The organism is Synechococcus sp. PCC 7336 (genome assembly GCF_000332275.1).
GTDB lineage: Bacteria > Cyanobacteriota > Cyanobacteriia > Thermostichales > PCC-7336 > PCC-7336.
Genome location: NZ_CM001776.1, coordinates 1,085,911 through 1,143,372, shown reverse-complemented (window position 1 = coordinate 1,143,372; position 57,462 = coordinate 1,085,911). Strand labels below are relative to the sequence as shown.

General features: G+C 54.2%; 53 protein-coding genes and 3 pseudogenes (2 of these 56 cut by a window edge). 32 read left to right on the top strand and 24 right to left on the bottom strand.

Annotated elements, in window-relative coordinates; translation table 11 throughout:
- Positions 1–2,812 carry the 3' portion of a CHC2 zinc finger domain-containing protein gene (locus SYN7336_RS05600; RefSeq protein ID WP_017324947.1) on the top strand. The gene continues 83 nt to the left of window position 1, outside the view, so the window shows 2,812 of its 2,895 coding nt (coding positions 84–2,895); the start codon falls outside the window, past its left edge; it ends in the stop codon at positions 2,810–2,812.
- Positions 2,813–2,855: 43 nt separating this feature from the next.
- On the opposite strand, the gene SYN7336_RS05595 is transcribed toward SYN7336_RS05600, so the two are convergent.
- Entirely contained in the window at positions 2,856–4,520 is a 1,665-nt protein-coding gene (locus SYN7336_RS05595) for an ISL3 family transposase (RefSeq protein WP_017324316.1), read from the bottom strand.
- 108 nt (positions 4,521–4,628) lie between these two features.
- Between SYN7336_RS05595 and SYN7336_RS30560 the strand changes: the two genes are divergently transcribed.
- Both SYN7336_RS30560 and SYN7336_RS05590 read left to right on the top strand, forming a co-directional pair.
- A complete protein-coding gene (locus SYN7336_RS30560) occupies positions 4,629–5,222 on the top strand; it encodes a hypothetical protein (protein ID WP_156820038.1) in 594 nt (197 codons plus the stop codon).
- Positions 5,223–5,318: 96 nt separating this feature from the next.
- Entirely contained in the window at positions 5,319–5,822 is a 504-nt protein-coding gene (locus tag SYN7336_RS05590) for a DUF1993 family protein (RefSeq protein WP_017324946.1), read from the top strand.
- A 288-nt stretch (positions 5,823–6,110) separates the two neighbouring features.
- Here the strand turns inward: SYN7336_RS05590 and SYN7336_RS05585 are convergent, their stop codons facing one another.
- Positions 6,111–6,560: a group II intron maturase-specific domain-containing protein gene (locus tag SYN7336_RS05585; RefSeq protein ID WP_156820037.1), complete on the bottom strand. Its 450-nt coding sequence runs from the start codon at positions 6,558–6,560 to the stop codon at positions 6,111–6,113.
- A gap of 237 nt (positions 6,561–6,797) precedes the next feature.
- Between SYN7336_RS05585 and SYN7336_RS30555 the strand changes: the two are divergent.
- Positions 6,798–7,111: pseudogene (locus SYN7336_RS30555) on the top strand (transposase); the annotation flags it as partial.
- A 52-nt stretch (positions 7,112–7,163) separates the two neighbouring features.
- Here SYN7336_RS30555 and SYN7336_RS30550 read toward each other — a convergent pair.
- Positions 7,164–7,334 carry a hypothetical protein gene (locus SYN7336_RS30550; RefSeq protein WP_156820036.1) on the bottom strand — a complete coding sequence of 57 codons (171 nt, stop codon included), beginning with the start codon at positions 7,332–7,334 and terminating at the stop codon, positions 7,164–7,166.
- 253 nt (positions 7,335–7,587) lie between these two features.
- Between SYN7336_RS30550 and SYN7336_RS05580 the strand changes: the two genes are divergently transcribed.
- From SYN7336_RS05580 to SYN7336_RS24590, 8 genes and pseudogenes are all read left to right on the top strand, one after another.
- Positions 7,588–8,412: an ABC transporter permease gene (locus tag SYN7336_RS05580; protein ID WP_017324944.1), complete on the top strand. Its 825-nt coding sequence runs from the start codon at positions 7,588–7,590 to the stop codon at positions 8,410–8,412.
- A gap of 84 nt (positions 8,413–8,496) precedes the next feature.
- Positions 8,497–9,789 (top strand): ABC transporter ATP-binding protein, encoded by a 1,293-nt coding sequence (locus SYN7336_RS05575; protein ID WP_017324943.1) that lies wholly within the window; start codon positions 8,497–8,499, stop codon positions 9,787–9,789.
- A gap of 53 nt (positions 9,790–9,842) precedes the next feature.
- On the top strand, positions 9,843–10,904 hold the full coding sequence (locus SYN7336_RS05570) for a DUF4915 domain-containing protein (RefSeq protein WP_017324942.1): 1,062 nt from the start codon (positions 9,843–9,845) through the stop codon (positions 10,902–10,904).
- 44 nt (positions 10,905–10,948) lie between these two features.
- On the top strand, positions 10,949–11,836 hold the full coding sequence (locus SYN7336_RS05565) for a sulfotransferase (protein WP_017324941.1): 888 nt from the start codon (positions 10,949–10,951) through the stop codon (positions 11,834–11,836).
- Positions 11,837–11,869: 33 nt separating this feature from the next.
- Positions 11,870–12,961 carry a Gfo/Idh/MocA family protein gene (locus SYN7336_RS05560; protein ID WP_017324940.1) on the top strand — a complete coding sequence of 364 codons (1,092 nt, stop codon included), beginning with the start codon at positions 11,870–11,872 and terminating at the stop codon, positions 12,959–12,961.
- Positions 12,961–14,064 carry an NAD(P)-dependent oxidoreductase gene (locus tag SYN7336_RS05555; protein ID WP_017324939.1) on the top strand — a complete coding sequence of 368 codons (1,104 nt, stop codon included), beginning with the start codon at positions 12,961–12,963 and terminating at the stop codon, positions 14,062–14,064. The genes SYN7336_RS05560 and SYN7336_RS05555 overlap by 1 nt, the downstream gene beginning before the upstream one ends.
- A complete protein-coding gene (locus SYN7336_RS05550; protein WP_017324938.1) occupies positions 14,057–15,169 on the top strand; it encodes a glycosyltransferase in 1,113 nt (370 codons plus the stop codon). Before SYN7336_RS05555 ends, SYN7336_RS05550 begins: the two co-directional genes overlap by 8 nt.
- A gap of 42 nt (positions 15,170–15,211) precedes the next feature.
- Positions 15,212–15,887, top strand: a pseudogene (locus SYN7336_RS24590) (DUF4351 domain-containing protein).
- Between the two features lie 69 nt (positions 15,888–15,956).
- On the opposite strand, the gene SYN7336_RS05540 reads toward SYN7336_RS24590, so the two are convergent.
- From SYN7336_RS05540 to hisB, 3 genes are all read right to left on the bottom strand, one after another.
- Complete coding sequence (locus tag SYN7336_RS05540) at positions 15,957–16,727, bottom strand: SDR family NAD(P)-dependent oxidoreductase (protein ID WP_017324935.1); 771 nt, start codon at positions 16,725–16,727, stop codon at positions 15,957–15,959.
- Between the two features lie 128 nt (positions 16,728–16,855).
- Entirely contained in the window at positions 16,856–17,554 is a 699-nt protein-coding gene (locus SYN7336_RS05535) for a hypothetical protein (RefSeq protein ID WP_156820035.1), read from the bottom strand.
- Positions 17,555–17,655: 101 nt separating this feature from the next.
- Positions 17,656–18,285: an imidazoleglycerol-phosphate dehydratase HisB gene (hisB, locus tag SYN7336_RS05530; protein WP_017324933.1), complete on the bottom strand. Its 630-nt coding sequence runs from the start codon at positions 18,283–18,285 to the stop codon at positions 17,656–17,658.
- 498 nt (positions 18,286–18,783) lie between these two features.
- On the opposite strand from hisB, the gene SYN7336_RS05525 reads away from it, so the two are divergent.
- Positions 18,784–19,815 carry an HD-GYP domain-containing protein gene (locus tag SYN7336_RS05525; RefSeq protein ID WP_017324932.1) on the top strand — a complete coding sequence of 344 codons (1,032 nt, stop codon included), beginning with the start codon at positions 18,784–18,786 and terminating at the stop codon, positions 19,813–19,815.
- A 39-nt stretch (positions 19,816–19,854) separates the two neighbouring features.
- On the opposite strand, the gene SYN7336_RS05520 is transcribed toward SYN7336_RS05525, so the two are convergent.
- Genes SYN7336_RS05520 through atpC form a run of 3 tightly spaced genes read right to left on the bottom strand, consistent with a single transcriptional unit; the run spans position 19,855 to position 22,197 of the window.
- Positions 19,855–20,328 carry an EVE domain-containing protein gene (locus SYN7336_RS05520; protein ID WP_017324931.1) on the bottom strand — a complete coding sequence of 158 codons (474 nt, stop codon included), beginning with the start codon at positions 20,326–20,328 and terminating at the stop codon, positions 19,855–19,857.
- A 50-nt stretch (positions 20,329–20,378) separates the two neighbouring features.
- The gene (locus SYN7336_RS05515; RefSeq protein ID WP_017324930.1) at positions 20,379–21,773 is read right to left on the bottom strand and encodes a TrkH family potassium uptake protein; all 1,395 of its coding nucleotides are present in this window, start codon (positions 21,771–21,773) and stop codon (positions 20,379–20,381) included.
- Positions 21,774–21,783: 10 nt separating this feature from the next.
- Positions 21,784–22,197, bottom strand: a complete 414-nt coding sequence (gene atpC / locus SYN7336_RS05510; protein ID WP_017324929.1) for an ATP synthase F1 subunit epsilon — start codon at positions 22,195–22,197, stop codon at positions 21,784–21,786.
- A gap of 159 nt (positions 22,198–22,356) precedes the next feature.
- On the opposite strand from atpC, the gene rnc reads away from it, so the two are divergent.
- The 9 genes from rnc to SYN7336_RS24575 all read left to right on the top strand — a co-directional run bounded on the left by rnc (position 22,357) and on the right by SYN7336_RS24575 (position 31,067).
- Positions 22,357–23,118, top strand: a complete 762-nt coding sequence (gene rnc, locus SYN7336_RS24585; protein WP_017324928.1) for a ribonuclease III — start codon at positions 22,357–22,359, stop codon at positions 23,116–23,118.
- Between the two features lie 277 nt (positions 23,119–23,395).
- Positions 23,396–24,139 (top strand): aldehyde oxygenase (deformylating), encoded by a 744-nt coding sequence (locus SYN7336_RS05500; RefSeq protein ID WP_017324927.1) that lies wholly within the window; start codon positions 23,396–23,398, stop codon positions 24,137–24,139.
- 169 nt (positions 24,140–24,308) lie between these two features.
- A complete protein-coding gene (locus tag SYN7336_RS05495) occupies positions 24,309–25,334 on the top strand; it encodes a long-chain acyl-[acyl-carrier-protein] reductase (RefSeq protein WP_017324926.1) in 1,026 nt (341 codons plus the stop codon).
- Positions 25,335–25,469: 135 nt separating this feature from the next.
- Complete coding sequence (locus tag SYN7336_RS05490) at positions 25,470–26,645, top strand: sugar phosphate nucleotidyltransferase (RefSeq protein ID WP_026100720.1); 1,176 nt, start codon at positions 25,470–25,472, stop codon at positions 26,643–26,645.
- Between the two features lie 266 nt (positions 26,646–26,911).
- Complete coding sequence (locus SYN7336_RS30545; protein WP_156820034.1) at positions 26,912–27,421, top strand: hypothetical protein; 510 nt, start codon at positions 26,912–26,914, stop codon at positions 27,419–27,421.
- 27 nt (positions 27,422–27,448) lie between these two features.
- Complete coding sequence (locus SYN7336_RS27725; RefSeq protein WP_017324923.1) at positions 27,449–27,877, top strand: GerW family sporulation protein; 429 nt, start codon at positions 27,449–27,451, stop codon at positions 27,875–27,877.
- A 5-nt stretch (positions 27,878–27,882) separates the two neighbouring features.
- Positions 27,883–28,734: an ABC transporter permease gene (locus SYN7336_RS05475; protein WP_038026599.1), complete on the top strand. Its 852-nt coding sequence runs from the start codon at positions 27,883–27,885 to the stop codon at positions 28,732–28,734.
- Between the two features lie 65 nt (positions 28,735–28,799).
- Positions 28,800–30,332 carry a methionine--tRNA ligase gene (gene metG / locus SYN7336_RS05470; protein ID WP_017324921.1) on the top strand — a complete coding sequence of 511 codons (1,533 nt, stop codon included), beginning with the start codon at positions 28,800–28,802 and terminating at the stop codon, positions 30,330–30,332.
- A 153-nt stretch (positions 30,333–30,485) separates the two neighbouring features.
- On the top strand, positions 30,486–31,067 hold the full coding sequence (locus SYN7336_RS24575) for an NYN domain-containing protein (RefSeq protein WP_017324920.1): 582 nt from the start codon (positions 30,486–30,488) through the stop codon (positions 31,065–31,067).
- A 110-nt stretch (positions 31,068–31,177) separates the two neighbouring features.
- Here the strand turns inward: SYN7336_RS24575 and ftsH are convergent, their stop codons facing one another.
- The 7 genes from ftsH to SYN7336_RS05425 all read right to left on the bottom strand — a co-directional run bounded on the left by ftsH (position 31,178) and on the right by SYN7336_RS05425 (position 38,657).
- On the bottom strand, positions 31,178–33,037 hold the full coding sequence (gene ftsH, locus SYN7336_RS05460) for an ATP-dependent zinc metalloprotease FtsH (protein WP_017324919.1): 1,860 nt from the start codon (positions 33,035–33,037) through the stop codon (positions 31,178–31,180).
- A gap of 211 nt (positions 33,038–33,248) precedes the next feature.
- A complete protein-coding gene (locus SYN7336_RS05455; protein WP_017324918.1) occupies positions 33,249–34,034 on the bottom strand; it encodes a BMC domain-containing protein in 786 nt (261 codons plus the stop codon).
- A gap of 69 nt (positions 34,035–34,103) precedes the next feature.
- Positions 34,104–34,943, bottom strand: coding sequence for a hypothetical protein (locus SYN7336_RS27720; protein ID WP_017324917.1), 840 nt, complete (start codon positions 34,941–34,943; stop codon positions 34,104–34,106).
- Between the two features lie 35 nt (positions 34,944–34,978).
- The gene (locus tag SYN7336_RS05445; RefSeq protein WP_017324916.1) at positions 34,979–37,057 is read right to left on the bottom strand and encodes a ribulose bisphosphate carboxylase small subunit; all 2,079 of its coding nucleotides are present in this window, start codon (positions 37,055–37,057) and stop codon (positions 34,979–34,981) included.
- Positions 37,058–37,318: 261 nt separating this feature from the next.
- Positions 37,319–37,621 (bottom strand): EutN/CcmL family microcompartment protein, encoded by a 303-nt coding sequence (locus SYN7336_RS05440; protein ID WP_017324915.1) that lies wholly within the window; start codon positions 37,619–37,621, stop codon positions 37,319–37,321.
- A gap of 35 nt (positions 37,622–37,656) precedes the next feature.
- Positions 37,657–37,995 (bottom strand): carbon dioxide-concentrating mechanism protein CcmK, encoded by a 339-nt coding sequence (locus SYN7336_RS05435; protein WP_017324914.1) that lies wholly within the window; start codon positions 37,993–37,995, stop codon positions 37,657–37,659.
- 353 nt (positions 37,996–38,348) lie between these two features.
- Positions 38,349–38,657, bottom strand: a complete 309-nt coding sequence (locus SYN7336_RS05425) for a carbon dioxide-concentrating mechanism protein CcmK (RefSeq protein WP_017324912.1) — start codon at positions 38,655–38,657, stop codon at positions 38,349–38,351.
- 852 nt (positions 38,658–39,509) lie between these two features.
- On the opposite strand from SYN7336_RS05425, the gene SYN7336_RS05420 reads away from it, so the two are divergent.
- From SYN7336_RS05420 to SYN7336_RS24565, 4 genes are read left to right on the top strand one after another with little or no spacing between them, the layout of a single operon-like run.
- Positions 39,510–41,363, top strand: coding sequence for an NAD(P)H-quinone oxidoreductase subunit F (locus SYN7336_RS05420; protein WP_017324911.1), 1,854 nt, complete (start codon positions 39,510–39,512; stop codon positions 41,361–41,363).
- Positions 41,364–41,384: 21 nt separating this feature from the next.
- Positions 41,385–42,920, top strand: a complete 1,536-nt coding sequence (locus SYN7336_RS05415; protein WP_017324910.1) for an NADH-quinone oxidoreductase subunit M — start codon at positions 41,385–41,387, stop codon at positions 42,918–42,920.
- Complete coding sequence (locus SYN7336_RS05410; protein ID WP_017324909.1) at positions 42,921–44,117, top strand: CO2 hydration protein; 1,197 nt, start codon at positions 42,921–42,923, stop codon at positions 44,115–44,117.
- Between the two features lie 15 nt (positions 44,118–44,132).
- Positions 44,133–45,056, top strand: coding sequence for a DUF1350 family protein (locus tag SYN7336_RS24565; RefSeq protein ID WP_017324908.1), 924 nt, complete (start codon positions 44,133–44,135; stop codon positions 45,054–45,056).
- An 11-nt stretch (positions 45,057–45,067) separates the two neighbouring features.
- Here the strand turns inward: SYN7336_RS24565 and SYN7336_RS24560 are convergent, their stop codons facing one another.
- The 3 genes from SYN7336_RS24560 to SYN7336_RS05390 form a co-directional block, all read right to left on the bottom strand.
- Positions 45,068–46,027: an alpha/beta hydrolase gene (locus SYN7336_RS24560; protein ID WP_017324907.1), complete on the bottom strand. Its 960-nt coding sequence runs from the start codon at positions 46,025–46,027 to the stop codon at positions 45,068–45,070.
- Between the two features lie 221 nt (positions 46,028–46,248).
- Complete coding sequence (locus SYN7336_RS05395; RefSeq protein ID WP_017324155.1) at positions 46,249–47,031, bottom strand: IS5 family transposase; 783 nt, start codon at positions 47,029–47,031, stop codon at positions 46,249–46,251.
- A 60-nt stretch (positions 47,032–47,091) separates the two neighbouring features.
- Positions 47,092–47,571, bottom strand: a complete 480-nt coding sequence (locus SYN7336_RS05390) for an ABA4-like family protein (RefSeq protein WP_017324906.1) — start codon at positions 47,569–47,571, stop codon at positions 47,092–47,094.
- Positions 47,572–48,674: 1,103 nt separating this feature from the next.
- Here SYN7336_RS05390 and SYN7336_RS05385 point away from each other — a divergent pair.
- From SYN7336_RS05385 to SYN7336_RS27715, 6 genes and pseudogenes are all read left to right on the top strand, one after another.
- On the top strand, positions 48,675–49,313 hold the full coding sequence (locus SYN7336_RS05385; protein WP_017324905.1) for a type I restriction endonuclease: 639 nt from the start codon (positions 48,675–48,677) through the stop codon (positions 49,311–49,313).
- A 112-nt stretch (positions 49,314–49,425) separates the two neighbouring features.
- Complete coding sequence (locus SYN7336_RS05380) at positions 49,426–50,010, top strand: hypothetical protein (RefSeq protein ID WP_017324904.1); 585 nt, start codon at positions 49,426–49,428, stop codon at positions 50,008–50,010.
- A 170-nt stretch (positions 50,011–50,180) separates the two neighbouring features.
- Positions 50,181–50,441 (top strand): annotated as a pseudogene (locus SYN7336_RS32930) (hypothetical protein); the annotation flags it as partial.
- Positions 50,442–50,537: 96 nt separating this feature from the next.
- The gene (locus tag SYN7336_RS30535) at positions 50,538–50,714 is read left to right on the top strand and encodes a hypothetical protein (RefSeq protein WP_017324902.1); all 177 of its coding nucleotides are present in this window, start codon (positions 50,538–50,540) and stop codon (positions 50,712–50,714) included.
- Between the two features lie 398 nt (positions 50,715–51,112).
- Positions 51,113–52,588 carry a glycolate oxidase subunit GlcD gene (gene glcD, locus SYN7336_RS05365; protein WP_017324901.1) on the top strand — a complete coding sequence of 492 codons (1,476 nt, stop codon included), beginning with the start codon at positions 51,113–51,115 and terminating at the stop codon, positions 52,586–52,588.
- 131 nt (positions 52,589–52,719) lie between these two features.
- The gene (locus SYN7336_RS27715) at positions 52,720–53,331 is read left to right on the top strand and encodes a hypothetical protein (RefSeq protein ID WP_017324900.1); all 612 of its coding nucleotides are present in this window, start codon (positions 52,720–52,722) and stop codon (positions 53,329–53,331) included.
- Between the two features lie 181 nt (positions 53,332–53,512).
- Here SYN7336_RS27715 and SYN7336_RS05355 read toward each other — a convergent pair whose 3' ends face one another.
- From SYN7336_RS05355 to hppD, 5 genes are all read right to left on the bottom strand, one after another.
- Positions 53,513–53,866, bottom strand: a complete 354-nt coding sequence (locus SYN7336_RS05355; protein WP_017324899.1) for a dihydrofolate reductase family protein — start codon at positions 53,864–53,866, stop codon at positions 53,513–53,515.
- A 282-nt stretch (positions 53,867–54,148) separates the two neighbouring features.
- Positions 54,149–54,370 (bottom strand): hypothetical protein, encoded by a 222-nt coding sequence (locus SYN7336_RS05350; RefSeq protein ID WP_017324898.1) that lies wholly within the window; start codon positions 54,368–54,370, stop codon positions 54,149–54,151.
- A gap of 49 nt (positions 54,371–54,419) precedes the next feature.
- Positions 54,420–55,343, bottom strand: coding sequence for a hypothetical protein (locus SYN7336_RS05345; RefSeq protein ID WP_017324897.1), 924 nt, complete (start codon positions 55,341–55,343; stop codon positions 54,420–54,422).
- Positions 55,340–56,518, bottom strand: coding sequence for a homogentisate 1,2-dioxygenase (locus tag SYN7336_RS05340; protein WP_017324896.1), 1,179 nt, complete (start codon positions 56,516–56,518; stop codon positions 55,340–55,342). Before SYN7336_RS05340 ends, SYN7336_RS05345 begins: the two co-directional genes overlap by 4 nt.
- Before the next feature lie 28 nt (positions 56,519–56,546).
- Positions 56,547–57,462, bottom strand: partial view of a 4-hydroxyphenylpyruvate dioxygenase gene (gene hppD / locus SYN7336_RS05335; RefSeq protein WP_017324895.1) — the 3' portion only. The gene runs 173 nt beyond the window's last position; only the last 916 of its 1,089 coding nucleotides appear in the window; its start codon lies beyond the right edge, outside the window; it ends in the stop codon at positions 56,547–56,549.

Genomic DNA, 57,462 nt, shown 5'->3' with positions numbered 1-57,462 from the left:
GCTCAAAAAACACGGCCAAGACCTGATAACCACCTGCCCCTTCCACGAAGACACCACCCCAAGTCTGGTCATCAGCCCCGATACCAACCTCTGGCACTGCCTGGGAGCCTGCCAAAGTGGCGGCTCCGTCATCGACTGGGTGATGAAACGCGAAGCCGTCAGCTTCCGCCACGCCATCGAACTACTCAAAGCAGACCTCCCCCATCTCGACAGCGATAACACGACCCCCGCGACCCCCATCAAGCGCAGCAGCACCCGAAAACTCCCACCCTTAGCCGCCAACCCCGACAACCAACGGCTACTCCAGCAAGTCATCGACCACTATCACCAAACCCTCACCGAATCCCCCGACGCCTTGGCCTATCTGCAAAGCCGGGGGCTACAAAGTAGCGAGCTAGTCGAGCAATTCCAACTGGGCTACGCTAACCGCACCCTCAGCTATCGCCTGCCTCAAAAGAACCGCAAACCGGGCGCTGCCATTCGCACCCAACTACAAGACATCGGCCTACTCCGTCAAAGCGGTCACGAACATTTCAACGGCTGTCTGGTGGTGCCAGTGCTGGATGAAACCGATGTCATTCACGAAGTCTACGGTCGCAAGATCGGTCAACGCTTACGCCAAGGCACCGTCCAACATCTCTACCTTCCCGGCCCCCATCGCGGCGTCTGGAATCTCTCCGCCTTATCCGCCAGCTCGGAAGCGATCCTGTGCGAGTCGTTAATTGACGCGATGACTTTTTGGGTTCATGGTTACCGCAACGTCACCAGCAGCTACGGCACCAGTGGCTTTACCTTCGACCATTTAGCCGCCTTCGAGCAGCAGGCCATCACTCGGGTCTACATCGCCTACGACCGCGACAGCGCTGGTGATGCTGCCGCTGAGAAGCTAGCACAAACCTTGAGGGACAAAGGCATTGAATGCTTCCGCCTGCTCTTTCCCCAAGGCATGGACGCTAACGCCTACGCCCAAGCCGTCACCGACCCCGCCGAGCGTCTGGGTGCTGCCATTCGTAAAGCTGAGTGGATAGGCAAAGGCAAAACTCCCCCTCAACCCCCTCCCTTAGCCGCTCCGACTTCGACACCAGAACCGGAGCGCGAGCCCGACCCGCAAGAAGCTGAACTACCTGAGGCCGATATCAAAGAGCACGAAATCAAACTCAGCTTCGGCGAGCGCCATTACCGTATCCGTGGCCTAGAGAAGAACCTCAGCTACGACCAACTCAAAATCAACTTACTGATCCGCCGCGACAAAGCCTTTCACGTCGATACCCTCGACCTCTACAATGCCCGCCACCGCAGCGCCTTCCTCAAACAAGCCAGCCACGAACTCTGTCTGTCCACCGACATCCTCAAAGCAGATCTCGCTCAAGTGCTGTTGCAATTAGAGGAGCTGCAAGACCAACAGATCCAGCAGGCCCTCAAGCCCAAAACTCCAGTCCCCCACATTAGCCAGACGGAACTGAAAGCCGCTCTGGACCTGCTCAAACAGCCCAACCTGCTCGAGCGTATTTTGCAAGACTTCGACCGTTGCGGCGTCGTCGGAGAGCAAACCAACAAACTGGTGGGCTATCTGGCCGCCACTAGTCGCAAACTGGAGGCTCCCTTAGCCGTCCTGATTCAAAGCTCCAGTGCTGCTGGGAAAAGTTCGTTGATGGATGCGATTCTGGCGCTGATTCCTGCCGAGGAACAGGTCAAGTATTCGGCCATGACGGGCCAGAGTTTGTTCTACATGGGAGAAACCGACCTCAAACACAAGATCCTAGCTATTGCTGAAGAAGAAGGGGCCGAGCAAGCCAGTTACGCGCTCAAATTGCTCCAGTCAGAGGGAGAAGTCACGATTGCTTCAACGGGCAAGGATGCCAGTAGTGGCAAACTCCAGACGGTGCAATACCGCGTCGAGGGGCCGGTGATGTTGATGATGACCACCACTGCCATTGACATCGACGAGGAACTGCTCAATCGCTGTCTGGTGTTGAGCGTCAACGAAAGCCGCGCTCAAACCGAAGCCATCCACGCCCGCCAGCGCCAACGTAAAACTCTGGCTGGTCTACTAGCCCAGCAGCAGCGGCGCGAGCTGCTCCAGCTCCACCAAAACGCCCAACGTCTGTTACGCCCTCTTTTAGTCGCCAATCCTTATGCCGAGCAGTTGACCTTTGTCAGTACCCAGACCCGCACCCGCCGCGACCATCTGAAATATCTGGGACTGATTCAGACGATTGCTCTGCTCCATCAACATCAGCGCCCGATTGAGCGGGTAGAACAGAGCGGTCAGTGGTTTGACTATATCGAGGTGACGCTGGATGACATCGAGGTGGCCAATCGATTGGCGCATCAGGTGTTAGGGCGTTCTCTCGACGAGCTACCGCCCCAGACTCGCCGTCTGTTGAGGCTGATTCAGCAGATGGTGAGTGAGGCTTGTATTCGTGAGAGCATTGAGCAACAGGATTATCGCTTTACTCGCAAAGACATCCGCAGCTGCACTGGCTGGAGCGACGGCCAACTCAAGATTCATTGTCGCCGCCTGACGGAGTTGGAATATCTGCTGATCCATGCCGGCAGTCGCGGCAAGAGTTTTCAATACGAGCTGCTCTACGACGGCAATCCCGCCGCACCGGGGGCTCACCAGATGGGCTTGATTGACGTCGCTCGTCTCAGGCAGGAGTACGACGCTCAAAAGTTAGGGGATATCACTCAAAGGTCAGGGCAAATCGCTCAAAAGACAGCGCCAAGTTTGCCCCAAGTTGCCCCCAAGTTAGGGCCAAGTCAGGGGTGCATATTCATCCGACTTCGGGGTCTTGTCCGCTTTTGGTGATCGTTAAATCTGTCCTAAATGAGGCGCTTATTTCGTATAAGAATCAACTGATTAGGATGAGGCGCTTGGCCAATAGCTCGAGCCCAGCCCTTCCAAACATCTGCCGTTTCAGCATTTTTAGTCGGTTGTTTTGACCCTCCACTGGCCCATTGCTCACCTCGAGTGTGAGAGCTGCTTTCACCGCATCGTAATCTTCTTGAAGACCCTTGGCAAAACTCCGTAATGCCTTGATTGAGCTGCTCACAGCTGTCTCCAGCCAATCGTCGAATTCCCCAGGCAGTCGCTCGCGCACCAGTTTGATGAACCCCTGAGCCAGAGCGATCGCCCCCGATAACTTTGGCTGCTGGCCCAGTTTTTCCAGCAGGGTTTTCTCCTCAGGCGTAAGGTTTTCAGGCCGTGTCAACAGCAGCCAAGCCGCCCGCTTGGCACTCAAAGGCTCTGACACTGGTGTGGCGGGTGATGGCGCTGGTCCCCGACCCGGTAAGTCATTGAGGGATTCTCGGCTGGGCTTGATGGAGGGCAGAGAGCAACGCAACTGCCGAGTGTAACGGGCGACGGTCATATAGCTGCCCGGGTACCCTTGCTGTTGGATCTCGCCAAACAACTGTTTAGTTTGTTGGCGCCCTTGCTGCCATTGCTCTGACAGGTAAGCCTTGTATGGATCCAAACAACTGGGGTTTCTCCGCCGCCCCACAGGATATTGCCATTCCGGAAACGTTGACGCGGCCAGGTAGGTATACACCGTTCGCTCGCCAATGCCGAGGTGATGGGCAATGTCTTTAATGGCATAGCCTTGCTTGCGTAGAGCATGGGTTTGTTCCCACTTCTCCAGTCGTATGGCCCGATTGACTTCCCTTTGGGTTCGATATCTATCCGGAGCAGCTTCGGGGGTCGGTGCTTCGGTTGGCTGTTGGGCTTGAATCTGTTGCTGCTCAACCTGTTCGAGCGACTGGGTTTGTCCCTTAAAGACTTTCTCTAAAGCCTCTTCGAGATTCTGCAACAGATGAAAGCGATCGGCTACCTGGATGGCATCGGGTGCTCCATCGCTCATGCCTCGCCTGTAGGCTTTGGAGCGATCTCTCGAGAGAATCTTCACGCCAGGATGCTCTTTCAACCAGGCTGCTAAGGTCCCAGCCGCCCGGTCGGGGAGTAGTGCGATCGGTTGGTTGGTCTCCAAGTCGACCAAGATCGTTCCGTAATGATGACCCGTGCGAAACGCGAAATCATCCACCCCCAATATCTTTGGCGTGGCCATGACTGGTAGGGGCAATTTGGAGATGGCTCGCAAGATGGTGTTGCGGCTGTATCCGTATCCGAGCTGATGGCTCAAGCGGGCTGCTGCCGAACCACCGAGGGCTAAGCCCATCGCTTCCAGTTGAGCCGTGTAGCGAGTCGTGCGTCTGGCCCAAGGCGCGACAACCTCGGGCAGACGCTCCGTAAAGATACGCCGAGGGCAACGCTCGTTGAGGCAGAAGAACTTACAGACTTGGAGCAATATCGTCAGCGTGAATTGAACTAATGGCAGATCCCTCAACGTTCTCTCATAGTGGCTATGGATGCGATCGGTGGAGCGATGACACAGCGGGCAACAGGCCACCGTTTGAGTCGAGCAGAGGTTAACAACGAGCTGTTGGTTGGCCGGATCGATACTCCAACTGTTCAAGCTCACATCCGTTTGGCTGGGCAGGAGATGCTGTAAAAGTTCCACGGGCTTGGCAGAGTGAGGGTTTGCACCTGGTATTCTCCTATACCTTCTCTGCATCACCAAAAGCGGACAAGACCCCGAAGTTGGCGTTATTTTGCATTCCTAGAGGCTTTGCGAAATCTGCCAAGTCCACACATTTACAATGCGGTCAAAGATGCAAAGCCTGCCACCGATATCGGGATTTATCATCCACCCGGAAATCGACTACGCCACTATGAACGTCTCAGCCGTCAGCCGCAGGGATTTATCGCGCTAGGAGATTCTGTCTGCTCTTTCACGCCGATTTATGGGCAGGGAATAACTGTAGCCGCTTTAGGCGCTGTACTGCTGAAACAGTGCTTACAAGAAACTGCTCTATCGGAGTTGCCAAGCCGTTTTCAAAAAGAGCTTGCTAAGGTGAATGCGAACCCTTGGATTGCGGCTACCAGTCAAGACGCAAAATATCCCAGCGTAAAAGGGTTAACACAGCCTCTCACTCCGTTAGAAAAAGCAATTGGCTGGTATATGGATCAACTCATTCAGTTAACGACAAAAGAACCTCCTGTGACCTTGACATTGTTTAATGTTTTTCACATGGTTCAGTCATCTAGTGCCTTATTTCAGCCGTCGATTCTGTTTCGAGTCATTCAACAACTGCTGACCGGACCATCATCTCAAGCATCATCCAAAGTTCAGGTCAGTGCTAGCCGTATAACAAGTCGATGAAGCGGACGGGTAAGAGATCTCGATGGGGCAGCTAAAGTTATCTACCGCCGCTTATCTTGGTCGTTATGCGCCCACAAACGACCGAGCGAGGATCCTATGAACGAGATATGTGAACTGTTCGACTCAAGGCTCAACACTCTCGCCCAGCTGATTGATCGGGCTTCGCTATACTTTGCGAACGATAATTTCCTAGCGTTTCGGCTCGTCGAAGATATGCTTCCTTTGGGTACGCAAGTCGCGTTCACATGCAATCAGCCGCACAACTTTGCCCAGTGGGTTCGTGGAGAAGAGGTCGTTAATCTCGATCCGGACGTGAAGACCGCCGCTCAGGCAAAGGAATTGATCTCAGCTACTCGATCCGCCTTGACATTAGTCGACGTTCAAAGCACGACGTTACCGGAAGGTAAGAGGTTAGACTTCGGGCCTCAGCGATACGCAGAACTCTCTGGAGACAAGTATGTTCGCGACTTTCTCGTTCCGAACTTCTACTTTCATCTGGTGACGACGTACGACATTCTCAGAGCTAACGGCCTGGAGATTGGCAAAGCAAACTACATGGCTCATCTCCTCGGGCGAGTCAAAGAGCGGTCCGACGCATAACATGAAGTTGAAGTGGACAGCGGAACCTGTCACGCCAACTGCTGGCGCAATTGGCGCGCCAGAACGGCGCTGCCACTGAACTTGGTGTTAGGTTGCTGCTGTCCTTAAGTTCTCCTGGTAAAATTGGGAGGTGCTAACCTGCGATCGCCATAATTGGTTTAGCTATTGCGAGTGAGCCATCAAACCTAATCGGGATAGGGAGAAGTGTTTAACTCCCCCCTCCCACACCACCCTGCAAGCGGGTCCGCACAGGGCGGTTCAATATCGCGGAGCAAACATGAATTGAGGCTATTTCGCATACCCTTGGGCTTTCATCCAAAGGTCGCGAATTGATAGCAATCCCTGCTCTTTTAGCCACTCATTAGTCATCCCACTGTGCGTCGCCAGCGTTCTTGACAAGCGCCAATAACCTTTACGGCTAAGGCCGGTCAAAATTGCCTGACGCTGATACGTACCCAACTCCAGAAGATTACGAATGCGAGTGCGCGCTCGTCGCCACTGTTTCCAGTAGCACATCCGAACCCGCCTCCTCAACCATCCGTCTAACTCTGGAATCGGTTGGTAGTATTGCGAGATGCCAAAGTAGCCCATCCATCCTCGCAAGTACTGGTTTAACCGAGTCAGGCGTTCTTCCATTGAGACCCCCCAACTGCGGGAGGTGTGTAAAATCACGTCAACTTCGGGCTCTTGTCCGCTTTTGATACTGCTGGCCAATTTAACATTTAGAAATATTGGCATGGTGCAAGTCCTCTGCATGGCCCTCACCCCCGGCCCCTCTCCCAAACTTGGGAGAGGGGAGAAACAGCCGAAAATCCTTACGGGGCCTTGTTCCCCTGCCCCCAAAGTTGGGGGTAGGGGTTAGGGGAAGGGGGCCACAGGCATCTAGACAAATGGCCAATGTTTCGGAATATGAATTTCGCCAGCAGCATCAAAAGCGGACAAGAGCCCGAAGTTGGGTGAATATGCAAGCATCCCAAGCTCAAGTCCTTAGCTAAGGAGATCCTCAATGATTGGGATGCGGTCGTAGCTTTTGTCTGCAACCCACACTTACCCGCAACCAATAATCAAGCTGAGCGGGCTTTACGTCATGCCGTCATTGCCCGACGCATTGGCTATGGAACTCGCTCTGCCGAAGGGAGTCTCAGGCATATGCAGCCCTAATCAGTGTGATGGAGACTTGTCGGCTCAGAGGTATCAACCCTTGGACCTATCTGGCTCAGATGATTGCTGACAGGCGAAAGGGCTTGCATGCACCACCCTTTCCTGATTCTCTGCCACTGGCTAGCTAGCCACTCTTTTAAGGGGGGGGGGAGGTGAATGACTACCTACACCCTCCTGAAATTATTCGGGCACATCCCGAGCGAGAAAGTGATTTATACAGACTGGTTGGTATGCATGCTTCGCATGCGTAAAGCCTGAATCGGAGTTTGTCAGGCGGAGATTGTCGAGGGACATGGTGGCGATCGCCGCAAATGGCTTCCACCAAGCCCGATCCATAGGTTCGCGTAACACAACTGCCCGCTCTCGACTCTGTTCTAATACTCGTACGTCTAATACTCGTACGGGTATCTTCGAACATAGTCTGCTCCTCCCCCAATTCCCCCTCCCCCTCTCTCCACGGAGCTCTGGCGAACCGAAGACAGCTATAGTTTCGATAGAGTGTCAAAATAGTCAAAACCCTAACGGACGGCAGCATTGCCGATACGGCCTGCAAATAATTCATGCCAAGTTAGGGAATAATACAGATGTATTTCTTACATTGGGTATGTCAAAAGAAATCGTTATCGAGGCCGGACGTGCCGAACGGCAATATTGGCAGGATCTTTGGGGATACCGAGAGCTGTTTTACTTTCTGTCCTGGCGAGACATTCTCGTCCGGTACAAGCAAACCTACATCGGCATCGCCTGGGGACTGATCCGGCCGTTGCTGCAAATGCTCGTACTCACCTTCATCTTTAGATATGTGGCCAAACTCGATTCTCCAGGAGAGGCCCCCTATCTTGTCTTGGTGATGTCAGCTCTCCTTCCCTGGAATTTTTTTGCCACCACCCTTACAAGCTGTAGCAGCAGCCTCGTCGCCAATCGAAATTTGGTTTCTAAGATTTATTTTCCTCGCTTGATCGTTCCGGTCAGCACGATGATTGTCAACTTGGTGGACTTGTCCGTCTCCGCTAGCATTTTGATTGCCCTGATGCTCTGGTTCGACTACTTTCCCACCTGGCGCATTGTGACTCTCCCCCTGTTCCTGTTGCTCGCTATCCTGGCCGCCCTCGGCCTCGGTCTGTGGATGGCAACCCTCAACGTCGAGTATCGCGATTTTCGCTATATCGTCCCCTTTATCACGCAGTTGGGCACCTACATTTCCCCCGTCGGCTTCAGTAGTACCGAAATTCCCGAGAACCTTCGTTTCGCCTATTCCCTCAATCCTATGGTAGGGGCGATCGATGGCTTTCGCTGGGCTATCTTGCGAGATGACATCCAGCTCTACTGGCCGGGAGTGATTCTCTCAGCACTCCTCGTCTTGCTGCTCTTCTTTAGCGGGATCTGGTTTTTTCGCCGGATGGAACGTACATTTGCCGATGTGATTTAGCTGCTGGCGAATACCGCTAGCCCCACTCAATGCAAGCGCCGTTGTTCTGCCTCTACTGCTGCCAACCTCTTTTGAGATCCCACCATGAGCGAGCCCATCATTCGCGTCGAACAATTAGCCAAAAGATATCTCATTGCCCGCAACCGGCAGCAGAAAAGTCGGACCCTCGCCGAAACAATCTTCGATCGCGCTCGCGCACTACCGCAACAGTTGGAGCATATCTTTCAACGGAAGGAGGAACACTCCAACCGAGAGGAATTTTGGGCGCTCGATGATGTCAACTTTACGGTTTCTCCAGGCGATCGCCTGGGCATTATCGGTCGCAACGGCGCGGGCAAGTCCACGCTGCTCAAAATTCTCAGCCGCATTACCGAACCCACCAAAGGTCGCATTACCTTGAGAGGACGAGTGGCTAGCTTGCTAGAAGTGGGCACCGGCTTTCATCCAGAATTAACGGGACGCGAGAACATCTATCTCAACGGCTCCATCTTGGGCATGGATCGGGGGGATATCCGGCGCAAATTTGATGAAATTGTTGCCTTTGCAGAAGTGGAGCGATTCCTCAATACCCCTGTCAAACGTTACTCCTCTGGCATGTACGTCCGCTTGGCCTTTGCTGTTGCCGCCCACCTAGAGCCGGAAGTTCTGATCGTGGACGAAGTCTTAGCAGTAGGGGATGGCCAATTTCAGCAAAAGTGCTTGGGTCGAATGGAACAGGTGGGACAAGAGGGCAGAACCGTCATTTTTGTCAGTCACGATATGTCTGCAGTCAATCGACTGTGTCAGCGTGCCATCCTACTCGAAGGCGGTCGCGTGAATTTTCACGGGGAAGTACGCGAAACGATCCAGCGCTATCAAACGGCGGGCAGAGAGAACGTTTCGGAATGGGTTGCCCTTGACGATGCTTCCCCCCGAGACATTATGCTTCAAAAGGTGCGCGTGCTGGACGATCGAGGGCAGCAGGCTGGTGTTGTCGACTTCGATCGCCCCGCTCAAGTGGAGATCGCCTATACCGTTCGAGCCGATCCCTCCCCCTGGGTTTTGATGGTGCGGGTGAGCGATAGCTCGGGCCATATCCTATTCACCTCTTGGGATACCGACAGCCTCGCATCCAAAGGCTCGCAGGTGGGTCGAGACTATTGCATCCGCTGTACCCTACCCCCACAATTCTTGCGTCCCGGCAGTTATTCCCTGACGATCGGGGCTTTCCAAATGTCGAACCCCCAACAGATTCGGCAAGCGATTCACTACATGGAGGATTTGCTGCAGTTTCAAGTTTCTCCCAATGGCTACAATTTCAACCCCGGTCGCAAAGGGATGGTGCTGCCAGTACTGGAATGGGTGCCGCAGTCAGTGGCTGCACTATCGGAATGGTAGAGATAGTGGAGGCCGGGACGCGATCGCTACAGTCAGATTGGAGGTGAGTCAGATTGGAAGGGACAAAGTCGACGGATCGCTATTCCGCTTTTTTGGTCTCCTGTCCGGGAATCTATTTAGATTCGGGGTCGGGGACGGGAGGGTTGGTGTGCTGTAGGAATGGCCGCACGACCGAGATCGATCGCCTCGACTGTACGGGGCTGACAAAATTCAACAATACCGTCTATCGAGCGATTCGCGCCCCGCGTCTGGTGGTAGGATACGACCTGCGCGGTACCTGTTACAGCTTGCGACTGCCCGATCGCCCCGATGTACGCGATATTCACGATATTTATGTCGATGGCGATCGCATTATCTGCGTTTCCACCGGCACGAATTCCCTTTATTGGTACGACCATCTGGGCCACTGCACCGATGTCTGGCAAGCGGATGGCAAAGGGGATGCTTGGCATCTCAACAGTCTGTGCTGGGGGGGCGACAACCTCTACGTCTCTGCCTTTGGGGAATTTTCTAGCCACAATGAATGGAAAGAACGAGGCTTTGCGGAGCAGGGCTTTGTCTTGAATTGGCACAGTGGAAAAAAGGAAATTGAAGGGCTGACGGGTCCCCACCATCCCAAGGCGATCGATGGAGATCTCTACGTTTGCGATTCCCTCAAATACAGTGTTGTGCGAAAAACAGCTACCGGAGAGCGTTCAGAACTTCAACTGAACGGCTTTACGCGGGGCATGGCCTGGGACGAGCAGTTTTTCTACATCGGCGAGAGCGCCAACCGTCATGCCGATAATAGTGATATATCCCATGTCGCCATTGTCGATCGAGCCACTTGGGAAATCGTAGCTCGCATCCAAATCCCATTTCCCGAAATCTACGAAATTGTCGTCATTTCCGAGCAGATGGCGGGCAACATTGAAACTAACCCCGAGCGCTACAGCTTGGAGGTCAACTCGGCAGCCGCAGACAATCTGGTGGAGCAATTGCAAGCAACCGCCAGCCAATTGCGAACAGCAGAACGCAAGCTGAAACAGTTGCAAACCACCCCCTTGATCGATGTAGTTTCAGCACGAATCAAAGGTCGAATTCGGCGATCGCTCAAGCTAAACCGGCCTCAATAGAGAGTCAATCCCAAATTTTTTATCTCAGTTTAGAACTGCCTATCATGCTCAAAAATATTAGTAGAAAAATTCGCCAGAGCTTAATGCACTTGCGATTTAATCCTGCCGATCCTGCACTGCAGAATGGCAGTAAAATCTTTTTTGTGACCGGACGTCCCAAATCTGGCACAACTTGGATGGCGAGGTTACTCAATGCTCATCCCCAGCTATTTTGTGACTTAGAGGAAAACTATGCCTACAATCGCAATTGGCTGATTGAATACACTGACGATCGGGGTGAGGACAACTCATTCTTCACAAAGCGTATGCGGTCTCTGATCAAGCAGGGGCTCCTCTCAAATTTAATTGCAAACTGCCCGAAATTCTCTGCAGTCTATCTGGGTGATAAAACCCCCAATCTAGATTTAGATTTAATCTTCCGCGACCTTCCTCAGGCCAAGGTATTGGTTATGCTCAGAGATCCGAGAGATGTAGCTGTTTCGCTGGCGTTTCATTGCTATCGTCAATCTAAGCGCTGGCAAGGCATTTTCTCGGATGGCAACTTGCAGTCTATCGACAGCCTATTTCTGCGAGATCGCCTGTCTAGATTTCAACAATTTGCAGATGAAGCTCAATATCTAGACTTTGCGCGGAAACAGCCCGAGCAATGCACAATCGTTCGATATGAGGATCTGCACGCGAATGGAGAGATGATGCTCGCTGGTATTTTCCAGTTCCTCAAAGTGCCCGCGTCCCAGCGCTTAATCGACAACGCGATCGCAGCGAATACGTTTGAAAGAATGTCTGGAGGACGCCAGCGGGGGGAAGTCGATCGAACTGCATTTGTGCGCAAAGGCATTGTGGGAGATTGGCGCAACCATTTCAGTTCGGACAATATACAGTTGTGCTCGGAGCTGATTGGTGCTTCTCTGACTCGCTTGGGGTACGAGTAGTGATGGAACGGCACGAGAGCTTGGGGGAAACTCATGGTGATTAGAGTGGGGGCGATCGGTTGCGGTGCAGTATCGGAGCTGTATTATTCGCCTGCGCTACAGGAGCTAGAGCGATTGGGGCAGGTGCAGGTGGTTTCCCTCTTCGATCCCGATACAGCTCGCTTCGAGACGGTGCGGCAGGCGTTTCCCCAGGCCAAACGGGCGGCAACGGTCGAGGACATGGTGCCCGAGATCGATCTGGCGATCGTGGCCTCTCCCGTGCGCTTTCACGCCCAGCAGTCGGTGCAGTTGCTCGACGCTGGCGTGGCGGTCTTGTGCGAGAAACCGATGGCCGCTACGGTGGCCGAGGCCCAGCAGATGCTGGCAGCGGCAGAGCGCAGTCAAAAACCGCTTGCCATCGGCCTGTTTCGCCGCTTTTTTCCGGCGGCACGAGCGATTAAAGCGGCGATCGCCACTGGGTCTCTAGGAAGCGTCACCAGCTTTCAATTTAGCGAGGGCGGAAAATTTAATTGGCCCACCCGTTCGGCCGCCTTTTTTAGCCCCCAAGCCCCCGGCGGAGTTCTGTTTGACCTGGGGGTTCACCTACTCGACTTGATGCTGTGGTGGTTTGGCGATCCCTGCAGCACCAACTATCGCGACGATGGCATGGGCGGCGTCGAGATCAATAGCCACCTGCAGTGCGAATTTCCAGCCGGGTTTTTGGGCCAAGTGCGCATGAGTTGGGACAGCCCGCTACCCAATCGTTATCTGATTCAGTTCGAGCGGGGCTGGCTGAGCTGGAGGGTGGGAGATGCCGGTGGCTTGCAAATGGGGCTGCAAGATGTGCCGTTGGGGTTCGAGATGCAGTTGCGCGAGGAACGGAGGCAGGGCAATCAGCCCGCTCTGGGAGACGCTGCCCATACCTACGCTCAATGTTTTATCGATCAGCTATTGAATGTCTGTGCTGCTGTCAGGGGGGAGGCCGACTTAGAGGTTCCGGCTCGCGAAGGCATCCGCAGCCTGAGATTACTGGGGCAGTGTTACGCCCAACGACAACTGGTGGAGATGCCCTGGCTCTCAGAGGTAGAGTGGCAGCGGGCGGCAGAGTTGCAGGCAGAGCGAGGACTGGCGGGGGCCGATCGATAATGGGGATGGAATTGGCGATTGTGGGAGCCAGCGGCTTTGTGGGCAGCCGTGCAGTGGAATGGTTTGGTTTGGGGGGCAGGGCGACGGTGCGACCGATTGTGCGCTCCTATGCCAGCCTCGCCCGCGTCGCGCGATTTCCATTGGATTGTCGGATTGCCGATGCTGGCGATGAGGCAGCGCTGACGGAGGCATTGCGAGGATGCGACATGTTGTTGCATTCAGTGGTGGGGAATCCGCAGTTAGTTGTCGACACGGCGGCGGTGGCCTATCGGGCGGCACAGGCGGCGGGGGTGCGGCGGTTGGTATTTTTGAGTTCGGCCTCGGTCCACGGGCAAAATCCGGCAGCGGGCACAGATGAAACGTCCCCTCTGAGCGATCGCCAATATTTCGCTTACAACAACGCCAAAGTCAGGGCCGAGCGCAAGCTACAGCAGTTGCGCCGCAATGGCGCAGTCGAGCTGGTTATCCTGCGTCCCAGTATTGTTTTCGGGCCGCGATCGCGCTGGGTCTTGGAGTTGGCGAAGCAATTGCTGGAGGGCAGTGCCTATCTGGTCAATGGGGGAACGGGCATCTGCAATAGTATTTATGTCGATAACCTCCTGCAGGCGGTGGAGTTGGCCGCCACTGTCGCAGGCATCGATGGAGAGGTGTTTTTAGTGGGCGATCGCGAGCGGGTCACTTGGGCCGAGTTTTACGCTCCCTTCGCCCGTGCTTTTGGAGTCGAGCTCGACAGCCTGCTTCGCCCGGAGGCCCCAGCCGCCTTCCACAAAAGTTGGCGCGATCGTCTCGGCAGCCTGCGTGCCGCTCCCGCCACTCAGGCACTGTTACCCCTGTTCCCCAGCCGACTCAAACAGCTTGTCAAGGGGGCGATCGCTGGCTGGCAGCAGCGCCCCCGCCCCTCCGGCTGGCGCATGCCCGCCCCTGCCTCCCCGCAGGTACCGGCAGAAATTGCCTGTTTGCAGCAATGCCAATACTCCCTCCCTTGGGATAAGGCCCGCCGCCTGATGGGATACGAGCCAACGGTCAGTTTTGAGGAAGGCTGCCGCCGCTCAATCGGCTGGCTCGACTTTGCAGGTTATCCGGTAGTTCATCACGATGACTAATACCCAGCCCGCCCGCACCCATCTGGATTTGTCCCAATGGGCGGTGGTGGCCCACAAAGACGACACGGGCTTTGGCCGACAAGCGGAAGATATCCGCAGCATTTTGGGAGTCGGGTATCATCTGGCGATTCCATCCGAGCGCTTGGCGGATAAACCTCTAGTGAGTCCGAACGAAATTCGCCTCTCGCCTCGGGACTCTGAGGCTCGCCTGCGGGAGTTGCTGCAGGGACGACAGGGAATTGTCTTTTTCGAGCGACCCAACTGGCACCCTTCTTTGCTGCCAATTGCCCGGGAATTGGGGGTAAAAACGGTCTGCGTGCCTAATTGGGAATGGTTTCGCGGCAAGCTGGCAGTCTGGCAAGATTGCGATTTGTTTGTCTGCCCCACCCGCTACACCCTGAAGGTAGTGCGCAATTACGGCTGGAGGAATGCTGTTTATTTACCCTGGCTAGTAGATTTAGACCGCTTTCCGACCCGCTCGATCTCCGGTCCGGCCCGTTTGTTTATCCACAATGCAGGATTTGTCGATCGCGACGATCGCAAAGGCACCCGAGAGGCGATCGAAGCCTTCAAGCGGGCTAAGCATCCCGATATTCGTCTACTGGTGCGGATGCAAAACCAGGTGGAATTACCGCAATTGGACGATCGGATTGAAGTCTGCAGCGGCAATCTGGACGATCCGAGCGACTTGTACGCCAGCGGGGACGTGGCGATTCAACCGTCCAAAATGGAAGGCATTGGCTTTATGGCGATCGAGGCGGTGTGCAGCGGCATTCCTACCCTCACGATCGATTACCCTCCCATGAACGAATTTGTACGGCAACCGCAACTGTTAGCGCGAACCCGCTGGTTTAAACGCAAAGCTTTTGCCAGCCAGTGGGTCAAGCAGGCCCATCTGAAGCTACCTCGGATTGACGATTTGGCTCTGAGAGTTGATTGGTGCGCCAGCCACGATCTAGGAGAGATTTCCCGCGCCAATCGAGCTTTTGCAGAAGCGACTTTCGGGCGCGATCTCCAGATTCAACGCTGGTCCGAGCTGCTGAATGCGTTATGTGGCGATCGCCTAGAAGCCTACCTCGCAACGCTGCCAGCTTTACCCGAATGAGTTTTTGCAACGATCGAGAACCGTACTCTCTCCCTCAGTAATATGAGTTCAACCCGCCAAGATTTCGATAACCCTTGGAAGGATATACTCGATGCCCATTTTCCCGAGTTTCTGGCCTTTTTCTTTCCCGCAATCTACGCCGAGATTGATTGGAGCCGAGGCTACGAATTTTTGAACACCGAGCTCCAACAAAATGGTGCATCTGAAGACCCAGACGACACGGAGTCAGCCAACGGAGCGCAAGAGTTGGAAATGGCGTTTGACGCGGCGATTGTACGAGCGAGGTTACGAGCGTCAGGCGATTGTCAATCTGTATCGGTTTATCGATTGGGTGATGCAGTTGCCCGAGGAATTGGAGCTAGAATTTCGGACAGAAGTGGAGCAATGGGAGCGGGAGGACCGTATGCCTTATCTCAGCACGATTGAGCGCATGGCACGCCAGGAAGGACTCGCACAGGGCATCGAACAGGGTCTCGAACAGGGTCTCGAGCGGGGCATCGAACAGGGTCTCGAACGGGGCATCGAACGGGGGCGCAAACAGGGAGAACGAGCGCTGATCTTGCGCCAGCTCGCGCGGCGATTCGGGGAGATTTCTCCGCAGTGCCAAGCTCGTATAGAAGCACTGGCCCTAGATCAATTGGAAGCGCTGGGGGAAGTGCTACTGGATTTTCAGAGTGGGGCAGATCTGGATAGCTGGTTGGATGAATCCGATGGGTGAAGGCGGATCCCTATGGGATGCGCCCAAATCTCTAGATTGCTACTGTTGACGATCGGGTAGGGCTCTCGCCTACCAAGGCAAGCGGCTGCCATCCCACGAGAAAAACTGACCGCTATCATCCTGCCCCAAGCCTGCAATGACTTCCAATAACTGCGTGACGGTACGGTTGACTGAAAATAGCTTTTCGGGGGGAACGTTGGCTTGAAAGGGCTGCGACAACTCGGTGTCTGTGGTGCCGGGATGGAGGAGGGCCACCAGCGTTTCCGGGCTCTTGCGACGGTATTCGATCGCCGCTGTGCGCATCAACATATTTAACGCGGCCTTCGAAGCTCGATAGCCATACCATCCCCCCAGGTGGTTATCGTCAATGCTGCCCACCTTGGCCGAAATACAGGCTAAGACACTGCGATCGCCATGTTTGAACAGCGGCAACAAATGTTTGGCCCAGAGGACCGCTGGAATGCTATTGACCTGAAAATAACGGGCTAATTGCTGAGTTTCGATCTGCCGCAAGCTCTTTTCTGGGGCCATAGATTCATCGTGCAGAATGCCGACACAGTGGATCGCTAAATGCAACCGCTCGACCCGCTGTCCGATCTGAGCAACCGCCGCTTCAATCTGCCGTTCATCCGTCACGTCTGCGGCGATGCAGGCAAGGAGATCGGGATGGCGATCGCGCAATTCCAATAATTCCAACGCTCGATCGGCATGGCGATAGGTGGCAAAAATCGTTTTAAATTGCGCCTGCTCCAGCAATTGCCTTACAAATCCCAAGCCAATGCCGCGACTGGCCCCCACCACCAATGCCGTCGTACAATTCGTCTCTCCCAAAACCGCCACTATTCTGCCCGTCTGAATCTATGGGAGCACTTATCCTAGCAGCCATCTCGACACATTCTTGCCAGATCGATCGCGCTCCAAGCCACAATCCGCCCCAGGCAAGCTCGGGCCAGATCGGGTCGAACAGTTTAGCTGGCCTCAGCCGATCGCCCCACCTGCAATAGATCTAGCAATGCCTCCCGCACCTGCGGTACCGATTCCCGCTCCAAGGCCAATTGTACGTAGTCGGTCGCTAACTGACGCTGCTCGGGAGTGACCGACAGCCCCTGTAAATGGCCCTGCAGTTGCCGGGTAGCCAATAGCCGCTGTAATGACTCGGGAGAGGCTATCTCCCGCAACAATGCTTCAAACTGTCGATCGCCCCAGAGGCGTCGCTGCTGCCGAGCTTGTCCCAACACTGCAACCAAAATGCCGCAGCTGATTATCCCCTGCATCAAAATCGCGATCGCCAACCAGCGATCGCCCGCTTGAGACCAGACTGAGAGGGCGACATAGGTTCCCAACGTGGCTGCCAGTCCCCCTGCCACCGCTAGGGTTGCGCCTAAGTTTGGACTGTCCGACAGCGAACGGCTCCACTGCTGCCACTGCTGCTGCCACTGAGACGCCTGTAGCAGGTACACCGCATTCATCGTGAAACTGCCTGCGAGTAATGCACTGGCAAGCCGCCAGTTCCACAGCATCAGCAGCAGAAAGGCTACGGGCAAGATGGCCCGCAAGAGCTGGCGATTGACAGTCTTCTCCTCGCCTAGCCCCGCCATCCGACGGGTGCGATTTTGCCAGAGAGGATGGTCGCATAAGTCGCGCAGTTGGCTGAGCAGTTTTCCCACTGCAACGCTCTCCCAAAATAGCTCGGGCACTCAGAGTGCCGCTGTCTTGTATGGTATGGCATCGAGTTCCCTCCGACTACCTACTTTCCCCCGATCGCCCCCTAGAGTACCCCTTTCGAACTGGGGATTTTGGCGGCTCGACGCGGGTCGATTTCAGTGGCCGCGCGCAAGGCTCGGGCAAATGCCTTAAACGTCGCCTCCACAATATGGTGGGAGTTGATCCCGTCCGCCTGACGAATGTGCAGGGTCACCTGGGCGTGGTTGACAAACCCTTGAAAAAATTCGCGCACCAACTGGGTGTCGTAGGTGCCAATCCGCTGTGTGGGAATCTCTAGCCCGTAGCTGAGATGGGGCCGCCCGGAAAAGTCTAAAACCACCTGGACGAGGGACTCGTCTAAGGGAGCCCAAAAATGACCGAAGCGATGAATGCCTTGGCGATCGCTCAGGGCCTTGGCAAATGCCTGCCCTAAAGTAATCCCGACATCTTCATTCGTGTGGTGGTCGTCAATCTCCAAATCTCCCACAGCTTCGATCTCCAAATCAAACAGGCCGTGGGTGCTCAACTGCACCAACATGTGATCCAAAAAGGGAATCCCGGTTCTCACTTGGTGCTGACCGCTACCGTCTAGGCCCAGCCTGACGCAGACATCGGTTTCGCCCGTGCGTCGATGAACCTCGGCAGTGCGGCAGAGAGGGGTTACTCGCGGGGGAGAGTTAACAGGAGATGACATAGTTTTGCCTGCGATCGCCTTGCAGAATTGAGGGGGCATGGGAACTACGAGATGAGAACAGCTCCACCAAGATGCTGTTTCAGTATATATCCTCACTGCAACTCGAAATTTTGCCCAGCTATGCTGCGAAGCTGCTGCGGACACAATCACAAGTAGCTCAGGCTTTTGATAGGGGCTTTACGGGATTTTACGGCGATCGTTCGACACAATCGAGCGATCGACCAAGCATGTTATTTAACCATGACAAATTCCTTGTCTGTGAGGTGTAGAGGGATTATCTATCTCGCAATCTGCGCTACGAGAATTTTGACTAATTCTAAAAATGCGCTATCGGTAGTGTTGGATTTCCCACAAACTCTGTATATGGTGGAAAATTGTCTATGCTTAAAACCTGGAGCGTTACTGTCTGCCAATTAGGTGAATCAGCGGATGTAACGCTCGCGGGGAATCGCTTATAGTGCATCCATACATTTTCGAGACCCAACCGCACTCAAGCCTATGTTTGCCCTTTCTCGAGACGATAGTAGAGAGGTTGGCTGCATATTAGTGGCAGACGATCGCCCCTTCAATCGCATGGCAGCCCGCGATCTGCTCGAATCCGTCGGCCACACTGTTATCGAAGCCTGCGACGGTCGCGAGGCACTGGAGGTCGTGCAGGAAGCACAACCCGATTTAGTGTTGCTCGATGTGATGATGCCCTCCCTCGATGGCTTTGAAGTCTGCCGCAAACTCAAAGCTCGAGACAATACCCGTTTGATCCCGGTGGTTCTCGTTACGGCACTCAACAATCGCAACAGCCGCGTTCGAGGGATTGAAGCAGGGGCTGACGATTTTCTCTCGAAACCCTACGATCGGGTCGAATTACTCGCAAGGGTGCGATCGCTGATTCGGCAAAAACGTCTCAACGACGATCTCGATAATGCGGCTCAAGTCCTGATTGCGATCGCTCAAGCAGTGGAAAGCCGCGACCCTACCACGGGCAACCACTGCAAGCGTCTAGCCAAGTTGGGGCAAGACTTCGGTACCTTCCTCGGTCTCTCTCAAGCGGAGCTTAAAGCCCTATCTTGGGCGGGCTACCTGCACGACATTGGCAAGATTGGCATCCCCGACGACATTTTAGGCAAGCCGGGCAAGCACACCCCAGAAGAATGGGCTGCCATGCAATCTCATGTCGAGATTGGCGAGCGCATCTGCAGTCCACTGCGCACCATGAAAGATGTCTTGCCCATTATTCGCCACCACCACGAACGCTGGGATGGCACGGGCTATCCCGACAATCTGGTGGGAGAGAAGATTCCCCTGCTGGCACGCGTCTTCCAAATGGTAGACATCTACGATGCGTTAGTCTCTCAACGCCCTTACAAAAAGGCTTTCTCAGTTGAAAAAGCCATCGCAATTCTGCAAGAAGAAGCCGAGCGCGGCTGGCGAGATCCGCAGTTAGTGCAGCAGTTTCGACAGTTTTTAATCGATCGAGGCCAGCTCGAACCGACTGCGCCCGCAGAAACAGTCCGAGAGGCAGTTCCTCATTAGGCAACAATTCGCGCGTGCCAGCATCCGCCGCTAACCTGTCTAGCCTTCCACTCGCCGACCGAGCTGCTTCACCCTTTCGAAATGCTCGGGCTCGACGGGCTGAACGGACAGGCGTACCCCCCGCTGGACGACCTTCATTTCGGCTAAGCTAGGCTGCGCTTTCAATTGGGCCAGAGAGACAAAGTGGGGAAATTTTTCCACAAACTCCACATCCACCATGTACCAGGTGGGGTTGTCGGGATCGGATTTGGGATCGTAATGTTTGTCGGAGCGGTCCCAAGCGGTGAAATCGGGATAGCCGGTGCGGCAAACTCGGGCAATGCCCGCTACTCCCGGCGGCTTGGTATTGGAGTGATAGAACAAGACTTCGTCCCCCTCCTGCATGCGATCGCGCATAAAATTACGAGCCTGATAATTGCGCACGCCGTCCCAATAGGCCACCTTCTCCGCTTGCAGGTCGTCGATCGAGTATTCGTCAGGCTCGCTTTTCATCAACCAATACTGCACGGACATACCCTCCACTGTTAGATTGCGCTTCGATCGCCGATCGCCCCGCGAACCCACTAACCGATTAAAAACGTTTCTTCGGGATATTTGATTAATTGACTGGCGGCAGGTTCTCGATACAGCGCACTGACGAGTAGCAAAATTCCGACTCGTCCACAATACATCGTGGGAATTAGCACGAGATGGGAGAGGGGGGATAAATCGGCTGTATTGAGAGCGGATAGCCCCACTGTTGCGTAGGCCGATACAGCTTCGAATAGCAGATCCAGAAACGCAAAGCGATCGCCATCGATTAGAGACAGCAGCGTCGTAGACAAGGCCACCAGCATTGCCGATCCCATCAAAATGCCCACCGCCTTATTGACCAGTGTTTCCGGCACGGTTCGTCGAAACACCAAGACGGAGGAATCCCCCCCCCGCAAAGCAGAGCGGGTACAGGCCAATAACGTCCCCAACGTGGTGGTTTTAACACCTCCGCCCGTCCCCCCCGGACTGGCACCGATAAACATCAAAATGATGACGACAAACAGTGAGGAGGACTCCAGTGCCGATTGGTGAATACTATTGAACCCGGCAGTCCGGGCCGTCACTGATTGGAACAGAGCAGCTAGTAAACGATCTGCGAAGGAGAGACTGCCTAATGTCTCGGGATTATCCCATTCCGTGCCCAAAAAGAATGCCGTTCCGGCCAATAGCAGCAGCAGGCTAGTGGAGACGGCCACTTTAAAGTTGAGGGTGAAATTTTCCCGCTGGATCGACCGATCGCCCAGCCAAATGCGCCGCGACCACTCGTAAAGTTCGTAGATGATACTAAAGCCAATCCCCCCCAGCACAATCAAAGCCGAGAGGGTAAAGATGGTGATGTAATTCGTCTGATAACCCACCATACTGTTGGAGAACAGACTGAACCCTGCATTGTTAAATGCACTCACACTATGGAACACAGATACCCACAGCCCAGTTTTCCAGCCCAGTTGCGGCACCCACACTTGAGCGAGTAGCAAGGCTCCCAGTGACTCGAATAGCGCCGTCATACCCACAATGGCAGACACCAGTTGCAACGCGGTCGAACTGCCCAGTGCCGCGCCGACGGTCTCTCGCATCGTCGTGCGATCGCGCAAACTGAGCCGCCGCCCCACAATTAAGAGCAGAAAGCTGGTGGCAGTCATGTAGCCCAAGCCCCCCACCTGAATGAGAGCTAACAGGACCATCTGGCCGAATGGCGAAAAATGAGTGCCAGTATCTGCCACTATCAGTCCCGTCACGCAAACGGCAGATGTGGAGGTAAACAGAGCCATCAGCCAGTGGTTCCACTCTCCTGCTGCTGTCGACCAAGGCAACATCAATAGAACGGTACCCACCAAGATTGTGGCTAAAAAACCCAGGCAGATGGTTTGAGGCGGGGTCAGCGATCGCGAGAAGCGCTGCCACCAACTGGAGGGAACCTGCATCGGTCAGCCCTTACAGGGTGGTCTTAACCTGCATGTTTGCCGCCTGCAACAGGCTGTTCGCTTCTTGCTGAGCCTGTTGAGCTTGCAGGCGCTCTTGGGCATCGGCGCTGTTCGCTAAAGTCGCATTCGCCTCCTCTAGGGCGGCCTGTGCGGCTGCCGTATCGACATCGCCGCCAGACACAGCCCGCTTGACCAGAACGGAAACCGTATTGTCTTCAATTTCTGCCAAACCGCCCATGACGGCGATCGCCGTCCACTGGCCTTGCGAGCGCAGGCGCATCACTCCCGAGCCCAACGCTGTCAGTAGCGGTGCGTGATTGGTCAAAATCCCCAATTGCCCCGATGTGGCAGGCAAAATCACTTCATCAGCAGGTGCATCCCACACGGTGGAATCCGGACCGATTACCTGAACAGACAGCGTCACCGCAACTTCCTCCCAACGGCTAGGTCAGATTGTCTAGCGTTACAAAATTATAGAATACTGCAGTTCTGCTTCCTAAAAACAATTGCTGGAACACTCGAATTGGCTTTTGGGTTAATGGCGATCGCAATAATATAGTCAGGCAATAGTCCCCCTACAGCCATGTCTTCTCTTGCGCCCGCTCGACAGCAAAAACTCTCGCAGTTTCTTGCCCGTTGCGGATTGGGCGATCGCCGCGATATCGATTGGCAGCTACTCGATTTAGCCCTCCTCCATCCTTCCCTCAGTACCGCTACCAACAACGATCGCCTGGAGTTTTTAGGCGATGCTGTCTTGCGCTTGGCGATCGGTCATTTCCTCTACCGCCGCTATCCCCAATTGCCAGTGGGAACCTTATCTCTGCTGCGCTCTAACTTGCTCGGCAACAGCTTTTTTGCCCAGTTGGCCGACCGCTTCGATATCGAGCCGGTCTTAGCGGTAGGAGGCAGTGCTCGCAACGATCCCAAAGGACGCAACAAACGGCTGGCAGATGCCTTTGAAGCGGTTGTCGGTGCCCTCTATCTCAGTTGGCAAAGCCACACCCCCGACACCTGGTTCCAGGAACTCCAAACTTGGTTGGAGCCCCACCTCCAACACAGAGCCACCGCAGTCTTGGCAGATTTACAACGACACAATGCCAAAACCGCATTGCAGGAGTTTACTCAACAGCATTGGGGCGAATTGCCCCGTTACGTTCCGTTCGAGCCAGAGGGCGATCGCGATGCCCCCTTTGCGGTTCGAGTGTGGGTCCGGCAGGATTGCTGGGGCATCGGACAGGGGCGATCGAAAAAAGCAGCTGAGACTGCCGCTGCCGTCGATGCCTTGGAACGTCTCAGCGAACTTCCCCGTCCCGTCCCTTTGCACTTCGCAGACTCCGCAGACTGATGCGGCAATTCGGGCTGGTTTTGGGGAATGGTAAGGACGAGTTCCCGCCAGGATCGCTGCCCTCAACCGCAATATCGCTGGTTCTAAGGCGAAAGCCCTTTACCCCTGCGGGCGCAAATATCTAGATAATGTTCGGATACAACGGCTTTTGGCGGTATTCTGATAGAAATCGTTAATTGTTAAGAACAGCAACATCTCGAACAGCTGCTGGCGGCGCTGAGGCAATCGAAAGATTGTGCAACTCAAAGCTGAGGCAAACAAAAGGAGATCCCCGACGATGGCCCAACTGCAACAAACGGCAGCACCGACAGCTGCGGTAACTGCCGAATTAGAATTGCTCCCCAGCTTGGATTACCAGAGTGAAGGCTACAAAGACGCTTACTCTCGCATCAATGCCATGGTGATTGAAGGCGAACTGGAAGCCAATCGCAACTACCTCAAGTTGGCAGAGCTCTTGCCAGACGAGGCCAGCGAACTGCAGAAATTGGCCAAGATGGAACTGCGACACATGAAGGGGTTTCAAGCTTGCGGCCGCAACCTGGATGTTACCCCCGATAAAGCGTTTGCCGTGGAGTACTTCTCCCAACTGCGACAGAATTTCGAGATAGCTGCTGCCGCAGGCGATGTCGTGACCTGCCTGGTGATTCAGGCACTGCTGATCGAATGCTTTGCGATCGCTGCCTATAACATCTACATTCCCGTTGCAGACGACTTCGCGCGCAAGATCACTGAAGGTGTGATCGCAGACGAGTACTTGCACCTCAATTTCGGCCAGGTCTGGCTCCAGGCTCACTTCGACGATCCCGACGTGAAAGCTCGGGTGGAGCGTGCCAACGCCGAGAACTTACCGATTGTTTGGTCGATGTTTACTCAAGTCACTAGCGATGCTGATGCCCTCGGCATGGACCCCGACGCCATCATTGAGGACTTCATGATTGCCTACGGCGAGGCACTGGGGGAAATTGGCTTTAGCAACCGCGAGACCATGAAACTGGCTGCCCAAGGGTTGAAGGCTGCCTAGTGCAACTGGCGGGGCGATCGCTGTTGGCTCGAAAAGTCTGCAACGGTATCCTAAGTCAAGTGCGGGCTCAGCTCGCTCCCCTACGTCCTAGCTGGAGATTTATCTCGTCACAGTTACAGTTCGAGCTTGGGGAATACTACATCCGCTACCGGGAGGACTCCATAACTCAATGTTCGGTTTGATCGGCCACCTTACAGATCTCCCTAACGCGCAGCGCGTTGCAGCACTGCTCGGCTATCCAGAATATGCGGATAGCGACATTGATTTTTGGTGCATGGCTCCGCCACTGGTGGTGGATGACATTACGGTGACTAGCATTACCGGCCAAAAGATTCACGGCCAATATGTCGAATCTTGCTTTTTGCCCGAAATGTTGGCAATGCGCAAGTTTAAGGCTGCCAGCCGCAAAATCCTCAATGCGATGGCCCTCGCCCAAAAACGCAATCTGACCATTACAGCGTTAGGGGGGTTCAGCAGCATTATTTTTGAAAATTTCAAGCTCGAAAGCCTCAAGCGCGTCCGCAACATCGAGCTAGAATTGCGTCGTTTCACCACGGGCAATACACATACGGCCTATATCATCTGCAAGCAGGCGATCGCGGCTGCCAAACAGCATGGCTTGACATTGGCCGATGCCAGCATTGCGGTGGTGGGTGCCACGGGGGATATTGGCAGTGGCGTGTGCCGCTGGCTCAATGCCCGAACCGATGTTGGCAAGTTGCTGCTCGTCGCTCGCGATCGCACCCGTCTCGACAATCTAAAAGACTCTTTAGGTCGCGGCGAGATTTGCACGTTGGCCGAAGCTCTACCCAAAGCAGACATCATCGTTTGGGTGGCCAGCATGAGCAAGGGCATGTCCATCGACGTGCAGGAGCTGCGCCATCCCTGCATCATCATCGATGGCGGCTATCCCAAGAACCTGTCTTCGATCGTTTGTCGGGAAGACGCGATCGTGATTGACGGCGGCATGGTGGAACATTCCCTCGACATCGAATGGAATATCATGAATTTCTTACAGGTAGCTAACCCCACCCGCCAGCTATTTGCTTGTTTTGCCGAGTCCATGCTGCTGGAATTTGAAGGGCTGCACACTAACTTCAGTTGGGGGCGCAATCATATTACTGCAGACAAGATTGACGAAATTGGCCGGATTTCCCGCAAGCATGGGTTTAGGGCTCTGATGCCATCCGTCTAAATGGGTAACAACATTTAACGGGGCAACACTGAGAGACCGTGGGTTTGATGGAGCGGCGATCGAGAAGCTCGACTCGATAACCGTATCTCGATTCGAGGAAAGAGGCACCGCAGTTGTTGTGGAGAGGCTTGGGCGATGAAAGCAATGATTCTGGCGGCTGGTAAGGGAACGCGGGTCCGGCCCATTACCTATCTGATTCCCAAACCCATGATTCCCATCATGCACAAGCCCGTGATGGAGTTTTTGGTCGAATTGCTCAAACAGCACGGCTTCAATCAAATCATGGTCAATACCAGTCACTTGGCAGACCAAATTGAAACTTACTTTCGGGATGGCCAGCAATGGGGCGTTCAGATGGCGTTCTCGTTCGAGGGGCATTTTGAAGATGGCGAGCCGATCGCAGAGGCGCTTGGCTCAGGGGGCGGTTTGCGCAAGATTCAAGATTTCTCTGGCTTTTTTGATGAAACATTTGTGGTGCTGTGTGGCGATGCCCTCATCGACCTGAACTTGACCCAAGTGGTGAACTTCCACAAAGCCAAAGGATCGATCGCCACCATCGTCATGCGCGAGGTGCCCGAGCAAGATGTGCCCAGCTATGGCGTGGTGGTCACGGATGCAGAGGGCAAAATCCAAACTTTCCAAGAAAAGCCCTCGGTGGAAGAGGCCCTGAGCAACACCATCAATACCGGCATCTACATCTTCGAGCCAGAGATCTTCAACTACATTCCCTCTGGATGCGAATACGATATCGGCGGCGATCTGTTTCCCAAGCTGGTCGAAGCAGGCGCTCCTTTTTATGGGGTGGCGGCTGACTTCCAATGGGTCGATATTGGCCGCACTCCTGACTATTACGAAGCCATTCAAAAAGTCCTCAAAGGGGAAGTCAATGCGGTCGAGGTGCCCGGTACTGAAATTTCCCCCGGCGTCTGGGTGGGTTTGAATGTACGGGCCAATTGGGACAAAGTGGAAATAACCCCACCCGTTTACATTGGCGGCAGCACCTGGATCAACGATGGGACTAAGATTATCGGCCCGAGTGCGATCGGATCCGGTTGCATTCTGAATGAGGGATGCACCATCGATAAGAGTGTCATTTTCGATTACACCCACGTGGCCCGAGGGGTGAATCTCAGCCAGCGGATGGTGCTGGGTAAATACTGCATGTCTGCGGATGGCCAAGTCATCGATACGGAAGAAAACGATCTCAGTTGGCTGATTGGCGATGCCCGCTGCCGCATTCCAACTCTCGAATCCCCTGCCGACTCCCTGTCGGCGGTTGAATCTCTGGTGGGGGTGGCAAAGCCTAGCTGAATTCCGCCCATCATGACCTCCGGGGTACTCCCGCCAGAACGCAGAGCGTTTGGCGGTGAGGGGGATAGGATAGTTAAACGCAGGGCGGTTGGACTACCGCTCTCTGGCTATGGAGGCTTATCCGCTGGGATGCCTGTGAAACAGCAACTCTCACTCGTGAGTCTGAGAAGCTCCCGCTAGACCCGTAGGGTTAGCGGTGAGAGTAGTCACCGCTACCAACACCGCGAGTGGGGCATAATGCGGACTGCCGTTAGCAGAGGCTCTGCATGATAGTTTTGGGAACAGTCTTAGGGCTGTTTCTGCTCTTGGGGGCAGTCCTCCTCTTGCTGCCCTGGCGGCTTGCAGTGCGGTGGCGAAAACCGTGGAGCGGCCCGTTCGCGATCGCCGCAAATCTTTCAATCGGAACGAGAGTCTGCAAGCGCACCCGTTGGTCTCCCCGCCTATCCCTAATGCGTCGCTGCTCGAAGCCCCTGCAGTGGCGCAGAGTGCAGTTGGGCCTGGATCTACTGCACGCCCTCAGCCCCGCGATCGCGATTGAAGCTTGTTCTCTAAAAGCCGAAATCGGTTTTGACGATCCTTCCCTGACGGGGCAATGTCTGGTGCTACTCTCCAGCTTGCCGCCATCTCTGCAGCGCTCGCTCTGCGTGACCTTCGAGCGGGTTGGCTTCTGCTCGCGCGGCTTTGCCTGCCTGCGCCTGCGCCCGATCGCGCTGCTCTGCCCGCTCGCAAAATGGGTGTGGACGAAACGGAGATCGCTTGTAGCCTGGATGTACTAGCCTTTACGGTCTGCAATTGAATTGTCTATGTCCGAGCCCAACGCCTTTCCCGTAGATAATGTCTTAGATGCTGTCCTCAGCAAGTTACGGTCGCTGGCAGAAACTGGACAGACGTTTGGCGAGCCCATCGCGGTGGGAGAGACGACAATCGTGCCCTATGTCTCCCTCCGATTCGGGTTGGGCGGCGGCGGTGGCGGAGCTGGCGATCGCCACAACGGAGGCCACGGCAGCAGCGGCCTTTGGGGCGGAGCGGGGGGTGGCGTCAAGGTGGAACCGATGGGGTTTTTGGTGATTCGGGCCGATAAAGTCGAGCTGCTGCCGATCGATCGCGAGAGCAATCAATGGGCTCAGTTGGCCGAAGGACTCATGCCCATGCTGGAGCAATGGCTGCAACAACGGGCCGAAGCCAGCTCTGAAGCGGCATCCATCTCTGAAGCGGCAGCGGAGTTGGACTAGTGGCGATGGGATTCACCGATCGCGCTCGGCGACTGTCGTCGAGGTGGCGCTTGCGACAGCGACCCCTATTGGCGGTCAGTGCGACTGTTGTATTGCTGTATGCAATCTTGGCAGCAACTGCCCCCCTCTTGCAGCAATGGGGATGGCTGCGCGATCCAACTGAATTTCTGCCCCATCCCATCCATCAAGCCCCCAATGCAGACTATTGGTGGGGAACTACACGACAGGGATATGACGTGCTCTCCCGCACCCTCTATGGAGCGCGCACTGCCTTGCAGGTGGTGCTAGCCGGAACCAGCTTCGGATTCGGGTTTGGCGTACCGCTGGGATTGCTCAGCGGCTATTGGGGAGGAGGGTTCGATCGCGCGACGGTGTTTGTCATGGATGCCATTTACACCTTACCGGGGCTGCTGTTGGCGATCGCCATTGCCTTTGTGCTCGGTCCCGGTATCGTCACGGCTGGAGTGGCAGTGGCTTTGGCCTACGGTCCCCTCTACTTCCGGGTCGTGCGCAGCCAAACGGCCAGCGTCAAAGCTCGCGGCTACGTGGAGGCGGCGATCGCCGCGGGGGCTCCCACCGCCCAGATCCTGCGCCGTCACATTTTTCCCAACATTCTGTCCAGCCTGCCCGTGCTCGTCGCTCTCAACGCCGCCGATGCCATTTCGATTGCTGCATCTTTAGGCTTTCTCGGTCTGGGCTTGCCCCCAGAGATCCCGGAGTGGGGTCAAGATTTGCGGGTAGCGCTAGATTCCTTTGCCGCCGGTAGCGGGATTTGGTGGACTGCAGCTTTCCCCGGTCTGGCGATCGCCCTGCTCGTAACCGCCCTCTCTTTTCTGGGGGAATCGTTCGGGGAGTAGTTGAGGGGAGCCAACAGATAGGATAATGAAGTCTTGCCGTCATTTGAGAGTGCTCCCCAGCCACCATGCCTCGCTTTGCCGTTACGACTCCGCTGTACTATGTCAACGGCCTGCCCCATCTCGGCAGTGCCTACACCACCATTGCGGCGGACGCGATCGCCCGCTATCGACGCTTGCGGGGCGATGAAGTTCTACTCATTACTGGCACTGACGAGCACGGCCAAAAAATTCAGCGCACTGCCGAAGCTCGGAATATTCCTGCCCAACAACATTGCGACGAAATTGCCGCTGAATTCGATCGCCTCTGGCACCTGCTCGAAATTCGCTACGATCGGTTCAGCCGCACCACTTCCCCCCGCCACAGCCAAATTGTCAGGGAGTTCTTTCAGCGGGTCTGGGATCGCGGCGACATTTACTTGGGCCACCAACAGGGCTGGTACTGTGTCGGCTGCGAAACTTTTTACGACGAATCTGAATTGCTAGAAGACCATATCTGCAGCATTCACCACAAGCCCACCGAATGGCGGGACGAACCCAATTACTTCTTTCGCCTTTCTCACTATCAAGAGAAACTCGAAACCCTCTACGCCGAACGGCCCGAGTTTATCCAACCGGACTTCCGTCGCAACGAGGTGCTCAACTTCGTCAAGCAGGGCCTCAAAGATTTTTCCATTTCCCGCGCTCATGTGACCTGGGGTATTCCCCTACCGAACGATCCCGACCAAACCCTTTACGTTTGGTTTGATGCTTTATTGGGATACATCACCGCTCTCTTGGAAGCAGATGAAACGGCTAGCCTCGATAATGCGCTGCGCAAGTGGTGGCCCATCAATTTGCATCTAATTGGGAAAGATATTCTGCGCTTTCACGCAGTTTATTGGCCTGCTATGCAAATGTCTGCTGGAATTCCTGTCTCGCAACAGGTGTTCGGCCACGGTTTTCTAACCAAAGACGGACGCAAAATGGGCAAAAGTCTGGGTAATGTCCTCGACCCTTACGACTTAGTGGAACAGTATGGCACTGATGCCGTACGCTATTATTTCCTCAAAGAAATTGAGTTGGGTCAGGATGGTGACTTCAGCCAAACGCGCTTTGTGGATATTGTGAATGCCGACCTAGCCAAAAATTTAGGCAATCTGCTCAATCGCAGCTTGTCAATGCTCCAGAAATACTGCGAATACACCATTCCCGAGCTGGAGATAGCGGCAGACCATCCGCTGCGGGCGATCGCCGAGGCACTGCCAGAACAGGTGGCTGAAGCCTACGATCGCTATCACTTCAAGCAGGCTGGCAGCCTTGTCTTAACGCTGTCTCAAGCCAGTAATAAGTTCTTGGAAACCGAAGCGCCTTGGACTCTATATAAGCAGGGGAATCGAGCCGCCGTCGAACGAGTGCTCTACTCCGTGTTGGAATCGGTGCGCATCGCTGCCATTCTGCTATCGCCAATCGTACCGGACCTGAGCCTGCGTATTCTGGTGCAATTGGGATATACCCTCGACAGTATCGATCGACTCGATTGGGCAATGGTTACTTGGGGGGGTCTTTCTGCTAAGGTTCTCAAACATTCTCCTAAACCCGTCTTTCAGCAGCTAAGCTAGCTACAGCAGATTCATCGCAAGTTCAAAAATAGAAGCATACTGATTGAAGTCGATGCTTGCAACAGAAGTTAGCTCCATTATTGCCTCGAGGTTTCAATCGATTCCTTTTTCAGATTTTACTTTTTTAAAGTTTTTTTTTAGGACGTTATACGAATGCTATCTTTTGCCTCTGAAACAGGCCCTACAATAGAAAATTTTCTTGAGAATCGCGGTCGGGTTGCTATTTTCATTGATGGCTCGAATTTGTTCTATGCAGCTCTCCAGCTCGGTATCGAGATTGACTACACTAAGCTACTCTATCGATTAACCGCAGGCTCCCGCTTGCTGCGAGCGTTTTTCTATACAGGGGTCGATCGCGCAAATGAAAAACAGCAGGGTTTTTTGCTGTGGATGCGGCGCAATGGCTATCGGGTGATTGCTAAGGATTTGGTACAACTGCCCGATGGGTCCAAAAAAGCTAATTTAGATGTAGAGATTGCAGTGGATATGCTAACACTCGTGCGATCGTACGATACGGGGATTTTGGTCAGCGGCGATGGCGATTTGGCCTATGCGGTCAATGCCGTCAGCTATCAAGGGGCGCGAATTGAGGTGGTCAGTTTGCGATCGATGACTAGCGACCAACTGATCAACGTGGCCGATCGCTATGTCGATTTGGAAACCATTCGGGACGATATCAAGAAAACCCCCCGTCACTCTCCTGGCGATCGCTCTGCTGTTGACAAAGAAGAGTAGTCGCAACAGCCGCGCTTCCCTTTTGTCAGCAGCTACCCAGTGAAAAGCACCAGAACATTTCGTTCTGGTGCTTTTGGTGCTTTTCACTCCATTGGAGCTTTTCAGATCCGCTATGCCAGAGCGGGCTCGGGCTCGGGAGCGGGCATAACCACAGGACTGCTGTTAATCATGGTTTGGAATTCGTCACCATCAATGGTTTCCACATCCACTAGGCGTTCTGCAATTCGAGTCAGAAGCTCGCGGTTTTGCTCAATGGTTTTGTGGCATTTCTGGTAGGCCAAATCCACCAAGCGGCGAATCTCAGCATCAACCGCAGCAGCCGTTTCGTCGGAGTAATCTCGCTCGCTAGCAATCTCGCGACCCATGAAAGGATTTCCAGATTGGCGACCGAGGGCGACGTTACCGATCCGATCGCTCATGCCGAAGCGCATCACCATATTGCGAGCAATGCGGGTCACCTGCTGCAGGTCGCTGGCTGCCCCAGTAGTTACCTCTGCGTCCCCAAACACCACTTCTTCTGCCACTCGACCGCCTAGGGCGACTGTCATCATGTTGAGCAAGTGAGAGCGGGTCATCAAGCCAATGTCGTCATCGCTGGGCATAAACCAGGTGAGACCGCCCGCTTGACCGCGAGGGATAATGGTCACCTTCTGAACGGAGTCGTAATTGGGCATGAGTGCCCCCACCAAGGCATGACCTGCTTCGTGGAAGGCCACCAATCGCTTGCGCCGATCGCTCAACAATCGCTCCTTCTTCTCCGGACCCACCAAGACGCGATCGACCGCATCGTTGATCTCGTCCATCGAAATTTCATTCAAATTGCGACGGGCAGCCAAAATTGCGGCTTCGTTGAGCAGATTGGCCAAATCTGCACCGGTAAAACCGGGGGTACGGCGGGCAATTTTCTCCAGGTCTAGATCTTTGCCGAGGGTCTTGCCCCGCGCGTGGACCTGCAGAATCTCGCGGCGACCCGAGTAATCGGGGCGATCGACAGTCACTTGGCGATCGAAGCGACCGGGGCGCATTAAAGCTTGGTCGAGGACGTCGGGACGGTTGGTGGCAGCGATGACGATGACACCGGAGTTGCCCTCAAACCCATCCATTTCTGTCAATAGCTGATTGAGGGTTTGCTCCCGCTCGTCGTTACCGCCTCCCAAACCTGCGCCGCGCTGCCGACCGACGGCATCAATTTCATCAATAAAGACAATGCAAGGGGCATTTTGCTTAGCTTGCTCGAACAGATCGCGCACGCGGGAGGCACCGACCCCCACAAACATTTCGACAAATTCAGACCCGGAGATGGAGAAGAAGGGGACGCCCGCTTCGCCCGCGACGGCACGAGCCAGCAAGGTTTTACCCGTACCGGGAGGCCCCACCAGCAGCACGCCCTTGGGAATTTTGGCTCCCACAATGGTAAAGCGCTCGGAATTTTTGAGGAAGTCAACCACTTCAGCCAATTCCAGCTTGGCCTGTTCGATACCCGCCACATCGCTGAAGGTGATTTGTGTTTTGGGTTCCATCTGAACGCGGGCGCGGGATTTGCCGAAGTTCATGGCTTGGTTGCCAGGGCCAGATTGGGCGCGGCGGACTAAAAAAAACAGGAATCCAATAATTAGCAAAGGAATAAAAAGCTGGCCGAGGATGCGCAATAGGGGACTGTCTTTCTGAACCGGCTTGACATCAAATAGAACATTGTTGTCTAGTAAGGTTTGTGAAAAGTCATCCGGTAACGGCACGGGCAGTTCGACTCTGCGCTCTTCGTTGTTGGGCTCTAGCTTGACGATCGCCAAACTGCCATTTTCTAAGACGACCTGAGACACCTGGCGGCTTTCGACCCTGTGGAGCAGTTCGGAGTAAGACATCTGCTTGGGGGTGGGAGAACCACCATTAAACAGATTGAGCGTGACTAAGCCGAGAACTACTGCCAGTAAGGCGTAGAGCCCGACATTTCTCCATTTCTTGTTGTTCACTAAATCAGTCCCCTTTGGCTGAATCTTGACGATCGAGCGGTCCCAAGCAGTCTCAAACGACTTTATCCCGAACCACTGGCTCAAACCTGTGCGTTACCACCAGGATAGCGATCCCGGCTATAAGAGTTTGAATATTGTTAATTTATATTAACTCAGAATGAGGAAATGCCCAACCTCGAAGAACTGAGGGGATGCGATCGCGCTGCTGCGATTACTCTTCCGTAATTTCTCGCTCTAGCGGCACCTGTTCCAACTCCTGAATGTCGGGAAACTCCACCAACTGCGCTTCTTCTCGGCGCACCTGTACGGGCAACTCCAGCGGCTCTTCGATCCAGCAGCTCGCGGTGGGCAAGGTTTGCTCCAGTTCGTCCAACGGGCGCGGAATCACCATCACCCCATGCAGTTCGCCAATTTTTTCTGCTTCAGCCATACCCACATCCAGGGCCAACACTACATTGGCCACCTTGCCGCGCACGATCGCCGTACACAGTGCATCCCCCGTCTTGATGTAGGCGGCCAACTGCACCTCGGCGGCCTTGAGCATGGCATTGGCAGAGCCCACTAAGGCAGGGAAGCCGCGAGTTTCCAACAACCCCACCGCTTGGTTGCTGAGCCGACTGTAGCCATCCTGGCGCACCAACTGCTGAAAGCGGCTACTGATGGGCAAAACCACCTCTAAATTTTCTGAAGGACGCGGTATGACAGCACGAGCGACCAGTTGGCCGATATCCTCCGCCATCTCCGCTCCAGCCGATACCGCCAAGCGCACGTCGGCGTATCCCCCTCGCACGATCGCCGTACAGTAGCCGCTGCCAATCTGCTCGTATCCGATCAGTGTCACCCCGGCAGTTTTGAGCATTGTGTCTGCAGTTCCCACCACTGCTGGAAAACTGCGGGTGGACACCATTCCCAATGCCCCTTCGCTCCAAGCACGCTGGCGTGCCCGACGATCGGCGTCGGTTTCGAAGGGGGGCAGTTTGAGTTCGCGGCTCTCCATCGATCGGGGGGTTAAGGAAACGCAAGGTCGGGCGAGCGATCGCCCGCCGCCAGCTCTGGCAAAGTCGGATTACGAACCCTCCGACGGGGTTGAGGGGGGCAAGCTGGAATCCGATGCCTCGGGAGTTGAGGAGGGTGCGTGAGGAAATAGAGATTTCATCAGGCGATTGACTTGGGATTTCCCAAAGGCTCGGGCGGGGGGCTGAGGCGGAGCTTGGGTCGTTAGGGCAGAGGGATCTGCGCTGCCGACAGCCCCATTGTCAGCCTGACTGCTACTAGCATAAGCCTCGTGGCTAGATGCTGTCGGTTCGGCAGAGACAGTCGGCGGCATCACTGCTGTCGCGATCGGCTCGATCGCTCCATTCGATAAATTACCCTCAACTGGGGGACCAGCCGCGAGTGCCGGGTCAACTGGCGGCCCCGAAATCAGTCCCGAAACTTGACTGGCCCCAGTGGGGGCAGCTGGCGCATGACTCGGTATGACAGAAGCATTCAGGTCTGTCTGCATAACAGATTCTGCTTGCTTGGATGGCGAAGCCTCCCGAGCGGGGGAGCGAGCCTCTAAAGGACCCATCAGACTGCCGGGAGGAATGATTTGCCCTGCTTCAATGATACTGTTGCGCATCGTTGAAGACGATCCCACACAGCTATGGGAACCCACCGAAGCGTAGCCGACCACCAAAACCCCTGCCCCTAGGTTTGCGCCCGCTTCGATCTCAATCGTGCCTTCACTAGCATGCAATAGCACCCCCATGCCGAGACAAGCCCCCGCACCGATAGCAATCTTGCAATTGGGATCTGCCCTCAATAGTGTCCCCGACGCGATTGTGGCTGAGGGATGAATCGTGACATCGCCCCCGACGTGATAGCAACCGGGTTGTTCGACAGGTTGTAAGGGTTGGATGTACATCAACAGGAACCTACCGAGCGGGAGGTCGACAAGGGTCAGTGGGGTCGCTGCACGATCTCCTCGAAGACGCGACGCTTGGCTTTGGCATCGATGCCAATCAGCTTGACATAGTCGCTGGGGTGTTCGCTCAAGCAGGCAGCCACCCCCGATAGGACCTCATTACCCACTGGCACACTCTGCCAGGATTTGGCTCTGAACCGGCGCTTGTCAGCATATTCCAGGCCAATCTGATAGCCCTGCGACAGCAATTGCCGAATTTGTTGCTGTAGCTCGGCAGAGACTGGCTGGCTGTTGCCGTAGCTGCTGCCCGTCTGGGTGCTTCTGTTGCCCCTCCGGGTGCGACCATTGCCCGTTTGGGTACGACTGCCCGTTTGGGTACGACTGCCCGTCTGGGTGCGACCATTGCCATTGCGGGCCGGTGCGGCTGCAGTAGAAGCCCCTTGGCCGGGACGCTGAATGACTTGTTCCAGAATGCGCTTCTTTGCTTTTGTATCGACGACCAGTAGCTGGACGTACTCGTCGGCATGCTCTTGCATGCAACTGTCTAAAGCGGCTAATATCCCTGACTCAGTCGTTGCGTCGAGTAGGCCGCAACTTTGCCAAGATTTGGTGCGGAAGCGACGCTTGTCGGCGTGTTCGGTGCCGATGCGGTAGCCTTGGGCGATCGCCTGACGAACTCGCTCGATCGCGTCTGCGCTAATGCCGGACCCCTGCGAACTTCCACTTCTAGCCGAAGGGCGATAACTGGAGCTGCTGCGGTTAGTAGAGGCTGCCGATATGACTTGGGCGGGAGCCTCTCCCGGACGCTGAATAATTTGCTCCAGAACGCGTCTCTTCGCTTGGATGTCAACGCCCAGCAGACGGACGTAATCCCCCCTGTATTCCTCTAAGCAGGCGCGCACCGCCGCCACCGCTTCGGAAGGATTGCTGGACTGAACCAGACTGACGCTAGTCCAGGATTTAGCCCGGAAGTGACGCTTGTCAGCCACTTCTAAGCCAATTCGATAGCCCTGGCCAACTAACTGGCGCACCGTATCTTCAATTGACCCCGAGATGCTGGCAGGGGCGGTGCTACTGCGACGACCGCTGCTGGCGATTCCCGACGAGCTGGCCGAGTAGCGGGTCGAGAACTGAGTGGGAGCATCGCCGGGGCGCTGAATGATGACCTCTGCCACCCGGCGCCTGGCCTGAGTATCGACGCCCAACAGCCGCACGTATTCCCCCTGGTGCTCTTGGCAGCAGGTTTCTAGTGCTGCCATCACTTGACCCACTTGATGGGATGCGATCGCCGGACAAGTGGACCAAGACTGCGTGCGGAAGTGACGCGCGTCGGCATGTTCTGTAGAGATGCGGTAGCCTTGGGCCAAAAGCTGCCGTACCTGTTCTTGAATATCCATAGAAAGACCTGACCTCTCGCCGTTGGAAAAACTTTGACCGTTGCCGATCTCGCCCCTTGCGGGGGAACTCAACCCACCCCTGTGCTGCTCGACCTGCTCGTTTTGAACGGGCGCGATGCAGGTATCATCCGCCATGCATCGATAGCCCGCGCGAAGGGCGTCGTTGACGCCAATCACCTCAGCCGTAAAGTGCAGATCTTCCGGCTGCACGTCCGGCAGGCGATCTGCCTGTTGCTGGTTGGCAATTACCGATCCCGACGGTACGTACTTACCCGGCGGAATTTCGACATCTTGAATCAGGGCGTGCATCATGACAATACAGCCGCGATTGACCCGTGCATTGAAGACGGTGGAGCGAAAGCCGATAAAGCAATCGTCGCCGACGTAGGCAGGACCGTGAACTAAAGCTTTATGGGTGATGGAGGTATTGTTGCCCACCCAGACGGAATAGCGTTCGCCATCATCTCCCAGCACGCGACCTTCTGCCAAGCCGTGGATGACGACGCCATCTTGAATGTTGGTATTCGCCCCAATCTGAAATGGCGCACCTTCGTCCGCCCGAACGGATGTGCCCGGAGCAATCAAAACATTGTCGCGAATGCGAACGTCCCCAATGATTTTGGAGAAGGCGTGGACGTACGCACTGGGAGCGATGGTGGGTTCTACTAGCCCTCTAGACCAGGGGGTAGGAGGCGCAGCGATGGTGCGAGCAGTCACAATCTAAGTCCTTTGACATCTATGTCCTTTGACTAAGTCCTCTGAAAAATCGTCCTCTGTCCTCTGAAAACCTAGATCCTCTGAAAATCCAGATCCTCGTGAAAATTTGCAGCAACCGAAAGCAACGGTCGAACCTCTCGGAGCAAAGGGTTGCACTAGAGGATTTGAAACCCAGCTACAACCCAGTCACTTAACTGCGATCGCCGGAACCGCCAGAGTTGCCTTTGGGAGGACTGTGGGGCAACCTGTTCTGGCCTGGGGCTAGCGATCGCGATCGCGCTTGCTGTAGAGCAATTGCTTGTCAACAGAGACCGTATCGATAATCCCAACCACCAATGCATCCACCGGACGAGGTCGGTCTGAATATATCTGACGGGCACCGCTACCGAGCGTTACCAACACCCACTCCCCTTCACCGGCCCCCACACTATCGGTCGCCACTTCGCAATCGGAGATCGGCTCGCCATCAGCTCCAATAAACTGAACTAGCAGGAGGCGAGAGCCGCCCAAGCTAGGTTCCTTTTGCGTACTGACCACGGTACCGCGAACAATTGCGATTTTCATCTACGAAAACAACCCCAATCTGTGTCAAAACCCGATTAGGGACGCAGCGAACGGATACCGCTGACGCTCTCGCGGAATTGCTCCACTTCTTCGGTGTAGCGGATGGGCAGTACGTACTCCAGGTTCTCGTGGGGACGAGCAATGATGTGGTGGGACAGCACCTGGCCGCCACTCACCCGCTTCACCGATTCAATCCCGGCAGACACAGACGCCTGCACTTCGGAGACATCGCCGCGCACAATCACGGTGGTGCGGCCACTCCCGATCTTCTCGTAACCCACCAGTGTGACGCGGGCGGCTTTAACCATAGCATCTGCCGCTTCCACCACAGCGGGGAAGCCCAGAGTCTCAATCATTCCTACTGCGATCGCCATGTCTTCTCCTTTGGCACGCTATCGATGCGCGCTCTATTATATTTTGCCGAATCCAGATTTTGCCGAATCCAGGCAGCACTCGGTCCAAAAACCTCCTGCGTTCAGTTGGCCTGCAGGGAGCCAAACGGTGCCCAATTAAACTGCCTCTCTGGCTGCATGCACTGCCCTAACCCACTTAGAACCATTTAGAAGGTGTCGTTCACTTTATTCAATGTGATTCGCGAGAGGAGATCTGGAGATCGCAGCAGCAGCTCCGCAAGCCATCTCCACCCTTGAATCGCCCTCGAACATCTATTCGCAAGGGGGCCAGTTGGCTGATTGTCAGTCAGTAGGGCACCCCGGTAGACGATGAGTTAGTAGGAGAACTGACGAACTTCTTCGGTGTAGCGGATGGGCAGCACGTACTCCAGGTTCTCGTGGGGACGAGCAATAATGTGGTGGGACAACAACTCGCCGCCACTCACTCGACGTACAGACTCAATCCCGGCAGACACAGACGCCTGCACCTCAGACACGTCGCCGCGCACAATCACGGTGGTGCGGCCACTTCCGATCTTCTCGTAGCCCACCAGCGTAACGCGGGCAGCTTTCACCATGGCATCTGCAGCTTCAACAACCGCAGGGAAGCCCTTAGTTTCAATCATTCCCACAGCAATCGGCATCAGTTTCTCTCCCGATCGATCCTTTCATAGCGTAAATCACACTTCATCAACCGCGCGAAAGTTCGCTAACTTTCCATAAGAAAGAGCGTCCCAATCGTACGAAAATGTATTTTTGAAGCCAAGTTAAAGCATAGGGGTTAGGGGTTAGACCTGACAACATAAGCTCCAATTATTATTTTAAATTCGACTCATTACTCAAACTAATGAAAAGGAATTTATCTGTTTGTAACAAAAGATGTATCGATCCCCTCGGCCGACTGACGACGTGCTCTCCGCGCGAGTCGCTGTCGAGATAGGCTGAAATGCTTGCAAGCCGAGGAGATCGCTGCGTGGGGATCGCGAGTACTGTTGTGCTTGAGGGCTTGCTGGGACAGTAGCTGACGTCAGTCGGCGACTGGTAGAGATACCCGAGATCGCGGCTTTCTTTCTCCAGTGCTGTAGATCGCTGCGGGATGGCGGGCTTACGATCGAAGCACAGATTAAGGAAATACTAATAGATATAAATACCTGGTTAATCTCTTTGCTAAATATTTGCAGAGAGATCCTGCAGGGGCTATCGGCAGCGGTCTGGCATTGGGATCTTTCTAGCAGCAGAGAAAAATCTCTCGCGTGGGTTGGGCTCGATCGGGCGAGTCGGATGGCCTGTGGGGTTGGAGATGAGAAGTTGGCCGGGCGGGTAAACCGGCCAAAGGCTGTCGATCCTCAGGCAGGGTCGAGTGACGCAGTAGTGCATACTGCAAGATATTCCAGTTGCTATAGCGCAATGTCTGCCTAGAAATTCCGCCAAGCAATAGGAACTTCGCCCGAGGGTTGAGAGAATAGATCGGCGATAAGAATTTTGGGAAATGATTGATGCAGCAATTCTTCGTCCAAATCGGCTGGTGCTTGCCGCTATATGGCTTGTTTGGCGCGATCGCCACCATTCCCTGGGCGGCAGCCGGTTCGGTGCGCAGTTCCGGCCCCCGTCTCGGAGCTTATATCAATGTGCTGCTCAGCCTGTTGGCCTGCATCCACGGCGGCGCGATCTTGCAGGCAATTTGGAATACCGATGGATTTTCCATCCTGGTTCCCTGGCTGCAGGTGGTCAATCTCGATCTTTCCTTTGCCCTAGAGATTTCTCCTGTAACGGTTGGTGCGGCTGAATTTGTGGCGGGGCTGAGTTTGCTGGCTCAAGTGTATGCGCTGGGCTATATGGAAAAAGATTGGGCGATCGCCCGCTTTTTTGCTTTGCTCGGCTTCTTCGAGGCCGCCATTATCGCCCTGGCATTGAGCGATTCGCTGCTGCTCAGCTATGCACTGCTGGAGTTATTGACCTTATCTACCTATCTGCTGGTGGGCTTCTGGTATGCCCAGCCATTGGGCATGAATGCCGCTCGCGATGCCTTTTGGACCAAGCGGGTGGGGGACTTATTTCTGCTGATGGGCGTGGTTGCCCTCTCCGAGCTAGCAGGCAGTCTCAATTTTTCCGATTTAGCCACTTGGTCGCAAACGGCCCAGTTGTCCCCCCTTACCGCCACTTTGCTGGGCTTGGCCCTGATTGCCGGACCGACAGGCAAATGTGCGCAATTTCCGCTGCACCTATGGTTGGACGAGGCGATGGAAGGCCCCAATCCCGCCTCAATTTTGCGAAATTCTGTGGTAGTGACCAGTGGGGCTTACGTCTTAATTAAGTTAGACCCAGTGCTGGGACTTTCTCCGATCGCCTCGACTGTGCTGGTGGCTTTAGGGATTGGAACAGCCGTGGGAGCCTCGTTGGTGGCGATCGCGCAGGTGGATATCAAACGGGCTCTATCCCACACGACGAGCGCGTATTTGGGTCTGGTGTTTGTGGCTGTAGGCTTGCAGAGCACCGACGCGGCTCTGATGTTATTGCTCGCCCACGGAATTGCCAAAGCCCTACTGTTCATGAGCTGTGGCTCTGTAATCTTTACCACCCACACCCAGGACTTGACCGAGTTAGGGGGATTGGGGGGGCGCATGCCCGCCACGTCTACCGCATTTCTAGTGGGAACGGCGGGGATGTTGGCAGTGCTGCCTCTGGGGTGCTTTTGGGCCATGGTGCATTGGATCGAAGTGATTGGCTTGATTCGACCTGCATTGGTTGTCGTTCCTATTGCGGTAAACGGTCTGACGGCATTCAATCTCGTGCGGGTGTACAGTCTGGTGTTTGGGGGGCAAACCCAGCCGAAAACCAGACGCGCTCCAGAAGTGGCTTGGCCGATGGCAGTCCCTCAAGTGGTGGCGATCGCCCTCACATCGATCTTGCCGATCGCGATCCTCCAAAGAAGAGATGTGATTGTCGATCTGCAGTTATTGCCTTGGAGGACAGTGGGGGTGATGATAGCTTCTGGTGTTGCAGGTGCTAGCTTGTCAGCCGCGATTTATTTAGGAAGGCTGTGGCCCAAACCAGTGCGGCTGCCGATGCCCGCCTTGCAAAGCCTGCTATCCTACGGCTTTTATGTCGATCGCCTGTATCGATCCACCATCGTCTTTGCCGTCAGCAAACTGTCAAAGGCTAGCATCTGGCTCGATCGCTACATCATTGATGGGGCTGTCAATTTCGTCGGGCTGGCAACGGTGTTTGGAGGGGAAAGTTTGAAATACAGCAGCCCCGGTAAGTCTCAGATCTATTTGCTCACCATTTTGGTGGCATTGGGGCTGCTGGGGGTGCTCGTCAGTTGGTTGCCAATCCATGGCGGACTGTAAAGGGTTATGTGAAGGGATTGTATGCTCAGTAGCCTAATTTGGATACCGGTGGCAGGAGCGATCGCCATCGGCCTGTGGCCGGGTGAAATGGCCAACCAGAGAGCGCGGCAGTTGGCGTTGCTCTTTGCAGCGCTCGCCTTTGCAATGTCGTTGGCGATCGCCGCTCAATTCGACCTCAGTTCTGCGGGCATCCAATTCGAAGAAAAAGTCACTTGGATTGCTCCCCTGGGCTTGAACTACCGCCTCGGCATCGACGGCTTGGCCTTGCCTCTATTAATGCTGAATACTCTCCTCACAGGCATCTCCGTTTACAGCACAAAACTCTCGATTCCGCGACCCCGGCTCTACTATTCGCTGATCTTGCTGCTGGCTGCAGTGGTGGCAGGCGCCTTTACCGCTCAGAATTTGTTGCTCTTTTTCTTGTTTTACGAGATCGAGCTGATTCCGCTCTACCTGCTGATTGCTATTTGGGGGGGGAAGCGTCGCGGCTATGCCGCCACAAAGTTCTTAATTTATACAGCCCTCTCGGGCATTCTGGTGCTGACGGGCTTTTTGGGCTTGGTTTGGTTGGGCCATTCCCCCAGCTTCGATCTGGCTGACGCGAGGGCCAATGCTCTGCCTGCGGGCCTGCAAATCCTGCTGCTGAGCAGTATTCTGCTCGGGTTTGGCATTAAGACTCCGGTTGTGCCCCTGCACACTTGGCTTCCAGATGCCCACGTCGAAGCATCTACCCCTATTTCCGTGTTGCTGGCAGGTGTGTTACTCAAGTTGGGCACCTACGGTCTGCTGCGCTTTGGCGTGCAGCTCTTTCCCGATGTCTGGCCTGCAATCGCTCCCTGGCTGGCCTGGATTGCTGTAGTCTGTGCGCTGTACGGGGCCGTGATTGCCATCACCCAAACCGACATGAAAAAGATGGTGGCCTATAGTTCCATTGCCCATATGGGGTTCATTGTGCTGGCGGTGGCGGCGGCCAATCCCCTCAGTTTGCTGGGGGCCACGTTTCAAATGGTTAGCCACGGACTGATATCGGCGCTGCTGTTTTTATTGGTCGGGGTGGTCTATGCCAAAACGGGCACGCGCGATTTGCGAGTGTTGCAGGGCTTGCTCAATCCCAAGCGGGGGTTGCCAGTGATGGGCAGCCTGATGATTTTGGCGGCGATGGCCAGCAGCGGCATTCCGGGTATGTCGGGCTTTATTGCAGAATTTATTGTGTTTCGCGGCAGCTTGCCAGCGTTTACCCTGCAGACGTTGCTCTCGATGTTGGGCACCGGCTTGACGGCAGTCTACTTTTTGATTCTGCTCAATCGCGCCTTTTTCGGACGGCTGTCCCAGCAAGCATTGCGCATTCCCAGTGTGCTCTGGCGCGATCGCATTCCCCCCTTGATTTTGGCGGTTCTGATTGTCATTTTGGGCCTACAGCCCAATTGGGTGGCCCATTGCATTGAAGCCACGACCACGGCCATGACGCCTCCAAAGGCGATCGCCACTGCCCCTCCATTCGAGCCAGCCAACTTGGTCCTACTCAATCCCTCCCCCTCTCCCACATCTTTTGACTAGATGGCGATCGCCGTGCAAAAAACTGTCCCCCACTCTTCCTCCGAACCTCTGTCCGAGTACATCGATCGGCTTTTAGCTGGCGGCGTCTTGCTGCCGGAATCACCCACCAACCTATTGGAAGTGGTGGGGGCACTGGCCAGCTACGGCATTGTATTGGATGCCTATTCCATCAACTTGAATTACATCGCCGAGCATACCTTTCTCGATTGGTTCCCCTTCTTCAAATATTTCAATGGGGAGATGAATGTTCGGAAGCTGCTGCGGCACTGGCGACACGATCGCATTAACTACGAATATGCCGAATACTGCATGCGCGCGATGTTGTGGCATCGAGGGGGCGGTCTGGATGCTTACCTCGATTCGCCTGAGTTTCTAGAACGGGCTAAAGCGGCGATCGCCGCCCGCAGCCGCACCAATCCTCTCATGGTCGTATTGAACCGCCTGTTTCCCCAATATTTGCCCGAGCAGGTGCGCATGTTGTCCTACTACAGCGGCTTGGGGCAATTCTGGCGGGTGATGAGCGATATTTTTATGGATTTATCGGATCGGTACGATCGCGGCGAACTCAGCTCCATCGGCCAACTCACCGATCTGATTCAGGCCGGAATTGTCGCCGCTGCCGGCCGCCCGATCGCCTACTCAGTCGTCTTGGGGGGCAAAACCTGCGACATTATCCCAAAATCCGTCGGTTTGACGTTTCTGCCCGACACCGCTATCCCCTATGTGGAAAGCATCTTTTTCCGGGGTACCCCCTTCTTCGGCATCGTGTCTTACAATGCCCAGGCCCATCAGATTCCTGCCGAACAGGGGGACTTTGCCTACGGTGCCCTCTACGCCGATCCCCTTCCCCTCGGCGGTGCTGGCATCCCCCCTACCCTGTTGATGCGGGATATGGAACGACATTTGCCGGACTATTTGCACGAGTTTTACCGGATGAGCTGTCGGGGGGAGGACGACCTGCACGTTCAGGTGGGGCAGAGCTTTCAGAAGTCGATGTTTTGCGTGACGACGGCAGCGATTCGGGGTTTGGCTCCCCATGCCTTAGACACGAGCGATCCTGCCGAGCGAGCGGCGAATCGAGCTTATTTGGCAGGCTGGATGAAACGCTTGCAGACTTCCCAACTGATATCGGTGAACCAAGCCGTCACGAATGCCAGTTGTACGCTGTATCCGGCGGAGGAGTTGTCGGGGGGCTAGCGATCCGGGCTGGCGATGGAGGCTGCAATGGCGATCGCCGCCGAGCTCCCTGCGATCGTCACAATTCATTTTCATCGGTTCCCGTTGGGTGCGGCTTCCGGTAAAGTTTGGGATGGATCGACCGGGTTTTGTTTTGCCGTTTGCATGGGGGGTATCGCTGTGGAATGGCGATCGCTGTCAAATCATTGGGTGCTGCAGCCAGATTGCCCCAAGGCGGTGATTCATTTTTTGGGGGGAGCGTTCATCGGTAATGCGCCCCAGGTGGGTTACGATGCCCTGCTGTCTGCCCTTGCCTCTGACGGATATTTGGTGGTGGCAACCCAGTTCGAGACCAATCCCAATCACTGGCAAATTACCCGCGATATTTTCAACAGTCTGCCCGACGTTCTGAGTCAATTGCAGGCAACTGTGCTGCCGCGCTTCGGTATCGGTCACAGTCTGGGGGGGAAGCTGCACGTTTTAGGCAGTTGTTACGAGGCATCTGCAGCTGCTTATCCCCTGTCCCCTCGCGACGGCAATATTTTGATGGCCTATTGCAATGCCAGTTTGCGCCTCGACCCATTGCCGAGTTGGCTGCCGGTAGAGTTCAACCCGTCGCCAGTGGAGACAGAACGGGCGATCGCCAGCCATTACGACATCTCCCGCACGCTGCTGGTGAAATTCGTAGGGGACGAGATCGACACCATTAGCGCGCTGCACGACCAACTGGTGGCGAAGTTTCGCAGGGCGATCGACTATCGCTGCCTGCCGGGAGATCACGGCACCTGTGCGGGGGGTCGCTATCCGTTTTCGGCCAACAACGAGTTTTCGCCGTTAGACGCGATCGGGCAGTTTGTCTATCAGCGAGCAAGCGGCGATCGCGAACGGTTGTTCGGAGTGTTGCGACCGTGGTTGAAGCGGCAATTGGCGGTGCTGGCTTTAGAGATAGAAAGTGTTTGAGCAAGATACAGCTAGTCCAAATCTAACGTTTCGAGCCGATAGGTCTGGGAGCCGAGATCGAACTTTAAACCCTCGATAACTTCGCCAGAGCGACCCGTTAAAACCCGCTTCCAAAAGGATTGAATCACTCCATTAGAGCGAGTATCCCGCAAGAGATTGTGAGTGTCTCCAACTCCCAGCCCATCGGAAAAATCGACATAGATGGGCTCGTTGCCCCGTCTCCTTCGCAACCGTTGACCTAAGCGGGTGGGATTGATGATGTCAGACTTTCGCAAAATTCGATCGTCATTATTGAGCGTGACGTACGTGCGCATGCCTGCGGCCTTATCGATCCATTCAGCATGCGATCGACTATCGACATCTGCCTGGTGAAAGATGACATTATCAAAAATGCTAGTTTCTCCCTCATTCAGTGGAGATCGCAGTAGACTCTCCGCCAGAAAATTTCCTAAACTATGAAATAACAAGTTCAGTCTGACCGGACAGCGAACTCTATCTGACTCGGATTGTCCGCCAATATACATATCGAGCAGTTCGAACACTCTATCGAGGGCTGTATCTGATGCCCGAGCAGCACGTCTAGCCGAGCGATATTCATTCAGTATGAACCCCCCTTGGTTGGACGGCCAAGCAAATGCCAATACATTTACTTCATAGTTTGTTTCTAGATCGAGACTCCAGTCCAATATATCTCTGAAGCTCTGATTAAAACCATGAATGAAGACCACCCAATGGGGCGATATATTTTTCTCTCTTGTCTCTTGTACTATCTGGTTGAATAACTGTTCGCTAGGTTTTGGATCGGCATCAGTTTCGAGTTTTAGATCGACAAACCAGCGCCGACCTACTGTCTCAAAGCGCGCGGTTGCGAGTCTCAGCTCATTAACACCTTTAGGGTTGATGAGGTCTCCAAAAACATTTTCATTATTAAGGTTTTCGTTAACTTCACGATTGGATACGACTACAATCATTAAAATTACTCCGATTGACTGACAAAACCTGTAGAGGAGGAGAAACCTACCAGAAAATGACTGGAAGCCTTATCCTGTCAAGTGTACAGGTAAAACAGAATAGAAACGGAATGTGTATTCCGTTTCTATGAAGATCTGTATCGCTTTTAGAGTCAGTCGAAACTGTCAGATGTCGTTTTAGAGATCGAGTTCTCGGAATCTTAGAACGTGTCTGAAAAGTCTCAAGCCAGCCTACGAAGCATGAGATTGACCATAGCAGCGTAAAGCATCGTCTCACTCGTAGTGGGCAAATATTCGTAGTCCTTGCTCAAGCGACGGTATCGACCAAACCAGGCAAAGGTGCGCTCAACCACCCATCGCCGAGGTAAAAGCTGGAACCCTTTTTGCTCAGCAGGCCGTTGTACGACTTCAATAGTCCAGCCAAACGCTTGCTCAACCCAAGCCACAAAAGATTTGCCACCAAAGGTTTTATCGGTCCAAATCAATTGCAAGCAACTCCACATACTGGCAAACCAAATCCCCAGCAAGGTGAGGCCGTCATGGTCGGAGCGTCGGGCACTGTGGACCTTGGCACCCAGCAGTAGACCCATCGTATCAACCAGGATAGTGCGCTTGCGACCTTTAACTTTTTTGCCTCCATCAAAGCCTGTTTCTTGAGCGGCACCAGCTGTTTTGACCGATTGGGAATCCAGGCAGGCTGCCGAGGGAGAAGGATTGCGCCCCACCGTTTCTCTCAGTTGCTGGCGCAGAGCATGGTTGAGAGCTTCCCAGGTGCCATCGGCTTCCCACTGACGGAAGTAATGGTAGACCGTTTGCCAAGCGGGGAAGTCGTGGGGCAGCAGACGCCAGGCACATCCGGCTCTCAACAGATAGAAGATGGCATTGACCACTTCGAAAACGTTGACGCTGCGGGGACGACCGCCTGGCTTAGCTGGCGGTAATAGCGGAGCTAGAAGCTCGCACTGGGCAGGGGTTAGATCGGTGTCGTAGGATTGGCGTGTCATTGGTTGGGAGGCTCTAACTCAGCCTCTCAACTTTATCTGCTGACCTTTTCAGACACGCTCTTACGTTTCTACACCAGCGGTTTCTTCGACAACTGCTCCATTGCGTCGTTGCCATGCGGTCCGTCCCCATTGGGTGAGGATGTGGGAGAGGAGGCCGAGAGGACCGGCAAACAGGCAGAGGGCAATGGAGTGTATCGTCCAAGTGCCCGTGCGCTGACCTTCTAGGTACACCCACCGACCGACGAATAAATCCATCACGACAAAGTGAACCCAGCCGGTGGCGGCTGCGCGTTCGTCTGCGAAGAACTGAGCGATCGTCGTGACATTGGGATTGGCCAATGCTTTGGCGCTCTCGGGGGTAATGCTGCCGACGAGTAAGTACAGGTAGAGTCCTGCCAGCGCAACAAAGGGGAGATACGATCCCATGATTTTACGGGTGATTTTCCAGTTGGGTAGAAAAATCATCAATGTCCAGAAGGGTAGGACGAATAGGTTGGAGGCATCGAATAGTTGAGAAATTGAGATTTCGGGCCAAGGCATGGGGTAGCGCTCCGGTTGAGTCGAGATATAGTAGGCTCATATCAAGATAACAAATTGTTACGGAATTGAAGGAATATCTTGCTTAGAAGGTGATTAACTCATAGATACAGCAATTTGCTACTCGGCAGTATCGCGATTCTTTCTAGATTGAGAACAGTGGGTGCTTGCAACCCGAACAGTTTCATATCGGGAGATATTGAGAAATGGTTCAAACAATCTCAGCAAATGAGGTCACGTTATGCGAACCCAAACAAGCTTTTGGGACCACAGCAAACGCAAGATCCAACCTTTTTCCCAGAACGATCTGAACGTCATACTGCTTTGAGTGGAGTAGAGCAGCTTCTGTTAGATCGAGTGAAGTCTAACTTTGTGGAACTGATGGAAGATCCTAGATTCGATGAATCCATTCGTCCTGGCAATCAGGTGATTGAGAGGTTAGTATGACAAGTGATACATATCACACACACTCATGCTGAAAGTCCGACTCGACGATGAAACTGAGAAATATTTGGCTGATTCGATCGCTAGCGAAAAAACAGATAAGAGTGAGTCGATCCGCAGACTGATTCGAGAACGCTGGCTCGCACATCAATCGGGGCGGACAGTTGTTGAACGCTTAGGTGGACATCCTAAGCATCTGCTTGAAGATTCCCCTGCCAATCTCTCCGACCGCTCTGTACGGAAACAAGCTATTTCACGCCACTTACAGGAGCGCCATTCTCTGTGACCTACTATCCCGTACTGTTAGTTGATAGTGGGCCATTGGTAGCTTATTACAGCCGTAATGATAAATATCGCGCTCGTGTATGTCGTTTTTTTGAGAACTGTACAAGCCGGATCGTTACAACTTTCAGTTGCATCACTGAGGTAATGTGGCTACTGGGGATTTAGCTGGCAAGTACAAAATCAATTACTGCTGGCTGTGGCTCAGCAAGTGTTTGAAGTGGTTCCCCTATTGCCCCAAGATTTTACTCGAATCGCTGAACTCAACTTTACGAGTATGTGCCGCCGCGTCCGTTGGAGGAGATCGAGCGGGAGATTAGGGAGTTAGGGGATGAGATTCGCGGCAGGTTAGACGCAGTTTTGTAGGGAGATGTCGAGCAATGGTGCAAACAATCTCGGCAAATGAAGTCACGTTACGCGAACTCAAACAAGCTTTTGGGTTACAGCAGACGCAAGATCCAACCTTTTTCCCAGAGTGGTCTGAAGGTCATGCTGCTCTGAGTGAGGCAGAACGGCTTTTGTTAGATCGCGTGAAATCGAACTTTGTGGAATTGATGGAAGATCCGCCGATGCTGGAAAACAGCGTCAAGATGGTGGTGTTCGCGCCTTTGTTGGATCTGGCTGGCTTTTATCGCAAGCCATTTCGGATTGAGACGGAGGCTAGTGTGGATGTGGAGATGGAGGATGAGGGGTTGGTTATTCGGGGGCGAATTGATGTGTTGGTGTTGAAGAATCGTTTGTGGTTGTTGGCGATCGAATCGAAGCGGAGCGATTTTGCGGTGACGCGGGCGATTCCTCAAGCGCTGGCTTACATGCTGGGAAATCCAGAGATGGATCGACCTACGTTTGGCGCGATCGCGAATGGTAATGAGTTTCTGTTTTTGAAAGCAACTCGCCAACCCACGGCTAAATATGCAAATTCTAGGTTATTTTCCCTGCTGAATCCGAATAATGAGCTCTATTCGGTGTTGCAAATCCTGAAATGTTTGGGAAGGGAGATTGTGACTGTCGATTGTTAATGCGTGCGTAGAATCTGCGAAGAAAACTGGTTGATTGCTATCAGCAGGAATTGAAAGATGGTTCAGACTATTCCTATCGAGAAAATAACGCTGTATGACTTGGAGGAAACTTTTGATTTACAGCTTGCTGGCGAGCCTACTTTTTTTTCGAGAGTGGCAGGAGGATTTGCCTCAACTGACGATTGCCGAACGAGAGCGATTGCAACGCGTACAAGCAGCTTACGCGAACTTAGAACGGCGATCGCTGTTAGAAAATACGATGAAGCTGGCGGTTGTGGCTCCATTGCTGGACTTGGCGGGTCTTTTCTTGCCGCCTTTTTATGTCGATACGGAAACAACAGTTGAAATTGTGGCAGAAGAGGCGGGGGTGAAGCTGCGCGGACGGATAGATGTGCTGGTGCTTGTCAAACAGATTTGGGTACTGATGATTGAGTCGAAGCGATCGCAGTTTTCGCTGCAGGTGGGGATTCCTCAAGCTCTGTCGTATATGCTGGCATCACCTCAACAAGATAAGCCATTGTTTGGTTGGGTGATTAATGGTAGTAATTTTGTGTTTCTGAAATTACTCGTGCAGGATAGACCGCGATATGCCAAATCGAAGGAGTTTATTTTAGGGCAAGATAATGGCTTGGGATTGACGCTTCAGATCTTGAAGAAGTTAGGTGCGATCGCTGTAGGAAAAAAGATTGCCAAATAATAGAATCAATGTATATCCGTCAATACTTTTTTTGTTAAGTCAATTGCTCCAGGATTCAAACACATGAAAATTCCTAAGAATGAGTTTCACGTAGTTCTGGAGGAAGTAGTTAGATGAATATACTTGCATCCAACGATTTCAGTGCTTGGTAGAATTTTCCCGAAGGCTGGCAGCAGGTTCGTCTAAAATTTGTCGCAAGATTTATCTATGGAGATTCATCGATCTCATCTCAACGCGAAGAAGGTGATATTCCAGTATTTGGTTCAAATGGAACAGTTGGTCGCCACAAACTTAGTAATACACTTGCCCCCTCAATCGTTGTTGGCAGGAAAGGCTCATTTGGAAAAGTAATTTATTCCAAAAATTGTGGATTTGTTATTGATACAGCTTATTTGATTGACTCCAGATGCACAAAAGAAAATTTACGTTGACTTTGTTATGCCTTACAAACTCTTGGGCTAGATGAAATTCCACAAGATACTGGTGTCCCTGGTCTTTCACGCGAGAAAGCTTATGAGTGTTATCTATTGTTTGCCCCAATTCATATTCAAAAAGCGATCGCCTGCTTTCTAGATCGCAAAACTGCTGCGATCGACAATCTTATCGCCAAAATTATAGATGACCCAGAGTTTGGGGATGTCGTTAGAGATTGGATGCTCCAGAAGGTCTACAAGCGCTTGACAGAGGCAACCCCAGTCTCCTAATTAAATCTCGTCCATGTTGAGACTTGGAGTTTTTAGGCATTGCACTCAGCCCCCTAAATCCCCCACCAGTGGGGGACTTCCGAGAGGCTATTGACTTCGTTCTGCAACTGTTAATCTCTGCGATCGGAGATCGCTTTCCCAGTCTCTCAATTCCAACTGGCACTGCTCTCTTCCAAGATACAAGGGGGCCAATGCAGCGAATGACAGCGCTAGTAGGAAGAACTCAAACCTACGGGTTTTAAACTAGACTCGGTTTAGGATGAAGGTCGAGGTAACACTGGGTTTCTTAAACTGAAGTCACTAGCGATGGCGCGATCGCCTAGGTTCCAAACCAACAAACCCTCGCCACGACCGCGTTACCATCAGATTGAGAGCAGTTTGCACCCGAGGCACTCCCCATGACTGTCCGCAGTGGCACCCGCGACTGGCCCAAAATTCTCAAACAATTTGAAGCAGCAACCAGCACTAAACAGGTCATTGCCCGCAAAGAAGAACTGCTGGTGTACGAATGCGACGGCTTAACCAGCTATCGCCAACGACCCGCCGCCGTCGTGCTGCCCAGAACGACTGCAGAAGTAGCAGCCGTCGTCAAAGTGTGCGATCGCCACAACGTCCCCTTCGTCGCTCGCGGTTCCGGCACCGGTCTCTCGGGGGGAGCACTCCCTGTCGAAGACAGCGTCCTCATTTGCACGGCCTGGATGCGCCAAATTCTCGAGATCGATTTGGACAACCAGCGAATCGTCGTCCAACCGGGAACAATTAATAATTGGGTTACCCAAGCCGTCAGCGGCGATGGCTTTTATTACGCCCCCGATCCCTCCAGCCAAAGTATCTGCTCCATCGGCGGCAATGTTGCCGAAAACTCCGGTGGAGTTCACTGCCTCAAATACGGCGTCACCACCAACCACGTCTTGGGCCTCAAACTGGTGTTGCCCAACGGCGACATCGTGGATGTGGGCGGCAGTGTGGCAGAAATGCCCGGTTACGACCTGACCGGACTGTTTGTCGGCTCTGAAGGTACGTTGGGCATCGCCACCGAAATTACGCTGCGCATTCTCAAGCAACCAGAATCTGTGCGCGTGCTATTGGCCGATTTTAATAGCGTCGAAGCGGCTGGGGCCACTGTATCGGACATCACAAGCGCGGGCATTATTCCTGGCGGCATGGAGATGATGGATAACTTCAGCATCAATGCGGTGGAAGATGTGGTGAAGACGGACTGCTATCCCCGCGATGCTGCTGCTATCTTGCTGGTGGAACTGGATGGTTTGGCGGTGGAGGTGGAGGCGAATAGCGATCGCGTGGTTGCCATTTGTCGTAAAAATGGAGCTCGCAGCACGATCTCTGCCACCGACCCGGAAGAGCGGCTGCGGTTGTGGAAGGGTCGCAAGGCGGCGTTTGCGGCGATGGGAAAACTGAGTCCCGACTATTACGTGCAAGATGGCGTCATCCCCCGCACAAAGCTGTCGCAAGTATTGCGGGAAATCGAGGCCCTGAGCCAAAAGTACGGCTATCCGGTCGCCAATGTCTTCCACGCTGGAGATGGCAATCTACACCCACTGATTCTCTATAACAATGCCGAACCCGGAGCGCTGGCAACGGTGGAGGAGTTGGGGGGCGATATTCTCAAGCTGTGCGTTGCCATTGGAGGCAGCATTTCTGGAGAACACGGGATCGGGGCTGATAAGCGCTGCTATATGCCCGAGATGTTTAGTCCTGCCGATCTCGAAACAATGCAATGGGTACGCAGTGCCTTCAATCCGAAGGGGTTAGCCAATCCCGAGAAGATCTTTCCGACACCGCGCACCTGCGGGGAAAGTGCAAAGGCTTATAAGGTTGAGAATCTGCAAGTTGGCGGGATGGAATTGTTTTAGGGGCGATCGCGTTTTCTAACCGGGATTGCTGGTTTGGGAATTCATCTCTCAAGCTAGCTCGAAGTCATGTTGAGTGACCGAGCGAGGGCTTTGGACGCCGTTACTACTGAATTGGCAGAGTATAATTTGAGATGAAAATTCACCGGCAGGCTGAATCATTGGGCAAGCAATCGAACTATACAGGCATGAGGGGCGCGCTATGTGCAATTGGAATTGTGGGGCTCGGATTGTTTCCGCCAGCGGGGTTCGCTATTCCAGCCAATCCACGGGCGATCGACAAGACAGAGCTCAGCGTTTTGCCAACCCTATTTCCCCGTCAAACAGTTTTAGGCGAACACGCCTTCCGGGTTGACTTACCTCAGTGCGGTACCTGTCTCTTCGTTCCAATCCAAGATCTGCAAGGCCGTCCCGAAATCTCGCTACATTTAGTTAAAGAGGGCCAAATCACCTACACTTTGGCCCAATCTGAAGCCGATCGCACCTGGGCAGCTTGGGAGGTGCTGGCGGTAGCCTTTACCGATTTGGATGCGGATGGTGACGACGACATCATGTTGCTGGCTGAATACATGACTGGCATTGGCCCGCAGGGGGCAGTACCGTTTCCAGCAATGTCAATTTATTACAGTCGAAAGCGAGGGTTCGAACTCGACCCTGCCCTCAGCCAAACCTTGACAGATCGGCGCGTGGAAACCATCGGAGAGGCGATTGAATTCATTCGCAATGACCTAAGGCAATTGCCCTAACTCTCCTTGCTGGAAGTCTATCAGAGGTTGAAGATATTTGGGGTAACTGACGAGACTCGCACTCGCTAATGCCGAAGTGATGGACAATGTCTTTAACCGAGTAGCCTTGCTGACGTAAAGCATGGATTTCTCAACAGTCAGCGTTGGAGTTCAGCAACAGAGCTAGTCCGAGCTGCTGTTATCAGGCAAGATTTCCGAGAACCTCATATTTGCTTTGCACTAAACCATTTCTAAACTGACGCGTTTCGAGATGGCGCAATCTGACATCGCGAGGAAGCGGTCCAAAAAGCGGAATTCCAGTGCCTATCAGGATCGGAATCTTTGTAATGATGAATTGCTGAATCAAGCCTTCGCTAAGAAATCTTTGAATCGTCTTGCCACCGTTGACAATTGCATCTACAGAATCTATGAATTCCCGATACCCATAGTCCTCTCCACCCTGCGCATCTCCACCATTGGGCAGCCAGTCAACACTGCCATTTTGCCGTGCGATGAAGCCATCAACACTTGTTGCAATATACACAGTAGCTTTCATCTCTGCCTCAATGTCGTAGCCTATGTGCCATTTCAGGGGCGAGTAATAAAAACTACGAGAGAATCATACTCATCGTGAGGACCGATCCAAATCCAGTAATAGTCGTCACCTTTCTTTAAAGCCAGTGCTCGATAATTGCGAGTAATACGAGCAGACCAGAGATTTCTGCCGACCTTTTTAAAGTGTAGCGATGGATGCGATGGATTCTGCTGCCAGAGCTGATAGGTTTTTCGAGCCTGCGTCTTTGTATACTGAGGTAATGCTCCATAAGTCTTCCAGAAGCTAGGTGTTGTGAAGGACTTCATCTAGATCTCTCACTAGACTGGCCGAAATGTCTGCCTCCGCGCGAGCAATGAGGTTATCCAGCTTTCCTGCAGACAAATCAGCCTCCATCTGACGATCCCATATCTCGTCCAGACGTGCTTGTAACCATACCGCCAGTTGGCGGACATCACTTTCTGGTAACTGCTCGATCGCTGCTTCGATTTCTAGAAGGGTTGCCATCGGGATGTTTGCATCTTTAGGACTACTCTAATGCTATCCCGCGCTCGCCCTACGTATAGACCTCATTCAGACGATCCACATTGAGGCCATCCCAAAAAACGGCGATCGCCTCCAGAATCTCTCGACCCCCTTGGAAAAACCTGGCGCGATCGAAAGTCGGGCTAAAATAGGCTGCTTCCAATTCCTCCAGTGTGTGTCCGGCGTGCTGCGCTTCGACTCGATTGTGCCAGCTAAAGAAAGCCAAAGGCAATTGAGGGTGGCGCGTTAACTTAATGTGCAATAGGCCGTCTTCCAGCTCTTGCCAAAACCCAGCCGCCGCCCAATTTTCCACCGCAAAGCTGGCCCCTTGGGCAATCTGCGGGTCTTCGCTGCCGTAGAGGCGGATGAGCTCGTCGCAAAAGTGCAGAGTGGTCGACCGAGCGTGCTTGCGCTGGCCAATCTCCTCAAACTTCAGGCCCAACTCCTTCGCCACCTCCAACAACCACTCGAAGTGAGCCGCTCGAAAGCGGCAAATCCCCCCATCCACTGTCCCTTCAGTGCTGACCAGTTCGGGATCGCCCTCCAAATCTTTTTCCACCTCCGTCATGGCAACGCGATCGCCTTTTGATTTACCCAATTTTCGGTAAATCACCCCCAGCTCGTTCAGCAAAATCTCTCGACTGGCCCGCGATTGCTGCAGACTGGGAGCATTAATGGTCTTCTCCAGCGCAGCCACCAGAAACTGGTTAGAAAAGACCGAAAACTGTCGGATAAAGTGGCGCAGTTCTGCATCGGTTGCCGTCCCCTCTCGGAACCAATGAGTGTAGGCGTTATGGGTGATGATGCGATGCTGCAGCAGTTTGAGTTCGACCTCCAACAAAAAGGCACGAAAGTCATCCACTTGCAATTGAGTGAGTTCCCCTCGGCGACAGCGTTCCCAAACGCGAGGGGATACAGCCAGTCGAGTAGGGGCAGAAATAAGACCTTGCGTCACGATCGCGTTCCTCCAGTGAGTGCAGTGGTCCAGCTATAGGGATAGTCTTTGTCTTCGAATTCAGCGGCGATCGCCGTCAGTTTCAGCGGTCGAAAGCTGTCGATCATGACCGCCAGTTCGTCCGTTCGGTCTTTTCCAATCGACCCCTCGTAGGTGCCCGGATGCGGACCGTGGGGGATGCCGCCGGGGTGGAAGGTCATGGAGGCCCGTTCGATGCCTTTGCGAGACATAAATTCTCCCTCCACGTAGTAAAGCACTTCGTCTGAATCGACATTGGAATGGTGGTAGGGGGCTGGAATGGCCTGGGGATGGTAGTCGAACAGGCGCGGCACGAACGAGCAAACCACAAAGCCCGGACCGGCAAAAGTTTGGTGGACTGGCGGTGGCTGGTGAACTCGGCCCGTAATGGGTTCGAAGTCTTCAATATTGAAGGCAAACGGCCAGAGATGCCCGTCCCAACCGATCGCGTCTAAAGGATGGTGGCGGTAAAGATATCGCGTCGTACATCCTCTGGCTTTGACCCGCACCTCGAACTCTCCGGCTTCGTCGTGGGCGACCAACTCCTCTGGCGGGCGGATATCTCGCTCGCAGTAGGGGGCCTGTTCGAGAAACTGGCCCTCAGAATTGAGGTAGCGCTCTGGCGGTTGGATGTGCCCGTTGGCTTCTAGCACCAGCATGCGCTGCTCGATGCCTGCATCGGGCAGGATGCGCCACAAGACCCCCGTCGGAATCACGACATAATCCCCCGCACGATAGCGAAGGGTGCCGAACTGACTTTCTAGAACGCCGCTGCCATTGTGGATGAAGATCGCCTCGTCGCCGCAGGCATAGCGGTACCAATAGGGCATGGGTTGCGTCGGACAAGCCACCGAGATGGCAACATTCTCGTTATCCATCAGTAAGGTTCGAGCGGCGATCGCATCTCCCCCCCGAGCCACTTTCCCAGTCCTCAAGTGGCGGGGACGCAAGGGAGCGGTTGCTTCGTAGGCGATCGCTTTGGGGGGTTCCATCACAATTGCGTGCAACTGGGTGGGCGGGTGCAGGTGGTAGAGTAGCGATTTCGCCCCCGAGAAGCCGTGGGTGCCGATCAGCTCTTCGTGGTAGAGAGAACCGTCTGGCTGGCGAAATTGGGTGTGGCGCTTGTGGGGCACTTGCCCCAACTGGTAGTAGTACATGGCTGCACCTTGCAGCTAGACGATCGCACTAGAGATTTCCCCGGCGTGCTTGCTCGCGCTCGATCGCTTCAAACAACGCTTTGAAGTTGCCTTCGCCAAACCCCTGCGCGCCGTGCCGTTCGATCGCTTCGAAAAACAACGTCGGTCGGTCTTCTACAGGCTGGGTGAAAATCTGCAGCAGGTAGCCGCCTTTATCGCGGTCTGCTAGAATGCCCAGCTCTGCCAACTTCTCGATCGGCTCGTCAATCGGGCCAACCCGTGCCTGCAAATCTTCGTAGTAGGCGGGCGGGATATCCAGAAACTTTATGCCAGAGTTGCGCAAGTGGGAAACGGTGGCGATGATGTCGCCTGTGGCACAGGCAACGTGTTGAATGCCGGGACCGTTGTTGTAATCCAAATACTCTTGAATTTGAGACTTGTGCAGTCCTGCTGCGGGTTCGTTAATAGGCAACTTGATCCGGCCCGACCGATCCTGCATCACCTTAGACCGCAGCGCCGAGTATTCCGTCGAGATGGTTTGTTCGTCGAAATGCACCAACAGCTCGAAGCCCAAGCTGTCGGCCAAGAATTGTGCCCATCGATCCATTGCGCCCACCTCGACATTTCCGACGACGTGGTCGATGTGGGTAAAGCCGACACCATTGTTATTAGACCTCTGTCGAGGCTGAAAGTGGGGCGCAAAGACTCCCCTGTATTGGGTGCGATCGACAAACTTCAGCACAACGTCCCCATAGGCGCGGATGGCAGCGTAATGTAGGGTTCCCCCTGCATCCGACTCAGCAGTGGGCGGAATAGCTCCCACTGCCCCTCGGCCGATCGCCTGTTGGTAGGCTCGCTCTGCATCCGGCACCGCTAGGGCCATGACGGCGATGCCATCGCCGTGGGCTAGCACGCTGCGTGCAATCGGATGGTCCGAGCTGAGGGCCGTTGTCAGGACGAAGCGG

What these genes read in the sequence shown, in the direction of transcription:
- SYN7336_RS05590 (WP_017324946.1), top strand. Translation starts at nt 5,319, where the DNA reads ATGAACGAGATATGTGAACTGTTCGACTCAAGGCTCAACACTCTCGCC.
- SYN7336_RS05585 (WP_156820037.1), bottom strand. Translation starts at nt 6,560, where the DNA reads ATGCCAATATTTCTAAATGTTAAATTGGCCAGCAGTATCAAAAGCGGA.
- SYN7336_RS05580 (WP_017324944.1), top strand. Translation starts at nt 7,588, where the DNA reads ATGTCAAAAGAAATCGTTATCGAGGCCGGACGTGCCGAACGGCAATAT.
- SYN7336_RS05575 (WP_017324943.1), top strand. Translation starts at nt 8,497, where the DNA reads ATGAGCGAGCCCATCATTCGCGTCGAACAATTAGCCAAAAGATATCTC.
- SYN7336_RS05565 (WP_017324941.1), top strand. Translation starts at nt 10,949, where the DNA reads ATGCTCAAAAATATTAGTAGAAAAATTCGCCAGAGCTTAATGCACTTG.
- SYN7336_RS05560 (WP_017324940.1), top strand. Translation starts at nt 11,870, where the DNA reads ATGGTGATTAGAGTGGGGGCGATCGGTTGCGGTGCAGTATCGGAGCTG.
- SYN7336_RS05555 (WP_017324939.1), top strand. Translation starts at nt 12,961, where the DNA reads ATGGGGATGGAATTGGCGATTGTGGGAGCCAGCGGCTTTGTGGGCAGC.
- SYN7336_RS05550 (WP_017324938.1), top strand. Translation starts at nt 14,057, where the DNA reads ATGACTAATACCCAGCCCGCCCGCACCCATCTGGATTTGTCCCAATGG.
- hisB (WP_017324933.1), bottom strand. Translation starts at nt 18,285, where the DNA reads ATGTCATCTCCTGTTAACTCTCCCCCGCGAGTAACCCCTCTCTGCCGC.
- SYN7336_RS05525 (WP_017324932.1), top strand. Translation starts at nt 18,784, where the DNA reads ATGTTTGCCCTTTCTCGAGACGATAGTAGAGAGGTTGGCTGCATATTA.
- SYN7336_RS05520 (WP_017324931.1), bottom strand. Translation starts at nt 20,328, where the DNA reads ATGTCCGTGCAGTATTGGTTGATGAAAAGCGAGCCTGACGAATACTCG.
- SYN7336_RS05515 (WP_017324930.1), bottom strand. Translation starts at nt 21,773, where the DNA reads ATGCAGGTTCCCTCCAGTTGGTGGCAGCGCTTCTCGCGATCGCTGACC.
- rnc (WP_017324928.1), top strand. Translation starts at nt 22,357, where the DNA reads ATGTCTTCTCTTGCGCCCGCTCGACAGCAAAAACTCTCGCAGTTTCTT.
- SYN7336_RS05500 (WP_017324927.1), top strand. Translation starts at nt 23,396, where the DNA reads ATGGCCCAACTGCAACAAACGGCAGCACCGACAGCTGCGGTAACTGCC.
- SYN7336_RS05495 (WP_017324926.1), top strand. Translation starts at nt 24,309, where the DNA reads ATGTTCGGTTTGATCGGCCACCTTACAGATCTCCCTAACGCGCAGCGC.
- SYN7336_RS05490 (WP_026100720.1), top strand. Translation starts at nt 25,470, where the DNA reads ATGAAAGCAATGATTCTGGCGGCTGGTAAGGGAACGCGGGTCCGGCCC.
- SYN7336_RS30545 (WP_156820034.1), top strand. Translation starts at nt 26,912, where the DNA reads ATGATAGTTTTGGGAACAGTCTTAGGGCTGTTTCTGCTCTTGGGGGCA.
- SYN7336_RS27725 (WP_017324923.1), top strand. Translation starts at nt 27,449, where the DNA reads ATGTCCGAGCCCAACGCCTTTCCCGTAGATAATGTCTTAGATGCTGTC.
- SYN7336_RS05475 (WP_038026599.1), top strand. Translation starts at nt 27,883, where the DNA reads ATGGGATTCACCGATCGCGCTCGGCGACTGTCGTCGAGGTGGCGCTTG.
- metG (WP_017324921.1), top strand. Translation starts at nt 28,800, where the DNA reads ATGCCTCGCTTTGCCGTTACGACTCCGCTGTACTATGTCAACGGCCTG.
- SYN7336_RS24575 (WP_017324920.1), top strand. Translation starts at nt 30,486, where the DNA reads ATGCTATCTTTTGCCTCTGAAACAGGCCCTACAATAGAAAATTTTCTT.
- SYN7336_RS05455 (WP_017324918.1), bottom strand. Translation starts at nt 34,034, where the DNA reads ATGGAGAGCCGCGAACTCAAACTGCCCCCCTTCGAAACCGACGCCGAT.
- SYN7336_RS27720 (WP_017324917.1), bottom strand. Translation starts at nt 34,943, where the DNA reads ATGTACATCCAACCCTTACAACCTGTCGAACAACCCGGTTGCTATCAC.
- SYN7336_RS05440 (WP_017324915.1), bottom strand. Translation starts at nt 37,621, where the DNA reads ATGAAAATCGCAATTGTTCGCGGTACCGTGGTCAGTACGCAAAAGGAA.
- SYN7336_RS05435 (WP_017324914.1), bottom strand. Translation starts at nt 37,995, where the DNA reads ATGGCGATCGCAGTAGGAATGATTGAGACTCTGGGCTTCCCCGCTGTG.
- SYN7336_RS05425 (WP_017324912.1), bottom strand. Translation starts at nt 38,657, where the DNA reads ATGCCGATTGCTGTGGGAATGATTGAAACTAAGGGCTTCCCTGCGGTT.
- SYN7336_RS05420 (WP_017324911.1), top strand. Translation starts at nt 39,510, where the DNA reads ATGCAGCAATTCTTCGTCCAAATCGGCTGGTGCTTGCCGCTATATGGC.
- SYN7336_RS05415 (WP_017324910.1), top strand. Translation starts at nt 41,385, where the DNA reads ATGCTCAGTAGCCTAATTTGGATACCGGTGGCAGGAGCGATCGCCATC.
- SYN7336_RS05410 (WP_017324909.1), top strand. Translation starts at nt 42,921, where the DNA reads ATGGCGATCGCCGTGCAAAAAACTGTCCCCCACTCTTCCTCCGAACCT.
- SYN7336_RS24565 (WP_017324908.1), top strand. Translation starts at nt 44,133, where the DNA reads ATGGAGGCTGCAATGGCGATCGCCGCCGAGCTCCCTGCGATCGTCACA.
- SYN7336_RS24560 (WP_017324907.1), bottom strand. Translation starts at nt 46,027, where the DNA reads ATGATTGTAGTCGTATCCAATCGTGAAGTTAACGAAAACCTTAATAAT.
- SYN7336_RS05395 (WP_017324155.1), bottom strand. Translation starts at nt 47,031, where the DNA reads ATGACACGCCAATCCTACGACACCGATCTAACCCCTGCCCAGTGCGAG.
- SYN7336_RS05390 (WP_017324906.1), bottom strand. Translation starts at nt 47,571, where the DNA reads ATGCCTTGGCCCGAAATCTCAATTTCTCAACTATTCGATGCCTCCAAC.
- SYN7336_RS05385 (WP_017324905.1), top strand. Translation starts at nt 48,675, where the DNA reads ATGGTGCAAACAATCTCGGCAAATGAAGTCACGTTACGCGAACTCAAA.
- glcD (WP_017324901.1), top strand. Translation starts at nt 51,113, where the DNA reads ATGACTGTCCGCAGTGGCACCCGCGACTGGCCCAAAATTCTCAAACAA.
- SYN7336_RS27715 (WP_017324900.1), top strand. Translation starts at nt 52,720, where the DNA reads ATGAAAATTCACCGGCAGGCTGAATCATTGGGCAAGCAATCGAACTAT.
- SYN7336_RS05355 (WP_017324899.1), bottom strand. Translation starts at nt 53,866, where the DNA reads ATGAAAGCTACTGTGTATATTGCAACAAGTGTTGATGGCTTCATCGCA.
- SYN7336_RS05350 (WP_017324898.1), bottom strand. Translation starts at nt 54,370, where the DNA reads ATGGCAACCCTTCTAGAAATCGAAGCAGCGATCGAGCAGTTACCAGAA.
- SYN7336_RS05340 (WP_017324896.1), bottom strand. Translation starts at nt 56,518, where the DNA reads ATGTACTACTACCAGTTGGGGCAAGTGCCCCACAAGCGCCACACCCAA.